Source organism: Streptomyces sp. NPDC006655, from assembly GCF_040703965.1.
In the GTDB taxonomy this organism is placed as follows: domain Bacteria; phylum Actinomycetota; class Actinomycetes; order Streptomycetales; family Streptomycetaceae; genus Streptomyces.
On record NZ_JBEYJU010000008.1, the window covers coordinates 55,968 to 110,632 of the forward strand.

Consider the following 54,665-nt stretch of genomic DNA (forward strand, 5'->3'; position numbering starts at 1 on the left):
TACCTCCGCGTCGCCCGATCACCTCTCCAGCACGACAGCGAGGCCTTGACCGACGCCGATACAGATGGCCACGACTGCGATGCCGCTGCCCCGGCGGGTGAGTTCGTGGGCCGCGCGACCGATGATGCGCCCTCCGGACGCTCCGAGCGGGTGCCCCATCGCGATCGCACCGCCGTACGCGTTCGCCTTCTGCGGGTCGAGGTCTCTCCACAGCCGCAAACAGGCGAGCGACTGCGCTGCGAATGCATCATTCAGCTCGACCAGGTCGACGTCGGCCCATGCGCGCCCGGCACGGGCGAGTGCGCGGTTGGCCGCCTCGACGGGAGCGACTCCGAAGACGTCGGGATCGTTGCCGAACGCCGCGCGGCCGGCGATGCGGGCGCCCGGCCCCACAGTCACCGCGCGATGCCTCGCCCTCGCAGAGACGTGCAGCGCACGGCGTCGCCATTAGGGTCTCCTCGCGGCGATCCCGTTCTCCTCGCCAATGAAGACTGGAGCTAATAAGCTATGCCTATGTCTGAACTCGCGAGCGAACGCTACACCGACCGCATCGCCACCGGACCGCTCATCCTCGTCCAGGAGGTCCTGAACACCCGCGCCGCCGGCAAGCCCGTCCTCGAGGACCTGCTCTCGACGCCGCAATCTGCGACGTCATGGCTCGCCGGCGCGCTGGACGAATGGAGCCGGCGTACCGGGACGGAGGCGCCCGCGATCGAGGTCGATGAACCGGGGCTGGTGCGGCTTCAGCAGCTACGCGCGTCGCTGCAGATGACGGTGTCGGGGACCGTGCGCGACGCTCCGGTCCGATCCGCGCCGAAGGGGGTGAGCGGCGCGCTCGAGGTGCGGATCGACGCAGATGGCGCCTTTTCGCTGACGCCGCGCGGCAAGGGTGTCGGATGGGCCGTCGCGGCCGTGCTCAACGAGATCACGAACGCCCGACTGACGGGTACGTGGCGTCGTCTGAAGATGTGCCGCAACCGGGTCTGCTCGGTCGCGTTCTATGACGGCACGAACCCCAACAACGGCGCCTGGCACGACGTGCGCATCTGCGGCAACGCCGTGAACCTTCGGGCCTCGCGGCAGCGTCGGGCGGCCGCGCGCGCGTAGCGCGCCGCGGGCCGCCGGACCGACGCGCCGCTCAGCCTTTCGCCGCCCGGCAGGAGCCCCACAACGCACCGGGATTGATGCGTGACGGGTGGCGCTCCAGCATGTAGTCGTAGAGTTCGAGGGTGCTGCCGGTGCGGCGCACCCCGCTGTTGAAGTCAAGGATGTAGCGGCGGGTCTCCTCGATGTGGCGGGGATCGTCATCGGCGGTCTGGTCCTTGTGGCCCGCGACGATCGCGGTCGGCGCCAACGCCTCGACAGTGTCGAGAGCCCTCAGCCACTCGGCTCGCCCTTCCGCGTCCGATGCCGCGAGCATGAGGTGCACGTTGTTGTAGATCACGTCGCCTGCGACGACCAGGTCCAGGTCGGGCACGTGCAGGCAGGTGGTGTTGTCGCTGTCGGTGTGTCCCAGGCGGACCGGGCGGACCTCCGCCCCGCCCACGGTCAGGACCTCGCCCTCGAGCGGTTCGGCGAGCACCAGCTGCTCAGGGATCTGCTCGGGGAACCAGGCGCGCCAGACCGCCTTGAGGACCTCGGGCGAGGACTGGTGGGCCATGTCCTCGACGACCTCGGGCAGCGCGTAGGCCCGAGCACCGGGGTACTGCTGCAGCACGGCTCCGAGACCGAACCAGTGGTCCCCGTGGCCGTGCGTGACGTACACGCTCGTCACCGGAGCGCCACGCTCACTGAGCCACTGCAGCAGGCCCTCCGACTGCGCGATCGTGAAGAGCGGATCCACCAGCAGCGCCTCGCCCTCGTTCGAGATGAGGATGCTCGACGTCGGGGACCAGGAACGCTCGCTCTGATCGGGCGGCACGTCGGAGTTGGTGGTCGGCATGCCGTCCGCGACATGCACGGCGTAGGTCAAGGCGTTCGACGTCATGGGTGGACTCCCGGATTCTCGGGTGGGCGCTTCCGCTGCGGGCCGGAACGCGGAGTGCCGAGCGATGTCATTGACGTAAGCATAGCCCCTATGCTTACGTCATACTGCTCGCGTCGGCCGAGAATCTCGAGAGCCGCTGGCTTTCGGTTCGTCGCCGCGGGAGAGCGATCGTCAAAGGAGACACGAGATGAACAGCCCAGCGACGCAGGCGCCTACCGCGGTGCTCGTCCACGGATACCTGGACGACGGCGCCATCTGGAACAGCGTCCGCACCGTCCTCGACGAGCGGTCGATCCGCTCGATCGCGTTCGAGCTCGCCGGCATGGGTGCGCGCGCCTCGGATCAAGGGCCGTTCACGCTCGCCCGCTGGGCCGATGACCTCGAGAGCGTCGTGCGCGCGACGGAGGGCCCCGTCGTGCTCGTCGGCCACAGCATGGGAAGCCAGATCGCCGAGCTCGTCGCCGCCCGTCTGGCCGAGCAGGTGCGCTCCCTCGTCCTGGTCAATCCGATCCCGCTGGCCGGCATTCACCTTCCGCCGGAGCAGATCGCCCCCTTCCAGGCACCCGATCTCGGACTCGACGCGCAGCGCGCCTTCCGCGGTGCGCTCGCCACCGCGTTCCCGGCCGAGGAGAATGACCGGCTCGCCAAGGTGGCCCTGCACGTCGCCCCGTCGACGATCGCCGACACGGCGACGGCGTGGAACATCGGCCACCCGGACGGACAGCAGCCCAGCAAGTTCCCCGGGAGCGTCACCGTCCTGCGCGGCGAGAACGACCCCTTCGTCACGGAAGAGATCGTCTCCGCGTATGTCGCGCCCCGCTTCCTCGGCGCCGCCACGCAGACGATCGCCGACGCGGGTCACTGGGCGCACGCCGAGAACCCGACCGCGGTCGCCGCCGTCATCACCACGGTCGCCGAGGAGATCGCGTCGAACTCCGCCGACGGCCGCCCGGCCGAGGCCTGGACGGCCGCGTTCGAGCAGCGCACCGAGGATGCCTTCTCGGCGGCGCTCTCTCCGAACGTGCGGATGGAGGCCAGCGCGCTCGCCAAGCCGGTCGAGCGCAAGGAGCACGTCGAGGCCCTCATGGCTGCGGTGAGCTCCGTGTACGAGCGGCTCGAGTTCGTCCGGAAGGCGCAGGACGGCCCGCGGACCTATCTGGAGTGGGAGGCCGCCGCGTTCGGTGGCTTCGAGATGAAGGGGATCACGATCCTCACACGTGATGACGCAGGACTCATCACGGAGATCGCCATTCACCACCGGCCCATCGGCGCCGTGGTGCAGATCAACGCGAAGGTCGGGGGACCCCTCGTCGAGGCCGGCCTCGTCCCCGCCGAGTACTTCAACTTCACGGAAGGCGAATGACCATGACAGAACGCATCGACGTGGAGTTCACGGCGGACGGGGGCGTGACGCTGCGCGGCTGGCTCTACCTGCCGGACGCCGAGGGCCCGCGCCCCGCGATCACGATGGCGCACGGATTCGGCGCCAACCGGGAGATGGGTCTCGACCCGTACGCGCGTAAATTCGCCGACGCCGGGTTCGTGGTGCTCATCCACGATCACCGCACGTTCGGCGCCAGCGACGGCGAGCCCCGCAACGACGTCGACCCGTGGCGTCAGATCGCGGACTGGCGCCGCGCGATCAGCTTCCTGGAGGCCCGCCCGGAGGTCGACGCGGACCGCATCGGGGTGTGGGGTTCGAGCTTCGCGGGCGGTCACGCGATCGTGCTCGGGGCGACCGAGGTGCGGATCAAGTGCGTGGTGTCGCAGGTGCCCACCATCAGCGGATTCGAGCAGTGGCAGCGCAAGGTCCCGCCGGAGCGCATCGCCGCCTTCGAACGCGCCCAGGCCGACGAAGAACGCGCCCTGGCCGCCGGCGGTGAACTGCGGTACCAGACCTCCATCGGCGACGATCCCACCGACCCGGCCCTGTACAGCAGCCCGGACGCAGTGCGCTTCTACCGTGACCTGGTTCCGCCGGGCCGCGAGAACAACACGGTGACGATGCGCTCCAGCCGGGCTGCGCGGCTGTACGAGCCGGGCGGGTGGATCGCCCGCGTCTCACCGAAGCCGCTCATGATGATCGTCGAGACCGGCGAGACGGTGATCCCGACCGACCTCCAACTGGCCACTTTCGAGCGGGCGTTGGCGCCGAAGGAGCTGGTGCTGCTGCCCGGCGGCCACTTCGACGCCTACAAGGTGCACTTCGAGGAATCCAGCGGCGCTGCGCTGTCCTGGTTCCAAACGCACCTCGACAAGGCCCTGGCCCCAACCGGCTCATGAGACGGAGGCGGTTCCGGCTGCCGCTGGAACCGCCTACCCGCGCCGACGCGATACGTCGACGAATCAGGCGGTACGGGAGGAGCGAAGCCGCTGCTCGGTCCAGTAGCGCCGCCGTCCAGTGCTGCAGTCTGGACTGGCAGCCCGGCCGTCGGCCGACAGCAGATCTCACGGGACATTTCGTCAACCATGCTGCTGCCCCTGTCAGTCGCGGGTGATCAACGGGTCCCCTCCGTACCCGGTCAGGGGTCCGTCGCATGGCCTTCCGGAGCGTTTCGGCAAGTGGAAGACGGTGCACGAAGGCACAGACGCTGGTCTGCCGAGGGCACCTGGGCATGGTGGGCGTGCGCTCGGCCTCCTGCCGTGCCCACCAGCTCGCCGCCGGCGTGCGCAGGAAGCCCACGCACCACCCCGGACCGTATCAGCGCGGCCGTAGCGAACTCGTCCGCAGCACTCGACGGTAACTGCGCAGGCCCCGGATCAACCACACTCTCCCAGAGCCGAAGCGCGCAAGTTCGAACGCTGGCAGCGGCGGCCGCCGCGCCGGCTCAGACAGGAGCCGGTACGAGCGCCGCAATCAGGCCGAGCGGCGACAAGCCGTGCGGTGGCCGCTTCTCCATGCCGCATCGGCTCAACTGTGCACGGTCGTCGCCGGTCGCACGACGTACTGGCGCAGGTACAGGTCGCGGTAGGTGACAGGGCCGCGGGGGCCCGGGACGCGGTCGAGGTTGATGCCGGTTTCCGGCAGGCGCAGGAGCTTGAAGCCGTCGAGGAGGCGTGTGGTGGAGTTCCAGAAGACGCCTGATCCACCGTAGGCGTCCATGAAACGGGCTGCGGTGTCCGGGTCGTGGGTGGCGATGGCGGCGGCCAGCCCGGAGGTCTCCTCGTTGGCGATCCGTGCGGCTTGGACCGGGCCGTCCGCCTCGTCGATCGTCACCGTCGCCGCGTGCTCGGGGTCCAGGGACCACTCGTAGCCGCGCGCGTGGGCGTGCGGCGGCAGCGATGCCGTGATGCCGAGGTCTTCGAGGGTCTTCAGAATGCCCGGCAGCAGCGTGGCGTGGACAGCCCGGTCGATGAGGAGCAGATTGAGCCGGTTGCAGACGCCCAGCCGGTCCAGGCCGCTGGTGACCAGTTTGTGCACCAGCTCCTCGTCGGCGTCCCGGGCCACGTAGAGCACTCCGCCGCCGTCCGCGTGGGCCAGCGTGCGCACACCGTGGCGGGCGGCCTCGCGGCCGAGTTCCCGGGTGCTGTCGCCACTGCCGCGCAGGATGACCAGGGGAACGGTCTCGGGCAGCGACACCAATGCGTACGCCGCCGCCCGGTCCTCGCTCGGCACCAGCTGGATGGCGTCCGGGTCCAGTCCCGCGTCGGTGAGAGCCGGCGTGATCACGTGCGTGACCAAGGCCTGGGAGGAGCGAAGGGCCGCCGAACCGGTGCGCAGCACACCGCCGTTGCGGGACTTGAGGAACTGGGAGGCGACGTCGATTGTCACATTCGGACGCGCCTCGAAGTTCGCACCGATGACACCCACCGGTCGGCGCCGCTCCAGCAGGACCAGGCCGTCGGGACGCTCCTCGAGGACGCTGTCCCGCGGCTCGTGCGGCACGTCCGCCAGCGCACGCAACGCCGCGGCCATGTCCTCAAGTCGCGGGCCGGTCAGCCGCAGGCGATCCTGCAGTGCCTCCGACATCCCGCTCGAGGCGGCCGACCGCAGGTCGTCCTGATTCGCCGCCGTCAGCACGTCGCGTGCCGTGTGCAGCCGATCCGCCATGGCCCGCAGCGCGGTGTCGACCTCCCCGTCCGACGCCCGGACCAAGGCCGCCGCGCCCTGCATCGCCCGGACCGCGCAGGCGCGAACCGCCTCCTGGACGGAGCGGGGAACACTCATCTCGTTCCTGCTCACTTCGGTCCCTTCGTGGTCCAAGCGCGATATGCGACAAACAGCGACAGGAGGATTGTTCAACAACCTTAGAGCACGAGCACTGCAAACCGCCCGGTTTCCTCGGGCCGACTCAAAGGAGTGACCGGGAGCACGTCGACCGCGCCCTCATGCTCGGCGCCGGTCCGGCTCACGTGATGCGTCGCAGGATGCGGTCCTTGCGGCGGGTGTAGGGCGGATAGGTCACGCGCAGCGTGTCGGCCTGGAGCGGCTTGTCGAGGACGGACTTGATGTGACTGAAGGTGTCCAGGGAGTACGAGCCGTGGTAACGGCCCATGCCGCTCTCACCGACGCCGCCGAAGGGCAGTCCGGGCACGCCGAGATGGGCGGTCGGAACACCGAAGGCCAGGCCGCCGGATGAGGTCTCCGCGACCAGACGCCGCTTGGAGCGCTTGGACGCGGTGAAGGCGTACAGGGCCAGCGGCTTGTCCCGGCCGGTGATGAAAGCGATCGCTGCGTCCAGGTCGGGGACCCGCACGATGGGCAGGATGGGGCCGAAGATCTCCTCGCGCATCACCGGAGAGTCGGGGTCGACGTCAGCCAGCACGGTCGGCGCGATGTAGCGGGCGTCGCGGTCGTGGTCGCCGCCCACGACGGTCCGGCCGTCGTTCAGCAGGCCGGCCAGCCGGTCGAAGTGGCGTTCGTTGATGATGTTGCCGTAGTCGCTGCTGCGGGCCGGATCGGTGCCGTACATCTCGCGGATCGCATCGCGCAGGTGCGCCTCGATCTCGGTGCCCGCCTCGCCTATCGCCAGGACGTAGTCGGGTGCGACGCAGGTCTGGCCCGCGTTCATGAACTTGCCCCAGGCGATGCGGCGGGCGGCCGTCGCGAGGTCGGCGCCGGGTTCGACGACGGCAGGGCTCTTGCCGCCCAGCTCCAGGGTGACCGGGGTGAGATGACGGGCCGCGGCGGCCATGACGATACGTCCGACCGTGCCGTTGCCGGTGTAGAAGATGTGGTCGAAGCGCTGCTGGAGCAGGGCGGTCGTCTCCGGCACGCCGCCCTCGACGACGGCCACGGCCTGCGGGTCCAGGACCCGCGGCAGCCAGTGGGCGAGCACGGCCGAGGTCGCGGGGGCGACCTCGCTGGGCTTGAGGACGACGCTGTTGCCGGCGGCCAGCGCCCCGATGACCGGTGCCAGCGCCAGATTGACCGGGTAGTTCCACGGGCTGATGACCAGCACGACGCCCAGCGGCTCACGCACGGTCCAGGCCCGGGACGGCATCAGCGACAGGGGCACGGAGACCCTGCCCGGGCGCAGCCACCGGTCGAGATGGCGCAGGGCGTGGTCGATCTCCTTGACGAGGAAGCCGATCTCCATCATGTGCGCCTCGGTCGCGCTCTTGCCGAGGTCGGTCTGCAACGCCTGCGCGAACACGTCCTCATGCTCCGCGAGCAGACGTCTCAGAGCCTGCAGCTGCTGCTTGCGCCAGGCGACGGGCTTGGTGCGGCCGGTGTTGAACGTGGCACGCAGTCGCGCGACGGTCTCCGCCGCAGGGGTCGCCTTGACAGTGATGCCCGGCTGACCGCCGGTGGGTGCGTTGGTGGTCACGTCCAGAAGCATATACGAAACGAAATATTTTCGTTTCGTTTGCTTGTATACTCAACCGTGTGACTTATCCCACTCTTGCTCACCGTTTCGTACGACAGCCCGACCATCTGGTGTGCTTTGCCGCCCATGCGTCCCGCCGGATCTCTCCGGGAGCTGTCCGATGACCGGGGCGCAGGCACGCCGGGGGCGCCCCCGCGACGCCTCCCGAGACCGCGCACTGCTGGAGGCGACCCTGGCGGTCCTGACCGAGAGCGGCTACCGCGCACTCACCACCGCCGCCGTCGCGGCCCGCGCCGGAGTGTCCACCGCCACCCTCTACCGCCGCTGGCCCTCCAAAGAGGACATGGTCGTCGACGCCGCCGCCGCCTGTGTCCAGGAACTCACCACGCCCACCGACACGGGCACACTCGAAGGCGACCTCCGCGCCCTGCTCCGGGACAAGGCGGCTTCCCTGACCGGGAAGGAAGGGGGGGTGCTGCAGACCCTGATCGGCGAGGCCCGGCACAACACCCCGCTGGCCGAGGCCCTCACGAACACGTTCGTGCTGCCCATGCGCCGGCGCATCGAGGAGATCACGCAACGTGCGGCGGAGCGAGGCGAGATCCCGCCCGTGGAGCACGCCGACCTGCTCGGCGACCTGGTCCTCGGCCCCATGGTCAGCAGGTTCTTCCTCACCCCCCTGCCGCCGGACCAGGTGGACGCGGCAACTGCGGCGGAGACTGCCGACCGCCTCCTGCCCTTTCTCCTGCGCGCCGTCGGGCACAAAGGGCACGCCTGAGCGAAGGTGGCCCCCGAACGCGTCCGAGAAGGGCAGGTTCACCGGGCCGCCTTTCGCGCAGCGGCGCCGCCTGCGGCGGACCATGACCCGGAAGACGGCCCGGGGCCACCGAGATCGGTGTCCGACGGCGCCGCGCACCTCGGAGCGTCGGGCGTCGGGCTTCGGGCGGGGCAAAGGACCTTGTCGCTGCCCACGACTGACGGCTGCGCTCAAAGCTCCCGTTCATGTGGCCTCGCAGAGCAGCACGGGTACGAGGAAGAGGACGGGACAGTGCCCTCTGACCGGTCGGGGCGGGGGTCAGCTGTTCAGGAAGCCCAGGATGTGGTCGGCGACGGTCTTGGGCTGCTCGAGGTGCAGGAAGTGCCCTGCGCCGGGCACCACGACGCGTTCGAAGCCGCTCGTGAACACGGCTTCCATGCCGTCGCTCAACTCCACGGATATGCAGTTGTCGTCGGCCCCGTGGAGGTAGAGGGACGGGACGGTGATGGCACCGCTGGCCCGGGCTTCCGCGGCCCTGGTCGCCTCGTCCGCGGGGGGCGTGAACAACTGGCGGTAGTAGCCCAGGGTCTCGGTCAGAACTCCTGGCGCACGGAGGGTCTCCTTGAGCGCGGCCCGCTCCGCGTCCGGCAGCTCGTAGCCGGGGGACCATTCCCGCCAGAGCCGGTCGATGAAGGCGAAGTCGTCGAACTCGACGGCCGCCTCCGCCATGGCCGTCTGGAAGAAGAACATGTACCAGCTGCGTCGCTGCTGGTCGCCGTCGGTGAGCCAAGCGGTTCGCACTTGCGGGCCGTAAGGAACCGCCATGCCGACAAGCTTGCGGACACGCGTCGCGCCGAGGCTGGCCGCCGCGTACGCCGCCCGGGCACCGAGGTCGTGACCGATGAGATCCGCCTGCTCGCGCCCGAGCGCTTCGATCAGGGTGAGGACGTCCTGGCCGGTCGCGGACGCGCGATAGGAACCGTCGGGTGCCGCGCCACCGGGCCAGTATCCGCGCTGTGCGGGTGCTACCGCCCAATACCCTTCCTGTGCGAGGCGGTCGAGAAGTCCTGCCCAGCTGGCGGCGTGGTCGGGAAACCCGTGGAGGCACAGAACGAGTGGCCCGCTGCCGGCCTCGAGAATCGGAACCTCCAGCCTGCCGACCTGAACCGTCCGATGACGGACACGATCGGCCGCGTGGGACGTGCCGGTCGAGGAGCCCTCGACAAACGGCGGTCGCTGGGTCACCTGTGTCATGCGTTCGACCTCCAAGCCGCCCTGGCGGCGGCGCGGTCCTGCAGGCCCGGACCGAGTAGTGGGTTGCGTGTTCTGCTCCAGCCGAAAGAGCGGCTGTCCGGCGGGCATTGCTCGCGCCCGACGGCCGGTACCGAACGGGTTCGCTGGCACCGGCGCCAGCACCCCCTCCCCCGCGCTCGAGGATCTGCACTGGATGCAATGAGCGTAAGTCTTTTGATTATGTTGCTCAAGTAGCTCTTGGGATGAGCAAATAGATCACAGTTGTTTCAGCGGGCACCCGGCCGTCGGACGACTGCCGCTGGACCGGACACGATCGGGACCTTCTCGCGACCTGGCATCCACATCTCGTGGGGCACCGTCGACGAGGTCGGCGCCTTCACGATGCTCCGCAGCGCCGAACTGTTCCTCGACGCCGTCCCCACCGACGTCCTCGATGCCGCCGTGCGCACCGACCGGCCGCACGGACGTGACGTCTCGGCCTGACCGACGCACGCGTCGCACCGCCAGCCATCACCTGGACCGCCCGTCGCGGGCCTGCACGTCCGGACCGGGCAGTCCGGAACAGGTCACTGCCTTCGTCATGGCCGAGGCGGAGACCATCGAGTCGACCGCGCGGCCCCGGACGGGGCCTTGCAGACCCAAGCCGAGCCCTCAGTCCGGAAGATCGCTGTAGGCCCCGCCGGGCGCACGCCGTACGGAACGCGTTGCTGCGCGCCCGGGCCGCCGGCGGCATCGCAACCCGGCCAGCACCTGTTCGACCTCGCCGTGCCGCGAGCCGTGCGGTTGCGGTGAGCCAGGCAGGTGGCCGCCGGAGGTGCTACGGCCCGGACAGCGGAGAAACGGCATCCATGGCGAGGTCGAGAAGTTCCGCCACGGAGCGCTTGCCGTCGCAGGCGACCCACTCCAGACGGGCATACGCGAAGCAGGCCACGCCGGCGGCGGCGAGCGCTCCCGCGCGCAGCCGACGCTCCTCGCCGGGCGGCGTTTCCGTGAGTCGCGGGACGAGCGACCGGGCGATGACCTCGTTCCACTGGACTTCTTGGTGCAGGTGCTTCGCGTACAGCACCGGAGTGTCGTGGATCAGGCGGATCATCGGCAGCGACTGGTTCCTGGTCCACTTCTCGATCACTTCGTCGAATGCGCGGCGCAACGCGTACCAGGGTTCTTCCTCAGAGGGGCGCGCCACCAGGGCGTCGGCGATGTCGGTGCCGGTTTCGTCGAGCACGTAGGTCACTACGGCTTCCTTGTTCGCGAAGTAACGGAAGAAGCTGCGCGGTGACAGGCCGGCCGCCATGGCGATCTGGTCCACGGTGGTGGATTCGTACCCGTTCGCGAGGAAGAGGTCGACTGCGACCGTCTTCACTTCCTGCTGCACCGCTTGCCGCTTCCGCTCGCGCAGGGTGATCTGCCTCTCGTCCACGCCCCGATGCTACAGCAGGCGTCATATCCGTCATCTTCTGACTGTCTTGACAGTCTCTGCCACTCTGGGCGTACTCTGCATGACGTGCCTGATGACATGTATGTGCCGGTGAGGGACCGAAGTCATGGCGGTCACCGCAGCGGTGTGGTGAGAGGTGGGCGTCCGTACGTCATCGAGATGCCGCAGCGGGAGCTGGACGGTTCTCGCGTGTGCCTGCGCCGCAGCCGGGTGTGCGGCCCGGACCTGGACCGGCCGGCCGGGAAGCTGCGGGAACTCGCCGAGAAGTCCGCCTGGCAGACCGTGGGGTGTGTTCAGGTTGCCCTTCCTGCCCGCCCGCGGAGACGATCCCCTTCCGCGGCCGATGGTGTTCGGCGACAGCCGGGCGGGATTGTTCTGGCCAGACCCGAATGATCCTCGGCCCGATCCCCGGCCCGCGCCCCCACGGAACCCCGGCCCCCGTCGAGTGCAACACACCTGCGGCACTCGGCTGACCTGCAGTCCGGGGAAGGCGGATACGCACCGCCGCGTATGACCACAGCGCTGACCGTCGGCCGTGCGCCCGGCGGGCTCGCCGGCCGGTCCGCGGTCTGAGGTGCACTGCCGCGTCATGATCCACCCGGATGGGCCCGGCACCACCCCGATCGCCATCGCGGCCTGCGCCGAAGAGCTCGTCGTCGTGCCACGTGAGGTCGGGTGCGGCTCTTTTCACCTCAAGCGCTGCACCGCGTTCCCCCGCACCTCGCCACGCTGATCGACGACGCCCAGCGTGCTTGCGGCCCTGCAGGCATCCACCCCACAGGCAAGGGCGCGTCAAGGTCGTCGCGAGCCCCGCGTCCGCCTGCCCGCCCTGGCGCTTGTCTCCCACCGCCGTCGTGCGACGGCCGGCTTCCGCACCGGGGTCCGCCCGGTCGGAGTACCGAACACATTTGGAAGGTTCAATGCCCAACACAACGATCACGGTCGACTACTTGATCATCGGCGCCGGTGCCACAGGAATGGCCTTCGCGGACGTTCTCGTCAAGGAGAGCACCCACACGATGGCCATAGTGGACCGCAACCACGCTCCGGGCGGTCACTGGACGATGTCGTACCCCTTCGTCAGGCTGCATGGCCCGTCGAATGTCTACGGCGTCCACTCCCGTGCGATGCCGAGCGACTCCCTCGGAGGGAACCTCGCGTCGGGCCACGAGATCCTCGACTACTACGACCGCGTCATGCACGAGACCTTGCTGGGGTCGGGCCGCGTCACCTACCTGCCGATGCACAACGTCGACGACGTCGAGCCGGGCCGGCCCGCAACCGTCCAGGCGCACTCCCTCGTGAACGGCACGCCGACGCAGATCGTCGTCAGGAAGCGTGTCGTCGACGCCTCCTACATGAGCATCACCGTGCCCGCGATGAGGCAGTTGAGCTATGCCGTCGAAGACGGTGTACCGATCGTTCCGGTCAACCAGCTCGTGAATCTCGGCGGTCGGGCGGAACGGTTCACCGTGATAGGGGCGGGCAAGACGGGCCTGGACGCGTGCCTGTGGCTGCTGCAGCACGGCGTCGATCCCGACCGCATCACCTGGATCACGCCACGTGACGCATGGATGCTCAACCGGGACCAGGAGGCACCGCTGTCCCGGTTCGGTGAGCTGACGAAGCTGCTCGCATGCAACTCGGTGGACGACGTGATCAGTGCGCTGGAGCAGATGGACCTCATCATCCGCCGTGACCCGTACGTCAGGCCCAGCGCCTTCCGGTGTGCGACCGTCAGCTCAGCCGAGCTCGCTCAACTCCGGAAGATCGAGCACGTCGTACGGCTGGGACGGGTACGCCGCATCGACTCGGCCGGCGTCCGGCTCGACGAGGGCAGTATTCAATCGCCGCCGGAGACGGTCTACATCGACTGCTCGGCGGACGGTCTCACGCAGAAACCGCCGAAACCCGTCTTCGAGGACAGCGCGATCACACTCCAGGCGTTGGTGCCGTGCCTGCTCGCACCCAGTGCCGCCATCGCCGGGAAGCTCGAGTGCCTCGACCTCGACGACGACTCCCGCAACAGCCTGGCCCCGCCGGTGCTCAATCCCAGCTCCTCGCGCGACATGCTGTCCTTCTTCGGCACACGCATGGAGCGGCTGCACCGGTGGTCCGGCGCACCCGCCCTGTTCGAATGGCTGCTCGGCTCGCGCCTGGGGTCGGCGCTGAGCGACCTCCAGCAGATGACCGACCAGGACAACCGCGCCGCCGTCTCTCTTCTCGCCTCCCACCTGGAGGACCTGCTGAAAAGGGACGGTGTCTCGGCCTGATCCCCCACGCTGAAGGACAGGGGTACCCGGCGTCGGGCGCCCCCGTCGCGCGTACGAAGACTGCGAGGCTGCCGCCGGCCGCCCGCAGACGAGCCTTCGGCGGGTTCTGCCGCGACCGGGCGCGGAAGCCGCGTTTCTCTTCGACGGACGCCCCACCGCCGATGTCCTGCGGCCCGCCACCGCGAGCGGTCCACCACCCTGATCCTCGCGCGGGTCACGGTGATGCGAGAGGGCTCAGGATTCCTCACGCTCTGGCGGGATCGGCTCAGCGGAACCGCGAGAGGGACAACGGGCAGATCACAAACCCTGGCCTCCTACCCGGCGGTCCGCACGCGCTGACGCGCCCGGTGTGCCCGCAGGTTCTCCGGGTTGCCGCAGGTCTTGGTGGAGTGCCACACGCCGCTGCTGTTGCGGGAGCGGTCGAAGAAGGCGGTCGCGCAACGGGCGTTGCGGCAGATCTTCAGCCGGCGCCAGGTGTCCGTCTGCTGGGCCTGGAACATCTCGATCAGCACCAGGGCGGCCACGTACCGCCAGCCCTGTCCGCGCGGCTCCAGGACGACCCGCCCGCTGCGGTCCATCCGCAAGGCCGCCGCCGCGACATGAACGGCGGGCGCCATGTCAGCCTCATCGCCGCGCGGGCCCTCGCCCTCCGGTGAGACAAGTAGCCGTCTCAACTCAGCCCGCAGGCCGCGAAGTTCCTCGAGATCATTCTCGGTCAGGTGCACCTGCGGGACAGCCTGCCCCGCCTCTTCGGCCCAGCAGTCCAGAACCTGGTCGAGCCATGTCTGCGCCTGGGCGAGGTCATCCAGGAGGTCGGCGGCCCGGGGGCGGCCGGCGGAGATGGTGTTGAGCAGGTCGTGCACCAGCGCCAGCCCGAGGGGGGCGGGCTCGACCTCGTACCGCGTGGATGCGGGCCACACCATGGGCCTGCCCCCTTTCACTCGTCGTCACCCTGCCGACATGACCGTGACCAAGTGGTCACTGGCTCATGGTACGGCACCCCTGCCACCTTGAACTGAAATGAGCTAAGGGCGTACAGTTCTTTCAGATCGATCGGCAACGCAGCCGCACGAAGGGTGTCACTCATGAGCTCGCCACCCCCACAGCCCTCCGGACGCTCCGTGCGCTCCACAGCGGGAGAGCGGTGGCGGCACCGTCGTGGCGGTGCCGCTGACCCACTCATCACCGCAGGACGCGTCGGCGCCGTCGTAGACCACGCCTCCCCACGCCCGCACTGCCGTCGTCGAAGAAGGCCGCCGGCCACACATGGCACGGCCCGGCTCGCTCGCCGCACCCTCGACGGGTTTTTTCGACCTCGTATCGCCGACGACCCGGACCCGACCCGTCCCGCGCACACCGGCCCCGGCTGATGTCCGACGCCGACGACGACCGCCTCACCCTGCCGGCCTCGCGCCGGCGCCCTACGAACAACCCCTGCGACCCGAGCGGCTGACGCTCATGCGTGGGGCCGCTTCGCCCCGTACAGCACGCGGTTGTCCACCGCCACGCAATCTGCCCCCACCTGGTGGTGCGACCGCATCCCCGAGGGGGCCGTGAGGCCGCCCGCACTGCCCCGAGCCAAGGAAACGCCATGACCGTTCTCACGCACGCCATCGATGGCGATGTCGCTACGATCGTCCTCGACAACCCCCCGCAGAACCGCTTCGCACCCGAGTTCGCCCAGGAGCTCGGCGAAGCCGTCGACGCCATCACGCGCAGCCCGGCCCGCGCCGTCCTGCTGCGGGCCGAGGGACCCGACTTCAGCTGGGGCGGCGACTTCCGCCCCTGGCTCGACGCCGACCGCACCAGCCTGCGGGCCGACTTCGACGAGATCATGGCCGTGATCAACCGGTTCGAACAGCTCCCGGTCCCGGTCGTGGCCGCGGTCCAGGGGCTGTGCTTCGGCGGCGGGTTCGAACTCGCGCTGCGCGCCGACATCATCCTCGCCGGCGAGAGCGCCCGCTTCGGCCACCCCGAGCAGTCGCTCGGCATCGTCACCCTCCTCGGCGGAATCCACCGGGTGGCCGAACGGGCCGGCCGGGCCCGCGCCTACGAATGGGCACTGACCTCCGAGCAGGTACCCGCCACGGTCATGGCCGAGGCCGGGGTCATCAACCGCGTCGTCCCCGACGACGAACTGCGCGCCGAAGCCGAGGCCTTCGCCCGAAAGATCGCCCATGGCCCCACCCGGGCGCACGTGGTGCACAAGGCGCTGCTGCGCTCCTGGGCCACGGGCGGCATCCCGGCCGCCGACCAGCAGCTGTTCGACCTGGCCGTCCCGCTCTTCGAGACCGAGGACGTCAAGGACGGCCTGGTCTCCGCCGCCAAGGCCCTCAAAGAGGGCCGGCCCCGGCCCGTCCTCCCCTTCAAGGGCCGCTGATCCCACCCACTCCCCCCACCCGCCGACAACCAGAGGACACCACATGATCATCGACTCCGCGGACCTGGACGAGAAGTCCGCCTACAAGCTGCTCATCGGCAGTGTCATTCCCCGCCCCATCGCCTGGGTGAGCACCCTGTCCACCGAAGGCGTGGGCAACCTGGCCCCCATCTCCTTCTTCACGGTCGTGGGGCGCAAACCGCCCCGGATCTCGCTGTCGATGCAGCCGCGTTCGGACGGCGCCACGCTCAAGGACAGCTTCGTCAACATCCGTGACACCGGCGAGTTCGTCACCAACATGGCCACCCTGCCGCAGATCGAGGGGCTGCATCGCAGCGCCTTCGAGTTCGAGCCCGACGTCGACGAGTTCGACGCGGTCGGGCTAGAGAAGGAACCGTCCGAGGCCGTTCGTCCGCCGCGTATCAAGGGCGCCCCCATCGCCTTCGAGTGCACCGTCGAGCACATCTTCTCGGCGCCCGACGGACTCAACAACATCGTCTGGGCCAACGTGGTGCGCTTCTACATCCGGGACGACCTCTATGTGGGCGGCCGGATCGACTTCGGTGCCATCGCTCCGGTGGGACGACTCGCCGCCGAATACACCCTGGTGAACAACACGTTCGTGCCGCCGCTCGACCCCGAGGTGCTCCAGGAGCACTCCGGACGCCGGATGGAGCGCCTGGACCAGAAGGACACGTACTACTCGCCGATCGACACGCCCGAGTGGTCGCCGTCCGGGTCCACCACGAGCCTCGGCTGACAGGCGTCAGGGAAACAATCCAGCGCATCCATCCGCCCAGCAGCATCGTGGTGCTGCCCGGAGCGGGCGTGGGCGGCGCCGCTCGCAGCGCGCGGTGGAGGCCGGAGCGGCGATGACGTGCCAGCGACAGCAAACGCGGATCCCATCACATGAGGACCGCTCACGTGGCCCATGACACCATGCATGGGCTTGTAAAGGGGCGCCCTCCCACCTACGGGTGTGCCTCTTGGCTGCCCTTCCACCGACCTCCCGCCGGAGCGCGATCATGCCAGATCCCGCAACTCTGCCAGGGCGCAAGCCCTGGCAGGCTGGGCGCGCCGGCAGTCTCCGCAGCACGTGGCGCCCAGGGGCGCGCGCATCACGAGCTGCAACGCTCGAGCTGCCCATACAGGTACCGGTTCCAGCCCAGGCCCGCCCCCAGACCACAACACCGCGACGCAGCACAGCGTCGCCGTGACCCGATACCGGGGCTCTTACCGCGATCTCAACAAGACCGCCCCCGCGCGTCGCGGAATCGGAACAGACACCGCTCAGCCGATCAGACGGCGACGACTTCCTCTGCGCCCGCGATGCCGAACCACGGCACCGCCTGTCTCCGGGACAACCCGATGCCCTCACACATGCCCTCCCACGCCCGTTGGCTCACCGGCGGTTCCTGGATCACGGTGCGCGGCCGCGGAGGCCGGCACCGCCTGTTCGTCCGGCAGGACGGCCCCGAAGACGGCCGTCCCGTCACGCTCCTACACGGCTTCCCCACCTCGTCACACGACTGGTCGCTCATCCTGCCCCACCTCACCGACCTGGGCCTCCGCGTCACGTCCTTCGACCTGCTCGGGTTCGGCGCGAGCGACAAGCCACGCCGCCACACCTACTCGGTGATGGAGCAGGCCGACCTGGCCGAAGGCGTATGGACCCACCTCGACATCGGCGACACCGCCATGGTCGCTCACGACTACGGCGTCACCGTGGCCCAAGAGCTCCTGGCCCGGAACCCCCGCCGCGTCACCCGCATGGTATGGCTCAACGGCGGCCTTTACCCCGATCTGCACCGCCCACTGCGCATTCAGCGTCTCCTGCACGGTCCCTTCGGCCCCCTGCTCAGCCACGGCATCAATCAGAAGACATTCGCCAGATCGATGCGCCGTCTCATGGCACGTCCCGCTTCCGACCAGAACCTGCACGAGATGTGGAATGGCATGGCCCTGCACCAGGGACACCTGCTGGCGCCACGTCTGCTGCGCTACATCGACGAACGCCGCGCCCACGAAGCACGATGGGTCACGGCCCTCGAGGACTTCAACGCCCCGACCCTCTTCGTCTGGGGACCCCGTGACCCCATCAGCGGTGCCCACGTCGCCCAGAGAATCCGTCAGCGCTTCCCTCACGCACGCCTGCAGGAACTCAACGACCCCTTCCCGGTCGGCCACTACCCACAGATCGAGGCCCCTGACGAAGTCGGCTCTCTGATCGGGAAGTTCCTCAGCTCGCCTCGCGGGCTCGTGTGCGACTAGCCTGCCGGCGCCGGCCCTTCCCCGAATGCCTTGCAAAGGCCGAGGGCCGGGTCCGGCCAGGCGGACGCGACGGTCGCTGACGAGGCCGGACAAGAAGACGCGGCCGGCTCCTGACCTGATCGGCCGCGGCGTCCACTCCAACCCCACCCCGGCGCCAAGCAAGTCGGGGACAAGACCTACCTCCCGACAGCCGGGAGCGGGTTCCACCTCGCCTGCCGACTGGACCTGGCCACCCGTGAGGTGTTCGGTCACGCGGCAACCCGGCTGCCTCACACATGGGGACCGCGGAGAGTCCTGGTCCCTGCTCAAACAGGTTCTCGGCGCGGACACGGCCCGACCGGGCTCCGTCCGCGCCCAGATCCTCGCGTTCCCCGAGACGTTCCACAACCGCCGCCCTCTGCGCAAGCAGGGTTCTCGGCAGCTACGCGGCTTGTGCCGGCCACGTCGAAACCCGCGGCGACCAGTTCGAGCGCGGTTTCCTTCCCGATACCGGATGACGCGCCTGTCACGAGTGCCAACGACCGATTCTTCGTCGTCACAACTCCGCGCCCACCGAGAAACCGACCGCTTTCCCCTTGCAGGGCTCAAGCGGGCAGATGGCGGCATGGACAGGATCAGCGTGCGGGACAGGCGCGAGAGCGCCATCCGCGCGGCGATCGCCGAGTTCGCGATCACCGGTTATTACGGCACCTCTACCGCGGCGATCGCCAAGCGAGCAGGCGTCTCGCAGCCGTACCTCTTCCGGCTCTTCCCCGACAAAAAGGCGATCTTCGTCACCGCATTGACGCGGAGCGCGGAAGACACGCGCCTGGCTTTCGAGAGGGCGGCCAACGGGGTGGAGAGGGGCGCGCCGGCCTCTCGCGCCATGGCGAGCGCTTACACGCGGCTGATATCGACGCGCCCCGAAGCACTTCTGATGCAGATGCAGGGATACGCCGTCGTGACGGCCACCGGGCCACAGGGCGACGACCTGATCGGCCGCGACGTCCGGGCGGCCTGGATGAGGATCTGGGAAACCGTGCTTCTGGCGCTGGGTGCCGATGCCGACCGGACTGCACGTTTCTCTGCCTGCGGCATGCTCGGTAACACGCTCACCGCCATCGGCCTTCCGCCGGGCGCGGGAAAGTAGCCAGGAGGCCAGGATGCCTTCCGGAAGGACGAGGCGTCAGCGCACGCCTGCCGCATCCAGCAGGGTGACCACCGTGGGGGCGATGAGTCCCGTCAGGGTGTCGGCTCCGATCCCGGCGCGGGCGCCGGCGCCATCGAAGACCAGGATCAGCTGCCGGGCCAGCAGATCGGGGTCGCTCGCGCCGCCACGCTCGGCCTCGGTGCGGAAGAAGGCGGTCAGTTCCGCCTTGATCCGGTGTGCCACCCGGCTCGCCGGGTGGTTCTGGTCCTTGAGCTCGATCTGCACAGCCAGGTACCGGCAGCCTCGGAAGGCGGGCGCGCCCGCCTGCGACTCCAGTTGCCCGAAGACGTGCAGGATCCGCTCGCGGGGGGAGCGGCCGTCGTCCGCCGGGGGCAGGAGAGTGGCCACGAAGGGGGCAGTGCGCTCCTCCAGGCTTGCTGCCAGCAGGTCGTCCTTGCTGTGGAACAGCTGGTACATGGAGCGCTTCGACACGCCCGCCGCCTTGCACAGCGCGTCGACGCCGATATTGACGCCGTCCTGGTAAGTGAGGGTGGCCGCCGCCTCCAGCAGGCGCTCTCTGGAAGTTGACTTCGCTTCGGTGGTCATGTCGTGAGGTTAACTCGAATCGGACGCGTTGGAAACCGATCGGTTTTCAGTGCTGCCAGGAGGCGACCGGCGCCTTCCGGACACTGAAGTCCGCTCAGAGGCTCGGCGACGGTCCCGGGGGCGAAAGACCGTCGCCGAGCCCTGATGGTGTGCACGCCCCTCGTCCCCACGGGGGCGACACACACGGGGCCACTCCGCACAACGGCCCCGTCCTGGGAGATGCGGAAGGAACTCCGCTACACCGGGGTGGCGTTCTTCTCGGGGCCCGTCTCGGCGGGGATGCGGTGCAGCCCCTTGCGGTCGTACCACCCCAGCACGCCGAAGCCGAACAGAGCGGCCGCCACGAGGCCGACGGCCATCATGACCCAGCCCCGGGTCAGGCCCGCGTCGCCCTGCGCGCCGTAGTAGAGGATGGAGCGCACTCCGCCGGCGATCTGCCGCAGGGGCTCGAACTCCGCAAGGACGCGGTAGAAACCGGGCAGCGCCTGGATCGGCGTGGTGGCGTTGGCCGTCGGCACCGCCATGCCGATGAAGACCAGCGTGGCCACCAGCATGCCGGGGGTGCCGAACACCGCGAGGAGGGTGAGAGCGCCGATCCCGGAGACCGCGATGGCGCACACCGAGTACAGCCACAACAGCGGCAGGTGGGAGGCGTCCATGCCCATGATGCCGACCGCCCCGACCATGACCAGGGTGCCCATCAGCAGGGACAGGGCCGCCATGAGAGTGCTGCTGATGGCGAGGGTCTGCACCCGGGTCGCCCGGATCAGCGGGCGGTGCAGGCGCAGCGGACCCAGGTCGTTGTGGGTGTAGCCGAGGGTGTGGTCCACCTGGCCGCTGATGACGTTGGCGGAGAGCATGCCGACGACCACGAGGGCAAGCGCGTAGTAGAACGCGGTGAGGCCCAGGCCGCTGTGCGAGTCGAGGGGATGACCGTCCTTCACTGTGACGGCGGCCGGATCGGCGAGCAGGACGCGTGCCGCGGCGGGCAGCTTCTTGTGCACGGTTCCGATCCGGGCGGTCAGTTCCTTGCCGATGTGGAGCGAGGCACTCTCGGCGGCCTGCGTCGTCGCGACCCGCGCCAGACTGGAGCCCAGGCTGCCCGCGGACTGGTTCGTCAGCACCGTCAGCGCCGGGCGGACCGGGGTTTCGGCGGCCGTGGTGCCGGTGCCGGTCAGGGCGGCGACCGAGGACGTGAAGCCGGCGGGCACGACAAGCGCACCGTACAGCTTGCCCTTGCCGAGGTCCTCCTTCACCTCCCGCTCGTCCATCACCTTCCAGTCGACCTTGCCCCCTCCCGCGGTGGACTTCTTGATCGAGCCGGTGATCTGGGCTCCCAGGTTCACTCGCTTGCCGCCGACCTTTGCTCCCTTGTCGGCGTTGACCAGGCCGACGGGCAGGTTCCTCATGTGGCCGGCCGGGTCGATGTTGGCGCCGACGTACAGCACGGAGAACAGCAGCGCGAGAACGCCGGTGATCACACCGCTGGCGATCCACAAGGGTTTCGCGCGCAGCACGCGGAAGGGGTGAATTCCATTCATGACTTACTCCGGCCTGGACAACACAGCTACATCAGGAGAAGACCGGACGGCACCATCGCCGGACCGGGAACCTGGGGACTCAAAACCCTTCGGCACACGAAGGCAACCGTGGATCACGGTCTCGGCCGCCCCCCATGAGGAAACCGACCGGTTTCCCGTCAATAGTAAACCGATCGTTTTCGTTATTCAAATCGACCACCGCCGCCCCCGGGACGGCCCCGTCCTGATCACGGGCTGTCGGCATCGAGGCGGCCACGCCGGCCCGGACCGGGCTCAGGGTGTTCTGGTGCTCCTGACCGTCGGCTCGCGGTCGCGCCACGCGGCCACCCGCCCCGATCGCGGCCGGCCGGCATTCTTCAGTGGCGTGGTGGATCGGTGTGTGCGAGTCGCTCAGGGGCAGCCCTGTTCCGCCGTGGCGGACGGCGACGATCTCGGCGGCGATGGACAGGGCGGTCTCCTCGGATGTGCGGGCGCCGAGATCGAGGCCGATGGGTGAGTGCAGGCGGGTCAGTTCGGCTTCGGTCAGGCCGATGTCGCGGAGCCCTGCAGGGCCGGGGAGAACCCGTGCGACCAGCCGCAGTAGGCATCGAAGGCATAGACGAGCTGCATCGAGAACCTCGGCCTAGGGGTGGGGTGCTCGCCTGGCGCGAGCGGTTCACCGAGAACAACAGTACCTGACTAGTCAGACATTCCCGTGTTCGACTGTCAGGCGATACACCTTGCTCCACGTGTCGGCGCAGCGCATGAATCCAGCACGAGCCCGGAGTCGGGGAGTGACCAAGCTTGCGACCATTCGGACGCATCTCGCCTTGGGGTCGCGCTGACCGCGCGGAGAAGATCGCCGGGAGCAGGCCCACAGCCAGGATGACGTGCGCCATGACGCGGGGGCGCAGGTCGATGAGGTGCTGAGCGGCTTGGAGGTCGTCGCCGGTGCAGCGACGCATGCGGGGAGGGGCCTCCGGGACGGCCCACAACCCTCAGGGAAGCCGGGGCAGTGTGTCCCGTGCCGCGTGACTCAGGATGCGAGGGTCTTCGGCGAACCGGTCCCGGTCCTCCACCGGGAGGGGCGCCAGGAAGTAGCGCCTGATGTTCTCGACATGGATTCGGGACACGGAGACCGTGGTGTCCTCGCCAAGCGGCGTCAGGCGCACCAGCCTCCCGCGCCGGTCACCGGGATCCTCGACGCGTTCGACCAGGCCGGCCGCCTCCATACGGTCCACCAGACGCGTGGCGCCACCTGTCGTGAGGACCTGCTCCTGGGCGACGGCCCGCATCGACAGCCCCGGCTCCCCCGCCCTGCCCAGGATGAGCAGCACCTCGAACATCAGATGGCTGATACCGCAGTCCGCCTCCAGAGCCCGCCCCAGGATGTACTCCAGCCGGTTCGCGGCCCCCTGCAAGCGCCCGAAGGCCATGATCAGCGCGTTGTTCGCGGCGTCGCTCGACGTCGAGATCTCCGCATGCTCGTCCACGCTCCTGACGCCCCTTCCCATTCCTGCTTCCATCCGCCCACCGATCGTGCCGCACCGGCTGAGCGGCGGGTCTGCCCGACTTGGCTACCGGCCCTGGGCGAGCCGGAACGCGCCGGGCGTCGCACCGGTGTGGCGGGTGAAGAACTTGCCGAAGTTGGTGGGCTCGGGGAAACCGAGGCGGCGCGCGATGGTCGCCACCGGCTCGTCGGTGTGCGCCAGCAGCCGCCTGGCCTCCAGGGCGACCCGGCCGTCGATGACGTGCTTGACGGGTTGTCCGGTCGCGGCCGTGCAGGCTCGGGTGAGGGTCTTGACGGTGTAGCCGAGGCGGTGGGCGTAGTCGGCGGCGCGGCGGGTGGTGGCGTAGGAGCGTTCCAGTTCGGCGCGGAAGCGGGCATACACCTCGCCACCGGCGTGCGGGTCGGTGCCGCTGTCGGGGTGGGGCAGCCGGTCGATCTGCAACAGCACGGTGGCCAGAAGGAGTTGGAGGATCTCCGGCGAAACGGCCTGCCCGGTGCGGTCGTATTCGGCGCGCAGCTGGCCCAGCAGGGCGGACAGGACGGCGTACGCGGGGTCGGCGCCCAGTTGCCAGCACGCGGGGCCGTACCACTCGTTCACCAGCCTCTCGGCGCTGCTGAAGTGCGGCGGAAAGGCGGGCGTGAAGAGGAGGTGCGTGCCATTGGTGGTTCCGGGGTCGGCGAAACGCTGTACCTGGCCGGGCCGGATCCACATCAGGGTCCCGGGGCGGCAGGGATGGGTCACGAAGTCGATCGCGTGCGCCCCGTTGCCCTCGGTGATCAGGGTGAGGGTGTGGAAGTCCACCCGATGGACCGCGTCGGGCCGACTTCCCCGCCGCCGACGCCGTTCGTGCAGGGTGGCGAGATCGACGATCTCGAAGCCCGGAACGCGCTCCTCGGGCGGATTGAAGTCGAGCCGGGGAATCGCACCTCCCCGGGAGGGATCACCGCCGTCCAGGCCCGGGGGAACCATCACAGTCTCCAGATGTCCTCGATTCACCATGCAGGGTCTTCAGCGTATCTCGTCTGCCTGCGGTTTCGCGGCGAGAGTGGAGGTCGTCAAGGCGACGCAAGGCCGCCTCCACCGCAAGGAGTTTCCCCATGAACGGCACGGTCACGGTCCTCGACAAGGGCGCGGTCCGCATCCACAGCTACATGTCCCCGGCGGACACCTTCCACGCCACCACGCAGCTGATCGAGACCCCGGCCCGGATCGTCGTGATCGACGCTCAGCTGAACCCCGCCTACGCCGACGAGGCCGTCGCCTACGCCAAGGGCCTCGGCAAGCCGCTGGACCGCCTGATCATCACCCACGCCCACCCCGACCACTACAACGGCGCCGACCGCTTCGGTGCACCGGTCCACGTACTGCCCCAGGTGCGTGAACAGATCGCCGCGCGCCCCGCCGCCCAGCTGCCGAGCGGCGTGGTCATACCGGCCACCGACCTGCCCTCCAGTGTGGACATCACCCCGGGCACCGAGGTCATCGACGGCGTCCGGTTCGTCTTCGAGGCCGTCTCCGGCGGAGAGGCCGCCGACGAACTCCTCGTGAAGCTGCCCGAGCAGGGCGTCCTGGTCGCTCAGGACCTCGTCTACAACGACGTCCACCTCTACCTGGGCAACAACGACATCACGGGCTGGCAGCAGGCCGTCGACGCTCTGGCCGCCGAGACGGGCTACGACACGATCCTCGCCGGCCACGGCCTGCCCGCGGGGCCGGAGGTCTACGCCGGGATCCGCCAGTACCTCGCCGACGCCCGCGAACTGCTCGGCGACGACGGCGAGGCGTACAAGAAGGCGATCGTGGACCGCTACCCCGCCCATGTCGGCCCGTTCATCATCGACATCGCCAACCGGTCCCTGTTCGGCGCCGGTCACTGAGCCTCCGACCCCCTCCTCCACTCTCGCCCCTTCAGGAAGACCTGCCATGTCAGTCCCTCTTCGCCGTACCCGTGCCGCAGCCGTCGCGGTGGCCTCGCTTCTCGTCCTGGGCGGCGCCGCCCAGGCCCTCGCTGCCCCCGGCGGCGACCTGCCTCACACGCGCCTCCCGCACCACCGAGGTCACCTGCCCACCAGCTACACGATCCCCGGCGACAAGACCTACCCCGAGGGCATCGCCCGCCAGAGCGGCACGCCTTTCTTCTACGTCGGCAGCACCAGCGACGGCACCATCTACCGCGGCGACGTCCATCAGCGCGCGACCCAGGTGTTCCTGCCCGGCGGCCAGGACGGGCGCGTCTCCGTCGCCGGGATGAAGACCGACCGGGCGGGGCGGCTCATCGTCGCCGGCGGCGCCACCGGCAAGGTCTTCGTCTACGACATCAGCACCCGCACTCTGCTGCACGTGTTCGACACCGGCCGCACCGACACCTTCCTCAACGACGTCGCCCTCGCCCCCAACGGCGACGCCTACATCTCCGACTCGATCCACCCGGCGCTGTGGCACATCACCGCCGCCGAGCTGAAGAACGAGAAGGTCCAGCAGCCGCTGCAGGTGGACGTGGACCTCAGCAACTCCCCGATGGTCTACGACGACGGTTTCAACGGCAACGGCCTGGTGGTCACCGGCGACGGCCGCTACGTCCTGCTCGCGGACTACAACGACTACGCCTTCTACCGCGTCGACCTGCGCACCCATCGGGTCGTCCCGATCAACCTCGGTGGCGCCAGGGGCGTCTCCGGCGACGGTCTGCTGCTGCGAGGTCACACCCTGACCGCCGTCACCGAACTCGATCATCCCGAGGGCCAGATCAGCGTCCTGAAGCTGAGCCACGACTACACCAATGCCGAGCTCGTGCGCACGATCCACGGCCACGGGATGCACAGCCCCTCCACGGCCGCCGTCGATGGCCACGACCTGCTGATCGTCAACTTCCAGTTCCAGATCGCCGACCCGAAGCTCCCGTTCAACGTGGTCCGGGTCCACGTCTGACAGGCACTCAGGTACAGCGCAGGACAGGAAAGGACACCACTTTCATGCAGATCACCATCGTCGGTGCCGGCAACATGGCCCGCGGCATCGCCACCCGCGCCCTGGCGGGCGGACACAAGGTCACCGTCACCGCCAAGGACCCCGGCAAGGCCGTACGACTCGTCGACGAACTGCGCGGGCGGGCAACCGGCGAAGGCCGGATCGCCGCCGCCGACGCATCGGCCGTGGACACCGCGGACATCGTGGTGCTCGCGGTCCCCTTCGACGCCGCCAAGGAGCTCGCCACCGCCTACGGAGTACGGCTGACCGGCAAGGTGCTGATCGACATCAGCAACCCCGTCGACGCCTCCCTCGACGCGCTCGTCGTCGCCCCGGGCACCTCCGCCGCCGAAGAGATCGCCGAGGCCGCCGCACCGGGCACCCACGTCGTGAAGGCGTTCAACACCACGTTCGCCACCACCCTGGTCGCCGGACAGGTGAGCGGGACTCCGCTCGACGTCTTCATCGCCAGTGACGACGAGGCCGCCCGCAGGCAGGTCGCCGACCTGGTCACCTCCGGCGGGCTGAACCCGGTCGACGTCGGCGCCCTCAAGCACGCCCGCGAGCTGGAGGGCTTCCAGCTGCTGCACATGGCCCTGCAGATCCGGGAAGGCGGCCACAGTTGGGCCAGCACGGTCAAGATCGTCGCCCCCTGAGCGCCCGGCCGCAACTCCTTCGCCCCGCTGCCGGCCCGCAACCCGCACGGGCCGGCGGTGAACCGTCACCGATCCCCCACCAGGAGGACCAACCCATGCACCTGCGCACCTCCCTGACCACGCTCGCTGCCGCCGCGGCCCTGCTGGCCTCCGCGACCACCGCCAGCGCGGCCACCGAGCCTCTCACGGCACCCCGCATCGCCAACCACTTCGACCTGGCGGCCTCGCAGCAGCCCGAGAACATCACCGTCGACCACGCCGGAACGGCGTATCTGACCTTCTCCTTCGCCCGGCAGATCGTCCGCGTCACTCCGGGCGGCCGCCCTCGCGTCTTGACCACACTTCCCGCCCCGGCCAAGGCGAGCACCCCCAACCTGGGCAAGGCGTTCATCAGCGGCATCGCCCGCGCGGACGACGGAACCCTCTACGTCACCTACGCCACCGGCACGGCCGACCTCACCGGCGTCTGGGCCGTCCGTCCCGGCAGCCGGCCGCACCGCATCGCCGCCCTGCCCGCCGACGGCCTGCCCAACGGTCTCGCCCTGGACCGGCGCACCGGCAGGCTGTACGTCACCGACTCCGTGCACGGCGTCGTCTACCGTGTTCCCGTACGGGGCGGCGAGGCCGTCGTCTGGGCCAAGGGCGAGGCCCTCGAGCCGAGCTCCTTCGCCGGTGCCAACGGGATCAAGCTGCACCACGGGGCGGTGTGGGCGACCAACCTCGACAAGGGCACCGTCCTGCGCATCCCCGTCACCGCACGCGGCACGGCCGGCCCCGTCCAGGTCCGCGCCACCGGCATGCCGTCCATCGACGACTTCGCCTTCACCGGCCACGGCGACACCCTCCTCGCCGCACGCGACGACAACCAGGTCGACCTGGTCCGCCCGGACGGCACCCACACCGCGGTCCTCACCGCGGCCGACGGCCTGCAGACCCCCACGTCCATCGCCATCCACGGCCACACGGTGTACGTCCCCAGCGCGGCGTACCTCACGAACAAGGACCCCAACCTCCTCGTCACGCACCTCGACCGCTGACGCGCACGCTCCACTCGCCCCCGAAGCCCTGGAAACGGACATGCCCGAAACCCCTCAGGCCGGCACCGCCGTCTCGGAAGACGTGCCCCGCCTTCCGACGCCCCGCCGTCTGTCACTCGTCCTGGTCCTGGGCTCCCTGACCGCACTCGGCCCGCTCACCATCGACCTCTATCTCCCGGCCCTCCCCCAGGTCAGCGCAGACCTGCACGTCTCACAGACCGTCACCCAGCTCACCCTGACCGCCTTCATGATCGGCATAGCGGTCGGTCAGCTGGTCCTCGGTCCACTCAGCGACACCTTGGGCCGACGACGGCCCCTCCTGACGGGGTTGACGGTGTACGTCGTGGCGAGCGCCGTGTGTGCCCTCGCCCCCGATCCTGCGGTGCTCATCGGCATGCGCCTGGTCCAAGGTCTGGCAGGCGCCGCTGGCATCGTCATCGCCCGGGCCGTCGTCCGCGACCTGTACGACGGGCTCGCCGCCGCCCGCCTGCTGTCCTCGCTGATGCTGGTCTCCGGCACGGCACCGATCGTCGCCCCCGTGCTCGGCGCCCAACTGCTACGCCTCACCTCATGGCGCGGCGTCTTCGTCACCCTCACCCTGCTGGGCCTCGCCATCGTCGCCGCCACTGCCACCCTGCTCACCGAGACCCTGCCGACCACACATCGACGGCACGGTGGGCTGACCACCACGCTGCGCACCATGCGCGACCTGATCCGCGACCGCCGCTTCACCGGCTACCTGCTCACCGGCAGCCTAGGCTTCGCCGCCCTGTTCGCCTACATCGCCGGCTCGTCCTTCACCATCCAACGCATCTACGGCGCCTCCCCGCAGACCTACAGCCTGCTCTTCGCCGTCAACTCGATCGGCATGGTCGTCACCGGCCAGCTCAATGGCAAGCTGCTGCTCGGCCGCTTCCCCTCGCACCGCGTCCTGGCAACGGGCCTGGCCGTACTCGGAGCCGCCGGCACCACCCTGCTCCTCCTGGTCACCACCACACACGCGGGTCTGCCCTGGATCGCCACCACGCTGTTCTTCACGGCCTGCCCCGTCGGCATGATCCTTCCCACCACCACGGCCCTGTGCCTCCAGCGCGCCCCACACGCGGCGGGCAGCGCCTCCGCACTACTGGGCACCACCCAGTTCCTCATGGGCGCCCTCGCACCGGCCTTGGCCGGTCTCGGCAGCCAGGGCACAGCCCTGCCCATGGCCACATCGGTCCTCGGCCTCGCACTGGCCGCGTCAGGCAGCTTCCTCGCCCTCTGCCGCCCGCGGAGGCCCACTGCGGACCCGCTGGCGCGGTGAGCCAGGCGCCCCACGAACTCGCGGCCGAGACGACAGAAGGAGCCGACGGCGAACGTTCGTCCGCAAGGCAATCTGAGAGCCTGCCAACCTGCGCGCTTCGACGTACGAACCGGTCCCCCGAGACGACGACCTGACGGCACGGCTGTACGCAGGTGCCGTGCGGCGTCGGAGGCGTTGTTCGCGGAGCGCGACCCGTTGGCACCGTGGGCGCTGCGCCCGTTGACGACCGCACCTCTGCGCGTCGCCGCACTGTGACCCCGCCGCCCCAAAGGAGTTTGGCACTGCTGGAGACCGACGGCTTGAGGGCCGGTGTTCTGGTGTGGCCAAGATTCCTTGCCACTCGCCACCGGGCGCACTGTCACGCAGGTGGGGCTCCCGCTGCGCATCGAACGGCAAGGTCGTCTGGGCCGAACAGGACCTGCCCTCCGTCGCCGTCGCACGGTGACCCCCCGAGCGGCGGCACGCGTCGGCGGCCGGTCGGCAACCGCCCGGCGACGCGGATCCGCCGCCTCGGCGGCCTCCGCCGGGGTAAGACCGGGAAAGGCCGGGAAAGGCCGAGGAAGGGGCGGGCCTACGACCTCTTCTGTCGTAGATCGTGGCCGGCACTGATGGCCGCGGCGGCCAGGAGGCCCAGTGCCGTGCTCTCGGCCAGGGACCCCGGGTGGGGGACGGTCCGGACGGCGGCGAGGAGGTTCTGGCTGGCGGCGAGGGCCAGTCCTGCGCCCATGTGCAGAAGGGCCGTCGACAGCCGGCGTGTGGTCGGCAGGTGGGCGATGCGGGAGATGCGGGCGACAAGAACACACAGGCGGAGTGCGACGAACCCGAGCATGAGCCAGTAGTAGGTGACCGCGACGACGTCGGCCAAGCCTGTGAGGTGTTCGGCCATGCCGCTCCATGCCATCAGGCACAGGATGACCAACGCGGTGACGGGGGCGGCCAGGGTGCGGACCGCTGCGGCGGTCAGGCCACAGAGGGCCTCGCCGCTCAGCGGTGGAAGCGGTGCGGCGAGGGCGATGCCCAGCAGGAGCGGGATCAGCCACAGACTGGTGGCGGGGTGGTGGGGGTCGGCCGTGAGGATGGTGGAGGGTTCGGCTGAGCGCAGCAGCAGTCCGGTGGCCGCGGTGAGTACGAACAGGGCAACGGTCAGGACGCGGCGGGTCTGGCCGGTGAACGTCTCGGGCCAGTCGCCGGGGTGCAGCCACAGCCGCGCTGCCCCCACGAGGGTGTCGGGCCAGGAGCGGATTCCCGATGCGGACACCTCGTTACGGATCTCCTCGCCCCATCGCTCGCACACGGCCGGTGGGTAGAGCCGGGTCAGCAGGGTGGCCGCGTTCATGCCGGGGTGATCCCGAGTGCGCGCAGGCCGGCGGCGGAGATGCGGGCCATCTGCTGGAGCTCGGTGCGCAGTTGGTCGCGGCCCGCGTCCGTGACCTGCATGGTGCGGTGGCGTTCCTGGGTTTCTGCCGACTGGTCCGCAGGCTGGATCAGTCCGCGTGCCTCCAGCCGGGAGAGTGCTCCGTAGAGACTGCCGGGGCCGAGTTTGCGGCCGGTGAGTTCTTCGATCGCGGTGTTGATGGCGTATCCGTGCAGCGGGCCGTCCGCGAGGACGGTCAGCACGAGCATCTGAGCGTCGTTGCTGTGCATGGGTCTCCTTGCCTCCGCCCACATAGTACGAGGCGCGTTACTACTTGTCACGTAGTACGAGACGCGTACTATGGCGCCTCATGGAAGCCATGGAGGAGAACGGCCGGGTGTCCTCGGCCGTGGTCAGGGGGAGCCTCGCTCTCGCCGTCGTGTTCGAGGCGTTGACGGTGCTGGAAACCCAGGACAAGACCGTCAGGGCCGCCAGCCCGTGGCAGGACGACCCGTACGACGTGATGGTGTCCCTGGCTCAGTTCACGGTGCCGATGCTCGCGCTGGTCATCGCCTTACGGCTGTTCGCTCGGCGGGCGTCGGGGGGTGGGGACCGGGAGCAGCAGACGGTGCGTGCGGCGGGGGCGATGGTCACGCTGGTCGGGCTCACGGTGGTGTCCGAGTGGGCCGCGGTCATCGCCAGGACGTCCGCCTCGTCCTCGGGGACCTGGGCATCGGTGCTGATCGGGGGGCTGGTCGTCAACTCCCTGCTCACCGCGGTGGCGGCGGTGTCGCTCGGGCGCTGTCGCCGCCCGCGCCGCTCGGCCGGCGGTTGGCGGAACGACTGGCTCGGCGACGCCGTCTTCCTCTGCCGACGAATTCCCGTACTGCGGCGCTGGGTCGGTCCGGACGCGACGGTCTGGGTGCGCCGTCGCGCGATGACGGTGTTCGTCACGCTGAGCACGCTGGCCGCGGCGGCCCTCACCGGTGTGCAGGCCGTCGGCGAACGCTGGACGGACCCGCTGCTGATCGCCTGGTTTCTGGTCGTCGCAGCGACCTCCAACCTCGCCTTCTGCGTGATCAGCAACGCGGTCGCCGGATTCATCGCACGGCCGCCGCGCGCCCGGTCCCGCCGTATCGCCGAGGCATCGGCCGTCGCCGGATGCGTCGCGATCAGTGTGGCGACGGCATTCCGCGACGCGCTGTGGGCCGTGTTCGGGACGGGATCGCTGACGTCCGTACCGGCTCTGGCCGCCCTCACACTCGGCGCCGGTCTGGTCACGTCCCTGGTCACGGCTGCTCTGCTGCTCGTGTGCTTCCCGTACGACTCCTCCGGCCTGCGCCGCCGCTTCGGCGCGGCCGCCACCCACCTTCGACGACCGGATATGCACCGGTGAAAGGCGTGACGACGGAACCGTCCACAGCGCGGGAACAGGCGACATCGACGATCTGCGCCCGCGAGCTGTCCAGACGGAACGGACGCAGGCAGGCCGTCAGCGGGCTCGGCTTCACCGCGGAAGCCGGCCAGATCTGCGCGCTGCTCGGCCCGAACGGAGCGGGCAAGACCTGCGCGATGCGGATGCTGGTCGGCCTCTCGCCCCCGGACACCGGCAGCGCGAGCATCCTGGGCGAGCCGGTCGGCTTGGGCGCGGACGTGCTGCGCAGGGTCGGCGTTCTCACCGACGGCCCGGCGTTCGCAGCCTGACCGGTGGTGTGGGCCCGCGCGGCGTCGACCATGTTCCGGCGGTGGTCGAGCGGCGGAACTGTGGTTTTTCTCCCCACCACACTGCGGATTCCGGCGTGGTGCGCTGCTGCAGCGTGGGTGCCCCACCCCCGGGCAGAGGGTGGGGCACCCCTGCTCTGAGGGGATCAGCCGATGCGGTAGACGGTGACGGTCACCTCTCCGTCCGGGCCGGGGATGGTGTACGCACCGGGGCCGTGGAAGAGCTCGCAGCCCTGGGCGAGGATGTCGTCGGCGTTGTAGCCGGTGTCGTCCTCGCCGACGTAGGCGCACACCTCGGTGATCAGGTGGTCGGCGAACCTCTGCGTGACGCCGGCCTCGGGGTAGCGCGGCACGGTGGGGGTGTTGATGTCCAGGTCCGGGTGTTCCCACAGGGTGGTCTGCCGGGGGCCGAAGTCCTTCACGAAGACCCGCCCGTAGGGTTCGGGCAGGTTGTTGTCGTCCTTCTCCTGGGGGTTGGAGAACTCGATCGAGTAGGTGACGAGCCCACCGGGGTACCGCGCCTGCGCAGCGGACTGTGCCTGAGCCGCTCCGGCACTCACCACTCCGGCCAGCAGCAGGCCCGTAGAGGCGACGGCCGCCAGCCGGCCCATGGACGTCGGACGCATCCCTGATCCCCTTTCACTCAACGTAGTCACTCGACTACGCTCCGAAGATGGGCGGGGTCATACGGCCGATCCCCGCCGAGTGCCATGGGCACGACCTCGTCCAAGTCGGTCTCGCGGATGACGGGGGTGACGGTGCCGGTCTGGAGGCGGGACATGTCGAGCAGGTTGCCGACGAGGTGGTCGAGCCGGTCGGCGCCGCCCTCTATGGCCTGGAGCAGTTCCGTCCGGTCGGACCACTCCACGTCGTCGGAGCGCAGCGAGGACACGGCGGCCTTGATGCCGGCGAGCGGGGTGCGCAGGTCATGGCTGACGGCGGCGAGGAGCGCGGTCCTTATGTTGCCCTCGGCCAGTTCCTTGGCGCGGTCGGCCTCGCGCCGGAGGCGCTGGCGGGCCAGGACGACGGCGGCCTGGGCGGCGAACGCGGCCAGTACCCGGCGGTCGGAGGCCGGCAGCACGCGGCCGCGCAGGGACAGCGCCATGTGGTCGCCGACCGGTACGTCGACGTCCGCGTCCTCCGGATGCTCGGCGGGCCGACGTGGGCACCGAGTCCGCCGACCAGGTCTGCCGGCAGCTCCGTCGGGACCTGATCGTCGTCGAGACCGCGGCACTCCAGCGCCTCTACGACGATCACACCATCAGCGACACGACCCGACGGCGGCTACAGCGGGGGCTGGATCTGGAGGAGGCGCGGTTGGCGGACACGTAGGGGTTCGTGGTCATCTGCGGGTGAGTGGGGCCGATCGCGCCGTTCCTCGCGCCCCCCGGGCAGGTTGAAGCGGAACTCCGCCAGCCGGGGCCGTAGCCCCAGCGCTGCCAGGACCATCGCCGCGCACAGGAGCCCGCACGCCCACGGCAACAGGCCGTCCACCTCCGACCGGCCCTCCTCGACCGATGACGTGAAGTGGGCGCGGTTGATGTCCGCCACCTTGTCCAACGCGGACATCCACGCCCCGAAGTGCGCGTTGGACGTGTCGGGCTCCCACCCCGTCCAGAACTCCACCGCCTCCTGTTCCTTCCCGGCGGCCGGCAGGGCGCGGATCTTCCGGTCGTCCCGCTGGTAGACGGCGTACGTCTGGACCGTCTTCTCCGCCGCAGCCCGTTCGCCGGGGAAGGTGATGTTGTCCAGCTCGCGGCGGAAGTCGCCCGTGAAGCGCAGGTCATGGTGGTCGGTCTCGTACGCCTGCCAGGTGGCGGCCGGTTCCGAGTCGTACGTGGCCGGCGTGGCCCCCTTGAGCCGAGGCCGTCGCGGAGGGCTGGGGCAAGGCGCAGGCCGAGTCGCTGCGCAAGGCGCGTACGGACACGGTCGCGCTGCGTCTGCTGGACTGGTGCTCTCGGGCACGGACCCGCACGTCAGAGCACCGTCAGAAAGGGTTTCGTCGCGGTGAGGGTTCCGTCAGGGCGGTCGCGGGCTGGTCCTGGTGGGCGAGGGCGGCGAAGCAACGGTGTCCGCTTGTCCACTGGTCGGTGACGGTGAGGGCGAGGTCGGCGACGATCCGGTGGAGCGCCGGTCGTCCGAGCCGCGCCCAGGGAAAGGACGGACCGCCCTGGCGCCGGTGGTTCTCGAACCGGGCGGTGCAACGCTCTTCGACGTCATCGGGGTCGACCTCGACGACGAGGTTCCCGGTGGGGGCGATGAGGTCGGCGCAGCGGCGCAGCAGGCCATGAGGGTCGCCTCCGATGCCGATGTTGCCGTCGATGAGCAACACCGTCTGCCAGCGTCTCTCGGCCGGCAGCCGGTCGAAGACCGACCGGTGCAGCGCGAGCCCGCCCAGCGCGGTGGTCAGTGCGACGGCGCGAGGCGTGATGTCGACTCCGAGGGCGAAGACTCCCCGGCTCAGAAGCGCTCTGCACATACGGCCCGGACCGCAGCCGATGTCGAGGACTGGGCCGGCACAGCGTTCCAGCACGGTCGTGTCGGCGGCTGTGGGCCGTTCGTGCCAGCGGTGTACCGGCATCCAGATGCGGCGCCCGTCGTCCAGCCGTAGGTACACCGGGTCCCGGCCGGGTCGCAGAGCGAGGGCGTAGGGGTCCTCGTCGGGGTCCTCCTCGGCGTCGTACAGGTCGTCCTCGTCCGTTGTCACAGTGCCGTGCCCGGTCCGGCAGGGGGTCGGCTCGCGTCGTCGCCGGGCCGGCGCATGCGGCGCAGTCGCGCGGCGAAGGCGACCGCGGAGGCCGCGAAGAGCACGCCGGTGATCGCCAGCCAGCGGCCGAGGTAGACACTGTCGGACAGGCCGGTGTCACCGGGGTAGGGCTCCGCCAGACGGAGGACGAGGGGGAACCAGACCAGCAGGAGCAGACCGGACAGGAAAGCGGGAACCCGCAGGTGGTTGATCCACCGCACCGTCGGTCCGTCGGCGGCGTCGGCTCGGTGCCGCAGTACGGAGAGGGCCGACAGGTCGGCCAGTGCGTACAGGGGCAGCAGGATGAGGTCGTGGAGGACGGCCGCGCCGACGAACCAGATCGCCACCTCCCAGGGCTGGACGGCGAACAGGCGCACCATGGCGTAGCCGGTCAGGGCGAACGAGGCGATCAGGACGAGCAGGTGCAGCGGTCCGGAGCCGTACCAGCGGACGAATCGTGCCATGGTCACGCCCTGAAGGTGAGCCGGTGAACCCACTTCGTGTTGTTCACACCGGGGTTGGCCGGGACGATGACGCGGGCCGGGTACCCGTGGTCGAGCGAGAGGTCCGCGCCGTTGACGCGGAGGGCGAGCAGCGCTCGCGGGTCGCGGATCTGGTTGCCGCGCAGCACCACCCTGGTGAAGGGGCCCGGCGGTTGGATCGACTGGACCAGGACACTCGCGGCGTCGGGCAGGCCGGCCAGGGCGGCGAGGTCGGACAGCCGTGGACCGCTCCAGTACTGGTCCTCGGTGGACCATCCCTCCACGCAGGCGATCGGCAGGGCGGCGGCGTGCTGGGGCATCGCCAGGAGCTGCTCGCGGGTGAGGATCCGCGGCGCTCCGCGTCCGTGCACCTCCAGTCGCCAGGTGGGGCCCACGAGCGCGGGGGTGATGCCGACCTTCGCCGCCGTCTTGTTGATCTGGAAGCCGTTCGGGCCGCTGCCCGGATCCCGGTTGTGCGGTGCGAGCAGTGCGGTGCCGCGCAGCCACCCGCCGATGCTCTGTCCGGCGGTCACGACGAGGAGGAGCAGCGATCCCGCGCCCACCATGCCGAGTGCGCCGCGGCGGGACATCGTCGGCGGGGCGGGGGCGGCCGCCACCAGGCCGTCGGGGTCGGGGGGTTCGGGCACGGTCTGGGCCAGGCCTGTGCGCAGTTCGGTCCTCAGGCTGCGCGAGCGCAGAGCCCGGGTCATCCGCCCGAGTCTCAGCCACGCGTGGACGACGAAGGCGGCGATGAACACCCAGGCGCCGTAGAAGTGCAGGCGGTAGAACGAGCCCGGGAAGACGTAGTAGAGCTGGATGTTCAGGATTCCGGTCACGAACTCGAAGATGACGCCGCCGACCAGCATGAGCAGGGACAGCCGTTCCAGGCCGTGGGCGACGGAACGTACCGGCAGCCATGCGAACAGCTTCGGGATCACCGACCACAGCTTGGCCAGCAGCACCGGTACGAGGACCACTCCCAGCGTCACGTGGACACCCTGGAGCAGCCGGTAGAGCCAGTAGGGACGCGTGGGCCAGCTGAAGAGGTAGAAGCCCAGGACACCCTTGCCGGGTGTCTCGTCGTTGAGGGGGCTCAGGTCGGGGTTGTAGGCGGCGTAGGAGAGCAGCCCGGTGAGGAACAGCAGCGGAATGCCGATCAGGAGGATCAGGCCGAATGCCGAGGTCAGCCAGGGCCCGCGGATCGGACTGCGCCAGAATCCGGGGCGGAACGGTCCCGGGGGCGGGGGCATCTGACCGACGCGCCGCGCCGCCGTACGGGTACGGGCGGCCGCCGACGCCGTCGCAGCCGCCGCACCGGCCCGCACACGCCTCAGCCGCTCCCGTACGCGCCTGCCGTCCGGTCCCCGGCGCGCCGGCCCACCGCGTGGGGCCGAACCCGACGGCCGTCCGCCGCCTGCCGTCGGCATCCCGCTACCGGTGCTCGGGGTTTTCATAGTCGCGGCGGCAGCCGGCGTCCCAGGCGGTGCGCTGGTTGCCGTAGGCGGGAATGCCGCCGAGGTCCTTCAGCGCGCGGGCCAGGTGCAGCAGGTTCCAGGTCATGAAGGTGGTGTTGCGGTTGGTGAAGTCGTTCTCCGGGCCGCCCGAACCGGGATCGAGGTACGACGGTCCGGGGCCGGCCTCGCCGATCCAGCCGGCGTCCGCCTGCGGCGGGATCGTGTAGCCCAGGTGCTGGAGGCTGTAGAGGACGTTCATGGCGCAGTGCTTGACGCCGTCCTCGTTGCCGGTGATCAGGCAGCCGCCGACACGACCGTAATAGGCGTACTGACCCGCCTCGTTGAGCAGGCTGGAACAGGCGTACAGGCGTTCGATCACCCGCTTCATCACCGAGCTGTTGTCGCCCAGCCAGATCGGGCCGGCCAGCACGAGGATGTCGGCCGCCAGGACCTGCCGGTACAGGTCGGGCCAGGCGTCCCTCTCCCAGCCGTGCTCCCGCATGTCCGGCCACACCCCGGTGGCGATGTCATGATCCACGGCCCGGACGACGTCGACGTGCACGCCCTGCGCGTCCAGGATGGCGGTGCTCCGGTCGATCAGCCCCTCGGTGTTGCTCGTCTCCGGCGAGCGCTTCAAGGTGCAGTTGAACACCAGAGCACGCAGGTCGTCGTACCGAGCCGGCGGCGCGTCGGTAGCGGGCGACGAAGTAGTCACACAGTCCTCCCGGAGCCCTGCCGCCGCACGGTGCACGGCGACTCGTCCACTGTGGCCAGCCTCGATGTCGGCCGCGGCAGCCGCCACCGCAAGGCCTCCGAATGGTTCCGGCGGTGCTGCGGGATCCGGCGTTTTCCGGAAGAAGTCGCGGGCCGCTGTCGATCCGGCCTCGTCCCGTTCGACGTCATGATGTGCGGCGCCTCGCCGCACGGTGACGCGACCCGACCTGACGAGGTAACACGTGGAACAACTGCTGAAAGTCATGAACTTCAACGTCTCGAGTGACGGTGTCGGTGCCGGTGAGCACCAGAGTCTCGAGCGGCCGTTCGGCCTCGACCACCCCGAGCGGCTGTTCGCCTGGGCCGGGGCCACGGCGAGCTGGCCCATGCGCACGGATCCCGGCGGGAGCCGGGGCCTCGACGACTACTTCACGCGGGACTTCGCGCGCAACATCGGTGCCGAGATCATGGGTCGCAACAAGTTCGGGCCCCAGCGCGGTCCCTGGCAGGACCACGAATGGCACGGCTGGTGGGGGGAGCAGCCCCCGTTTCGCACACCGGTGTTCGTCATGACCCACCACGAGCGCCCGTCGTTCACGCTCTCCGACACCACGTTCCACTTCGTCGACGGCGACCCGGCCACCGTCCTGGAGCGCGCGCGGGAAGCGGCGCAGGGCAAGGACGTCCGACTCGGGGGTGGGGTCGCCACCGTCCGGCAGTTCCTCGACGCCGACCTCGTCGACACCCTGCATGTGGCGGTCTCACCGGTCAGCCTCGGGTCCGGACTCCGGCTGTGGGAGTCCCCCGACGAGCTGCTCGACCGGTTCCATCTGGAGCTCGTGCCCAGCCCGAGCGGCGTGACGCACCACCTGTTCTGGCGAAGGTGAGGTCAGGGCCACCCGGGCCGACGTGCGGCGTGGACGCCTCCTATTCGGGGCGGCCGTCGGAGAGCCACTGGGCGAGGCCGCGCAGGCCGACCGCCCACCGTCCGAGGTCGGTGACCTCGGCGTGCTCGGTGACGACGGTGAGCAACTCGGCCACGGCCTCGTCCGGCCGACGGGCCTCGTTGAGGGTCAGGGCGCGGAAGACGCGTACGGAGTCGGAGTCGGGGAACTCCCTGCGGGCCCGGTCCAGCACCGCCAGCGACTCGTCCAGCTCGCCCAGCCACCTCAGGGTGCTGGCGTACTGGCACAGGCACCGGCGCAGGACGTCACCGTCGAGGCCGAGGGCGAGCGCCCGCTCGTAGTAGCCGCGCGCGGTCTCCTCCTGTCCCGCGGTGTCGTAGGCGCCGCCCACCTCGTACACGAGGACCGGGTGGTCGGGGTGCTCGGCGAGCAGCGCCTGGAAGTAGGCGATCGTCGGCGCCATGTTCGCCCGGTCGCGCCGGTCGTGGCCACGCTGGATCGCCTCGGCCAGTTCGGGTGTCACTTCGGTCGTCACTGCTGTGCCCCCACGCCTGCGAGTCTGAAGATCGACTCACCCTAGCGGAGCCCCGCCCGCGGTGACCGTCGCCGTCGTCGCCACCGTCGTCGCCACTGTCGTCGCCACCGCTGTCGCCGTTGTCGTCGTCACCGTCACCGTCGCCCGGTCAGTGCGCCGCGCGGTAGCGGTGCTCGGGGCGTCCGGTGGCTCCGTAGCGCAGTTCGAGCCGGACCATGCCCTCCTTGACCAGGTAGGAGAGATAGCGCTGGGCCGTGGCGCGGGAGACGCCGGTGCGTTCGGCGGCTTCCGCGGCCGACAGCGCGTCGTGCGCGGCGCGCAGGGTCTGGTGCAGCAGGGCGAGGGTCGGCGCGGAGTGGCCCTTGGCGGGGACGCGGGGCACCGCGGGCGGGCGGGCCGCGCTGAACAGGGCGTCCACGTCGGCCTGGTCGGTCTCCGGCACCGCCCCGAGGGCGTCCATCCGGTGCTGGAGCTCGCGGTAGGCGGTGAGCCGTTCGGCGAGGTCGGGCGCGCCGAAGGGTTTGACCAGGTAGCCGACGGCGCCGAGTTTCATCGCGATCCGCACCGAGGTGATGTCCCGGTCGGCGGTGATCATGATGGCGTCGGGGCGGTTCCCGCCCTCGTCCCCGCTCAGCCGGCGCAGCACGTCGAGTCCGCTGCCGTCCGGCAGGAAGATGTCGAGGAGCAGCAGGTCCGGGCGGAGGTCGTGCACCGCGTCCAGCGCCGCGCCCACGGTCGCCGCCTGTCCCACCACCTCGAAGCCCTTGACGCGGGACGCGTAGTCGCAGTGGATGCGGCTGACCCGGAAGTCGTCGTCCACCACCAGGGTCCGGATCACCAGCGGTCACCTCCCATGCTGCCGTCCGGCGCGCCGACCGGCACCGGCCCGGCCGTCGTGAGGAGGGCGTCCGGTGGGGCCGGGGCGATGCCGGGCACGGGCAGGGTCACGGTGAAGACCGCACCCGGCCCCTCGCTGACCGTGATCGTGCCGCCGTGCCGCTGCACCAGCCGGTGGACGAGCGCGAGGCCGAGCCCGCGCCGCGCGGTGCCCCGGTCCGGGCGGGTCGACCAGCCGTCCTCGAAGATCGACTCGATGGCGCCCGGCGGGATGCCGGGCCCGGTGTCGGCCACCTCCACCCGTACCGCGTCGACGGCCTCGATCAAGGCCAGCCGCACCTCGGGGCCACCCGGCCGTGCCGGGGCGGACGCCGTCGCGGATGCGTCGATCGCGTTGTCCAGCAGGTTGCCGACGATGGTCAGCAGCCGGCGCAGATGCGGCGGGTCCTCGCCGAGGGCGGAGTCGTCGCTGAGGACGATCCGCACCCCGCGTTCCGCGGCCACCGTGGTCTTGGCGACGATCAGGCCCACGAGCAGCGGGTTGCCGATGCGTTCCCGTACGGATTCGGCGAGCGCCTGCTCGGCGCCGGCCGTCTCGACGGCGAACTCGTAGGCGGCCTCGTGGTCGCCGATGTCCAGCAGCCCGGCCATCGTGTGCATCCGGTTGGTGAACTCGTGCTGCTGGGCGCGCAGCGCGTCGGTGAGCCCGCGCACGGAATCCAGTTCGCGCAGCAGCCCGATGAGCTCGGTGCGGTCGCGCACGGTGACCACGGCGCCCAGTTCACGGCCGTGCAGGGCCACCGGCATCCGGTTGACGACGAGGCAGTGGTCGTCGGTGAGGACGCTGATGTCGCTGCCCGCCACGGTGCCGTCCAGGGCACGGCGCAGCCGCCCGTCCGGCAGTACCTCCGCCAGCGTGCTGCCGAGCGCGGTGCCGAGGCCGAGAAGGTCGCGGGCCTCGTCGTTGACCACCGTGATCCGGCCGTCGGGGTCGAAGGCGACGACGCCCTCGCGGATGCCGTGCAGCATCGCCTCCCGGTCCTGGAGCAACCCGGCGATCTCCTCCAGTTCCAGTCCGAACGTCGTCCGCTTGAGCCGCCTGGCCAGCAGGAACGCGGCCGCCGAGCCGAGCGCGACGGCGATGGCGCTGTACAGGCCGAAGGTGGGCAGCTCGCGCCACAGCTCGCCCAGCACATGGTGCTCGGTGATGCCCGCGGACACCTCGCCGACCAGCTTGCCGTCGGGCCCGTACAGCGGGGCCTTCCCGTTGGCGGAGCGTCCGAGCCCGCCCGGGTCGGTGCCGACGTGCGACCGGCCGTCCAGGACCACGATCGGATCACCCGTCGCCACGCCGATCAGCGCCGGGTCGGGGTGGGAGTGGCGGATGCCGTGCAGGTCGAGCACGACGACGTACGACGCGCGGGAGGCAAGGCGAATCCTTTCGGCCACCCGCTGCACCACATCGCCGCCGCCCCCGCGCCCCATGGCCTGCCGGATCTGCGGGTCGGCGGCCGTGGTCCGCGCGATGGCCAGGGCCCGCTGCTCGTAGGCGCGGTCGAGCTCACCCCGCTGGGCGAAGGCGAACAGCACGAAGCCGATCAGCCCGGTCAGCGCCAGGATGACCAGGTGGTTGGCCAGGATCCGCGCGGAGAGCCGTCCCTTCCCGCCACGGCCGACCGGGATACGGACGGGTTTCACCAGTGTCCCTCGTGTCTCTCGCCTGTCGTAGGACTGCCGGGCCGGCTCCTGCGCCGTACCCGTGGTGGCGTGATTGTGCCCCCGACATCGGCCTTCTGCCCACCCCCGGTCCACTGAGCAGAACGAGCAGAAGTCCGGCTAACACGGCTAACGCGGGATACGGAGGAAACAGCGACGTAACACCCGGCGGCCCCTAGCGTCTGCCTTCCTCGACCCCCGAGGTCCGACCCCCGAGGTCAGGAAGGAGACAGCCGCAGATGGCTTCACGCAACGATGCCGCGGTGAGCCCGGTCGCCGAGAAGAGCGGCCAGGACAGCGCGCGAGTCGAGATTTCAGGGCTCACCAAACGATTTCTGACCCCCGCGGGTGAGGTGTTCACGGCACTCCAGGACGTTTCGTTCACGGTGGAGCCGGGCCAGTTCTGCGCGGTGGTGGGCCCGACCGGCTGTGGCAAGTCGACGACGCTGGGCATGGTGTCCGGGCTCGACCGGCCCAGCGAGGGCTCGGTCAGGGTCGGCGGCCGTGAGGTGGACGGCGTCACCGACGGCGTCAGCTTCATGTTCCAGGCCGACGCGCTGCTGCCCTGGAAGACCGTGCTCGGCAACGTCCTGATGGGCCCCGTCTTCCGCGGCGTGCCCAAGCGACAGGCACAGGCGTCGGCACGCGACTGGCTGCGGCGGGTGGGCCTCACCGGGTTCGAGGACCGCTACCCGCACCAGCTCTCCGGCGGGATGCGCAAGCGCGTGGCGATGGCCGCGGCGCTGATCAACGAACCCCGGATCCTGATCATGGACGAGCCGTTCGGCGCCCTGGACGTGCAGACCAAGGCGATCATGTCGACCGAGCTGCTCGGTCTGTGGGAGCAGATCCGGCCGTCGGTCATCTTCATCACCCACGACCTCGACGAGGCCGTGGCGCTCGCCGACCGGGTCGTCGTCATGACGTCCAGCCCCGGGTCGGTCAAGGCGGTCTTCGACATCGACCTGCCCCGCCCGCGCGGCTCGGTCCAGGAGATCCGCTTCCAGCCCCGCTTCATCGAACTTCAGCACCAGATCTGGGACTCGCTGCGCGAGGAGGTGGAGCGCGCCTACGCACGCACCGCAGGAGGTACGGCATGAGCACGGCGTCCGCAGTTTCCCCCGCCTCCGTCAAGGACGGCGCACAGCTTTCGGCGGCCGCCGCCGCCAGACGCGCTCGCCGGCGTCGCGTCGCCCTGGTGTGGGCCGGCCGCGTCGGACTCGCGGTCCTCGTCATCGGCGGCTGGCAGGCGTTCACCACCTGGGGGATCGTCGACCCGTTCTTCTTCGGGCAGCCCTCGGGCATCGCCAAGCGGCTTGTCGACCTCTTCCGGCACGGCACCGAGTTCGGCTCCTTCTACGCGAACATCTGGACGACGATCCAGGAGGCGTTGGCCGGCTTCGCCGTCGGGGCCGTCACCGGCGTGGTCTTCGGGATCGCGCTGGGGCAGAGCCGCTTCCTCGCCGACGTCCTCGGCCCCTACATCAAGATGGTCAACGCGATCCCGCGGATCGTCCTCGGCTCGATCTTCATCGTCGCGTTCGGCATCGGGGTGCTGCCGAAGATCCTGCTCGCCGCGGTGCTGGTGTTCTTCATCGTCTTCTTCAACGCCTTCCAGGGCGTGCGCGAGGTCGACCGCAACATCCTCGCCAACGCCAGGGTGCTCGGCGCCTCCCAGTCGCAGATCATCCGGCACGTCACCGTGCCCTCCGCGCTCACCTGGATCATCGCCAGCCTGCACAGCGCCTTCGGCTTCGCCATCGTCGGCGCGTTGGTCGGCGAGGTGCTGGGCGCCCAGAGCGGCCTCGGTCTGGTCATCAAGACCGCGCAGAACAACTTCGACCCCAACGGCGTGTTCGCGACGATGCTCGTCATCTCGGTCATCGTGCTCGGCGCCGAGTGGGTGATCGGCAAGCTGGAGCACCGGCTGCTGTCCTGGCGGCCGCCGGCCCCCTCCGAGGCGTCCAACGCGCTCTGACGCGACCCGCCGCTCCCTCTTCCCCGCTCTTCCCCGCTCTTCCCTGTTCGACCTCAGCAAAGGAATGTGGCCAGCCATGTCCAGACGACCCGTCGCAGTCGCCGCGTCCGTCCTCACCGTTCTCGCCCTCGGCGCGGTCAGCGCCTGCTCCGGCACTTCGGGCAGCAGCTCCGCAAGCAGCGGCTCGGGCGGCACACCGACCGTGAAGCTCATGGTCGGCGGCATCGACAAGCAGATCTACCTGCCCTACCAGCTCGCCCAGAACCTCGGCTTCTACAAGAAGTACGGCGTCGACGTCCAGCTGAGCACCGAGCAGGACGGCGGTGTCGGCGCCGAGGAGGCCATGGCCTCGGGGCAGGTCGACATGGCCGGCGCCTGGTACAACCACACGATCGAGTTCCAGGCGAAGGGCAAGGCGGTCGAGGACGTCGTCCAGCTGTCCGGCGCGCCGGGCGAGCGGGAGATGTGCACCAAGAAGTCGGGCGTCACCTCGGGCGCCGACTTCAAGGGCAAGACCCTCGGCGTCACCGACCTGGGCTCGGGCACCGACACGCTCACCCAGTTCCTGGCCGCCAAGAAGGGCGTCAAGACCAGCCAGTTCCACCGCATCGGGGTCGGGGCGGGCTCCACCGCCATCGCCGCCCTGCAGAACGGCAAGGTCGACTGTGTGATGACGACACAGCCGACGGTAGCCGCGATCCAGAAGAAGGGTGTCGGCACCTCCGCGATCGACCTGGCCACCACCCAGGGCGCCACGGCGGCCATGGGCGGTGCCTACCCCGCGGCCAGTGTGCTCGCCCGCACCGACTGGGTGGACGCGCACAAGGACACGGTGCAGAAGGTCGTCGACGCGCTCGTCGCCACCATGCACTGGATCAACACGCACAGCGCGGCCGACATAGCGAACAAGCTGCCGGCGTCGTTCGTGTCGAACCAGCTGGTGACCAAGGCCGACTACATCACCGCCCTGACCGAGGACAAGGGCCAGTTCCTCCCCGACGGCATCATGCCGGCCGGCGGCCCGAAGACCTCGCTTGCCACGGAACAGCTCGTCGGCAACGTGAAGGGCTCGGTGGACCTCGGCAAGACGTTCACCAACGACTTCGCCGTCCAGGCCAACAAGACGGAGGGCTTCAAGACCACCACGACCCCGGCAGGGCCGACCGGCTGACCCCCGCGGAACCGGGGCCGCTCGGGTGACATCCACCGGAGCGGCCCCGGAAGCGTGCTCAGCGCATGTCCGTGAGGAGGGTGCGCAGTTCGGCCTCCTGACGGGCCGACGGCATCGGCGGGTTCGGGTGGTCGATGCCGAAGGTCTTCAGGACCTGGTCCATCTGGGCGTCGAGGAACGTCCAGCCGGTGTTGTCCAGCGGCTGCAACGTGGCCTGGTCGGCGTCCCAGAGGTCGCGCAGCGACTGAGCGGCCGCGTGGGCCCCGGTCGCGTTCCCCGACTGCGCGTCCTTGAGCGAGGTCGAGGCGAGTGCCTTCAGCGCGGCGACCTTCGTGGCCGGGAACTTCTTCACGGCCTGGCCCGGGGCGAGGTGAACGGTGGAGGTGGCGTCGGTCTCCGGCGCCGGTCCGACGTGCGGCTGACCGTGCGCCCAGCCCAGCAGGGCCACGGTGGCGACCGCGAGGACGCCGAAGCCCGCCAGCCCGACGCGCTCCCGCCGGGGGTCGGTGGTGGTCCCCGGGGTGTGCGTGGCGTCGTAGGTCTCGGTCACGTCGGAGCGGGTCACCGTCAGGTAGACGACGGTCGCCAGGATCAGGCCGAGGAAGATCAGGCTGGTGGTGAAGGTGCCCAGCGCGAGGCCGGTCGGCTCGCCCGGCGCGGCGACCTTCGGGGAGGCGAGCCAGTCGCCGATGTTGGCGCCCAGCGGGCGGGTCAGGATGTAGGCGAGCCAGAAGGACAGCACGGGGTTCGCGCCGAACTTCCACAGCAGCGTGATCGCCGCGATGAGGCCGAGCGGCAGGAGGACCGAGACTCCGGGGCTCCAGCCGGTGAGCTCCAGGGTCCAGTCGCCGGTCGCGGTGCCGAGGGCGAAGGTGACGAGCACGGTGAGCCAGTAGAAAGACTCACGCGGCAGCGTGTTGACCGAGTGGATCGAGAGGGTGCGCTCGCGCAGCCACCACGCGCTGAACACCACGGCGAGCAGCACCGAGAACACCACGGTGCTGATCCACAGCGGCACGTTGAGCTGGTCGGTCAGGATGTCGGTGTACAGCGTGCCCGTGACACTGACGACGACCACGGTCAGCCAGTACGGGAAGGGTACGTACCGCTTCAGCCGCATCTGGACGGCCAGGACCACGACGAACACCGCGGTGAAGATCCAGGCCGTGTTCACCAGGCCGACGCCCAGTTTCATGTTGATCCAGTCGGCGAAACTCTCACCGACGGTCGTGCACAGGATCTTGATCACCCAGAACCAGACGGTGACCTCGGGAACCTTGTTCAGCATCAGCCGCCCGCTGCGGTGCGTGCGGGCTTCGCTCGTCGTTGTCATGCGCCGAGGCTGGCTCGCCCAACCTGCACACAACCTGACTACGCGGCCGCCTCCGGCGTGGGGAAGGTCACCTCGACGCGACCGTGACCAGCCGCGATCGCGCGGACCGCCACTCCGGCGGAAGCGGCGAGCCGCTTGACCACGGCCAGCCCAAGGCCGTGCCCGTCGCCGCTGGTCACGCCCGCCTCGAAGACCCGGTCGACCTCCGCCGGGTCGAACCCCGGGCCGTCGTCGAGGACGTCGATCACGACCCCCTGGGGCTGCACGCGCCCCGTGACCCAGACGCGCGAGCTCGCGTGCCGCAGGCCGTTCTCCAGCAGGGGTGACAACACGGCCACGACGAGTTCCGTGGCCACGGCGACGTCGACGTCGGCCGGGATGGCGAGTTCGATGGACCGACCGGCGACGGCCTGTCGCGCCGCCGCCCGGAGATCGCAGCGGGTACCGCCGTCGATCCGGGTCCGGGCGGCACCGAGGATCGTGGTGATCGCCGTGTTCAGGCGGTCGACCTCGGTCAGCACGGTCCGAGGTGGCACCTGGTGGCCGGAGAGCTGCGCCAGCTGTGCCTCGCCCCGCAGGGCCGTCAGGGGCGTCCGCAGCTCGTGGGCGATCTCGTCGGTGAGCCGGCGCTCGTCCGCGAGCGCGTTGTCCACGCGGTCGAGCAGGCGGTCGAGCGTTCGGCCGAGCTCCCCGAATTCGTCCCGGGGCACACCGAGGTCGAAGCGGCGCCCGGGTTCGTGCTCGCCCCAGTCGTCGGCGAGCGCGGCCATGTCGTGGACCACCCGCAACGCGCGGCCCACCACGAGGCGCGCGACGACGGCGGCGAGCAGGATCGCGATGCCGCCCAGGATGAGCGACATCGTCAGGCTGCGCTGCTCCGACGTCTCGTACGGTGTCAGATCGACCCGCACGACCACCATGACGTGGTGGCCTTCCTGACGGATCGGCTGGGCGTACAGCAGGTCACTGCCGACCGTGGTGGTCCGGGACCGTCCGGAGCCGACCAGCGCGTCGACGCGGTCGCGGACGCCGGCGGGCACGAGTCCGTCGATGAGGCGCCCGTCGGCGTACACCCACGAGACGGTGTCCAGTGCTTCGTTGCCGCCCTCGATCAGCACGACGCGGCCACCGCGGACGGCCACGTTCGCCGCCGCCGCTTCCGCACGGGTGTGCGCCAGGGCGTGCGCATCGGCGTCGGTCACCCGGCTCAGCAACACGTGGGAGACCACCACCAGGACCGCGACCACCGCTGTCGCGATCAGGACCGCGAGCGCGACGACCCTCCCCCGGAAGCCCGTCACTCCCATCGGTAGCCCACCCCGCGGACCGTCGCCAGGCGGTCGGCGACGCCCAGCGCACCGAGTTTGGTCCGCAGCCGGCGCACGAAGGAGTCCAGGGTGTTGTCGCTGACCTGCGCGCCGTGCGGCCACCCCGCGGCGACGAGGGCGTGGCGGCGCACCGCGTCACCCTGCGCGGCGATGAGCCTGCCCAGCAGCCGGAACTCGGTCGGCGTCAGGCTCTCGCTCGTCGAACCGTAGGTCACGACGTGTTTCGCGGGGTCGAGCACGACGCCCCTCGCCGGAGTGGTCGCGGTCGTCCTGCGCAGCAGGGCGCGGACCCGCACCAGCAGCTCCGGGATGTCGAACGGTTTCGTCATGTAGTCGTCGGCTCCCGCCTCGAACCCCCCTACCTTGTGGTGCATGCCGTCCAGCGCGGTGAGCATCAGCACCGGGGCGTCGACGCCGCGCGAGCGCAGCGCCAGGCAGACGTCGCGGCCGTCGGCGTCCGGGAGCCCCAGGTCCAGGACGACCAGGTGCGGGACCGGATCGAGCCGGCGCAGCAGGCTGTCCGCGGTGGCGGCGACGGCGACCGTGTGGCCGTCGTGCTCCAGCGCACGCTTGAGGACGTCACGGACCGCCGCGTCGTCCTCGCACACCACGATGAAAGCCACGGGCAGACCCTAACGGCGGACGCGTGCCGGCGCCGATGTGGTGCTCGTCGGCCCGGGTGAGGGTGAGGTGGTGCCGCCGGTCCCTCCGGTCGTGCCGCCGAACAGGCCGCCGCCGGTGCCGCCGGTGGTTCCCGTCGTGTCGGTCGGGCTCGGGCTGACGCAGTGCTTCCCGTGCCCGTGGCACGGTGCGGTGGTGGGAGTCGGGGTGGCCGGCACGGTCGGGGTGGCCGGGGGTGTGCTCGGGGCCACGGTGGCGGAGGGCGTGGGCGAGGGTGCGCCGTACTCGTCCGTGGACTGGCCGAGCGCGGGTGCGGGCGGGAACTGCTGGACGGGTTGTCCCTGGAGGGCGGCGGTCATGTAACCGGTCCACACCTCGGTGGGCATGTCGGCGCCGAAGACCTTGGCGTAGCCGCCGACGCCCTGCATGGACTGGAGGCCGGCGTTCTTCGGGTCCTCCTTGAACATGCTCACGGCCGTGGTCAGCTGCGGGGTGTAGCCGATGAACCAGGCCGACTTGTAGTCGTCGGTGGTACCCGTCTTGCCGGCCGCCGGGCGGCCCAGGGCCTGGGCGTTGGTGCCGGTGCCGTTCTTGACGACGTCCCGCAGGACGTCGGTGACGGTGTCGGCGGTCGAGGCGGGCATGGCCATGGTGCCCTTGGGCTTGTCGAAGCCGGGCAGCTGCCGGCCGTCGGCGACGACCTTGGTCACCGAGTACGGCTCGTGCTGGACGCCGCCGTCGTCGAAGGTGGCGTACGCGTCCGCCATGCGTATCGCCGACGGGGTGGACGTACCGATGTAGAAGCCCGGGGTGTCGTACTGCAGGCTCGTGCGCAGGAGCCCGGCCTTCAGGGCCTCGCCCTCCACGGCGTCGTAGCCGACGTACTCGCCGAGCTGGACGTACGGGGTGTTGACCGACTGCTCCATCGCCTTGCGCAGGGTGATGTAGCCCCACTTCGTGGTGACGTCGTTGCGCTGGTGCAGGAGCCCCGTGGGGTCCTTCGCGTCCGGCAGCTCCTGGCCCTGCTGGTTCTTGATGGTGATGCCGTCGTCACCGTCGAACTTCGAGTCCGGGGTGATGGGCGAGGCCGGCTGCCCGGGTGAGAGTACGGCGCCGTGATCGAGAGCGGCGGCCAGGTCGAGGGGTTTGAAGGTGGAGCCGACCGGGACGCCGGCCGCGTCGGCGTTGTCCGTCCAGTGCCCCTTGTTCCAGCCGGGCCCTCCGTACAGCGCGACGAGTGCGCCGCTGGACGGATCGATCGACGCCGCGCCGACCTGGACGTCCTTGTCGGCCGTGCGGTGCCGCGGATCCAGATGCTTCCGCTCCATCGCCGTGACGGACGCCGACAGGGCGCTGACCTTCTTCTTGTCGAAGGTGGTGTAGATCTGGTAGCCGCCGTGGCCCAGCTGCTGGTCGGTGAGGGACGTGTGGGCCTCGACGTACTTCTCCGCGGCCTGCACCAGGTATCCGGTCTGCCCGGCCATGCCCGCCGACGGCGTGTACGGCTTCGGCGTCGGGAACCCCGCCGCCAGGTACTGCTGCTCCTGCGCCGCGGTGATCTTGTGGATCTTGGCCATCCGGTCCAGCACGTACTTCCAGCGGGCCGTGGCCTGGGCCTTGGCCTGCGGGTCGGTGTCGGCGTGCATCAGCACGCTCGGCTCGTTGACCGTGGCGGCGATGAAGGCCCCCTGGCTGACGGTCAGCTGGGAAGCGTGCACGTGGTAGTAGGTGCGGGCCGCGGCTTCGATCCCGTAGGCGTCCCGGCCGTAGTAGCAGGTGTTCAGGTACCCCTGCAGGATCTGCTGCTTGGACATCTGCCCGCCGATCTTCAGGGAGATCATGATCTCCCTGAGCTTGCGGGTGACCGACTGGTCCTGGCTGAGGTAGGTGTTCTTCACGAACTGCTGGGTGATGGTCGACCCCGACTGCACCTCACCGCCCGTGGCCATGTGGTAGACGGCGCGGAGCATGCCCTGCGTGTCGACGCCGGGATCGGTGTAGAAGGTGGCGTTCTCCGCGGCGAGGAAGTCCCACTGCACCAGCTTGGGAACCTGGGCGAGGTCGACGTTCTGCCGGTTGGTGGACCCCTGGGTGGTCATCACCGAGCCGTCCGACCAGTAGTAGGTGTTGCTCTGCGCCTGGGTGCTGGGGTTCGCGCCGGGGATGGTCGTCGTGGCGTAGGCGTAGCCGAACAGGCCCAGCAGGCCGGCTACGAACAGCAGGAAGGTGCCGGACACCAGTTTCCACGACGGCAGCCACCGCCGGAGGCCGCGTCGGCCGGCCCGCGGGTAGTCGATCAGGCCGCGTCGACGGGGGCGCCCGGCGTCCGCCTGCCGGGTACCGGCGGCTCGGCGGCCGCGCCCGTCCCGGGACTGCGCGGCCCGGCGCGCCGCGGCCCGGCCGCCGTGTTGCGTGCCGTCGGGGCCGGGCGGTACGGCCCGCCCCGACGGTCGGCGCCGGTGTTCGCTCATTCTCGCCACTCCTCGGTCAGCGCCCGTCCCCGTCGGCGCCGGGAGGCAGCCCACGGAGTGCGCTCTTGACCTGCCGGGGCGCGCTCGCACCCCGGGCAGCTCCTACATGTTGTAAGACTAAGGTGCGCGGGTGCCGGGCAGGCAGCCGCCCCCTCGACCGCGGGCGCGGGGCCGCGCCGTCTCCGGGGGCTCCGCGCCCCACGCCCGCGGGCCAGGACGCCGAGCGCGAGCGCCGCGACGAGCGAGACGGCACCGCCCAGGACCAGGGTGAAGCGGGCTCCGAGCGTATCGGACACCAGGCCGACCAGCGGAGCGCCGACGGGGGTGCCGCCGAGGAGGACGAGGAAGTAGACGGACAGGACGCGGCCGCGCAGCGGTGGGTCGGCGTGCAGCTGGACCAGCGCGTTGGCGGTGGTGGTCACGGTCACCGCGGCGTATCCGGTGAGGAACAGCAGAAGCAGGAACGAGCCGTAGTCCGGCATGAGACCCTGCGCGATCTCCAGTGCGCCGAAGCCGATCGCGGTGGAGGCCAGACGGCGCCGGGTGGGGGGCTTGCCGTGGTGGGCCCGGTGCAGCGCGCCGAGCAGGCCGCCCAGGGCGTAGGCGGCGGAGAGCCAGCCGAAGGAGGCGGCACCCGTGTGGAACACCGTGACGGCGACGAGCGAGATGGTGACCTGGAAGTTGAGGCCGAAGGTGCCGACGAAGGCGACGAGTCCGATCGGGAGGAGCAGGTCCGGGGTGGTGGCGATGTGGCGGAGCGCCTCGCTCACCCGGGTGGGGCCCGGTCGGGCGCGGGCCGGGGCGTCCGGCGCGTCGGTACGGATGGTGACCAGGCCGTGGAGGACGGCCAGGTACGAGACGGTGTTCAGGAGGAACACCGGGCCGGTGCCGAGGGCCGCCACGGCCAGGCCGGCGAGGGCCGGGCCGACGGCGCGGGCCACGTTGAACTGGGCGGCGTTCAGGCTGACGGCGCCGGCCGTGTGCTCCCGGGAGACGAGTTCGCCGATGTAGGCGTTGCGGGCGGGACCGTCCAGGGCGGTGGCGGCGCCGAGGGCGAGGGCCAGCGCGTAGAGGGACGGCAGGTTCACCGCTCCGGTGACCGTGAGCAGTCCCAGCAGGAGCGACTGGGCGGCCATCGCCGTCTGGGTCAGGAGCAGGGTCCGCCGCCTGGGGTACCGGTCGGCCAGCACGCCTCCGGTCAGGCCCAGCAGGGTCCCGGGCAGGAACTGCAGCGCGGTCACGGTGCCGACCGCGCTGCCGCTGTTGCCGGTGGTGTGCAGGACGAGCAGGTCCTGGGCGGCACGCTGCATCCACGTGCCGATGTTGGAGACCAGCTGTCCGAGCAGGTAGCGCCGGAAGGCGCGGACGGCGAGCGCGTGCGTCGCCGGCGGGCGGACGACGGCACTCATGACGTCCGACGGGCGCGAGCGTCACCCGCGACGGGCGCGCCGGCGTCGTCGAGGTGGTGGAAGGTCGGGTGCGGGTGCATGAGGAACGCGTGGTGGGAGATGTTCCACGCGTAGGCGCCGGCCATGGCGAAGGCGACCCGGTCGCCGACGCGCAGCCGTTCGGTCATGATCCGGCTCGCCAGGACGTCCTTGGGCGTGCAGAGCTGTCCGACCAGCGTCACCGGCTCGTCCCGGACCTCCGGACGGTTCCAGGGCCGCGGCCAGGTGTCCCGGGGGATCACCTCGAAGGGCTGGTCGTGCTGTTTCGCGGCCGGGGTGCGCAGGTGGTGGGTGCCTCCGCGCAGGACGGCGAACGCGTGCCCCCGGCTGAACTTGAGATCCAGGACTTCGGTGACGTACCACCCGCAGTACGCCGTGACCGAGCGGCCGGGCTCGATCCGCAGGGTGAGGTCGGGGTGGCGGGCGAGGATCCGGCGCAGTCCGGCGCCCAGGGCGGGCCAGTCGAACACCCTGGGCGGGTGCGTGTAGTCGACGCCCATGCCGCCGCCGACGTTGACTTCGCGCAGCTCGACTCCGCGCTCGCGGGCCCAGCTCCCGGCCCAGGCGAGGATCTCGTCGACGAGCAGGAGCTGGGGCCGGGCCCGGAGGCCGCTGGCGAGGTGGAGGTGGAGGCCGCGCAACCGGACGCCCGGGACCGCCCGCATCACCTCCAGGCAGCGGTCCAGCTGGACGGGATCCATGCCGAACGGACCGCCGCCCATGGCCAGGGCGACCGGGCCCACGTCGACGGGCAGGTTGACGCGCAGCAGGACGTCCACGGTCCGGTCGCCCAGCAGGGTGGTCAGCAGGCGGAGCTCGTGTTCGCTCTCGATGTGCAGGCGCCCGACGCCCGCGTCCAGCGCCCGGGTCAGTTCCTGCGGGGTCTTGCCGGGACCGCCGAAGGCGATCGGCGCACCCGGGACGACGGCGCGGACGTGGTCCAGCTCGCCGCCGGAGGCCACCTCGAAGCCGTGGACGTGCGCGGCGAGGGTGCGCAGGATCCGGGGGTCGGAGTTGGCCTTGGCCGCGTAGAGCAGCTCGACGCGGTCCGGCAGTGCGGCCCGGATCGCGCGCACGTGGTCGCGCAGGCCGGGCAGGTCGTAGACGTAGGCGGGCAGGTCGTCGTCGGGCAGGGCGGCGACGAGGTCGTACGTCTCGGGCCTCACCGGACCACCTCGCGGGGGAAGTCCGCGCCGAGCGGGCTGGGCAGGGGCACGTAGCCGGCGTGCCGGTCGGCCTTGCGGGACCAGCGCAGCAGCAGGTTGGCCTTGGCCGGCAGCGGTACGCCGGACAGCAGGGCGCGCAGGCGCGGCGGTTCGGCGGCGGTGCGGGCGTACGCGGCGAGGTGGTCGCGGACCAGGCCCCACAGGGCGGGTTCCAGCGTCGGGTCGAGGTCGGCCAGGGCGCTGAGCAGCTCGGCGGTGTGGTTGACGAGGAGGCAGTAGGCGACCCGGTTCCAGCCGTGTTCGGGATCGTAGGTGAGGGGGCCGCGCACGTCGTCGGGGAGGTCCGCGAGGGCCTGCCGGTGACGGCCCGGCAGGAGCTTGGTGCCCTCCAGGTCGCGGAAGAACATCTGCGCGGGCGTGCCGTCGGCCCGGACGCCGACGACGACGTTCTGCAGGTGGGGTTCGAGGACGACGCCGTGTTCGAAGTAGGCGGCCAGGACCGGCGGCAGCAACAGCCCGAGGTACGCGTCCCACCAGGCCAGGACGTCGCCGTCGCCGCGGGCGAGCAGGTGGGAGACATGGGCCGCGCCGGTCGGGTACTCGTCCGCCACCGCGGCGGCGAGCAGGGGCGTGACCCCGGGACGCAGGTGAGGGCGCAGGCCGGAGCGGACGATGACGCCGAAGCCCTCCAGGAGGGCGGTGTCGCCGGCCGTGTCGAGGGTGCGGTAGCCGGGCTCGGCCAGCAGCGCGCAGCCCGGGAAGCGCTCGGTGAGCCGGGCGAAGACGGGCTGGAGCAGCCGGTTGAGGGCGACGGCCCCGGACAGCTCGTACCTCGCGTGCTTGCGGACGCAGTTGGTGAGGCGGACGTTGAGGCTGAACTTCAGGAACGTGTCGGCCTCCGGTGCGTACAGCGTCCGCACCGACGCGGTCGGCACCAGCTCCGGGCCGCCCGCGCCGGTGTCCACGACGTCTCCGGCGGCGAGCGCCTCGCGCAGCCGGTCGTGGTCCTTCAGCAGCCGGTACTGCCAGGGGTGCACGGGGAGTACGGCGAACTCCGGGCCGGCCACCGGGTGCAGCGCGTCCAGCGCGTACGGCTCGCCCTCCTCCCGTACGAGGTGACGGCGCACGGCCAGGTAGCGCAGGCGGAAGCGGGTGCCGGTCTCCGGGCCGTACGCCAGCCAGTCCGCCGGGTCGCCGGTACGGGCCTTGGGCGTGGGGTGGAAGCGGTGGCCGAACACCAGGGACTGCTCCGAGGCGACGTACGGGTCCGCGGGCGCGCAGGCCCCCGCCCGCTCCTCCAGGACGACGCGGATCGTCTCCCGGCTGTCCGCCACCTGATCCAGGAACTCCTCGTTGGCCAGGCCCGTGCGCTGTTCCAGTTCGTACTGGACGCTGGCGGCCAGCTCGCGCCAGTCCACGCTCACCCAGCCGTCTGCGTCGAGCCGCTGCACCGAGCCCCGGAAGCGATGCGCCCCGATCAGCGAGGTCCGGCGCAGCGCGGCGCGCAGCAGCAGGCCCCGGCGGGGCAGTCGGAGCAGGAGGTGGTCGTCGGCGACCGTCACCTGGTGCTCGGGGGCGGACACCTCGCGGATCAGACAGTTGAGCAGTGTGTGGGCCGTGACGAGGTCGGCCGTCCGGGACGGCTCGGCGGACGGGGCGGGGGCGGTGGTGGTGCGGTCGGTGTGAGGGGCGGGGGCGGTGGTGGCACGGTCGGTGCCGGGGGCGGGGGCGGTGGTGGTGCGGTCGGTGTGAGGGGCGGGGGCGGTGGTGGCACGGTCGGTGCCGGGGGCGGTGCCGGTGGTGGTGCGGTCGGTGTGAGGGGCG

General features: G+C 70.5%; 49 protein-coding genes and 6 pseudogenes. 23 read left to right on the forward strand and 32 right to left on the reverse strand.

Translation table 11 applies throughout. From position 1 onward, the window contains the following. Positions 1-18: 18 nt before the first annotated feature. Positions 19-387: pseudogene (locus tag AB0958_RS06845) on the reverse strand (3-oxoadipyl-CoA thiolase); the annotation flags it as partial. 126 nt (positions 388-513) lie between these two features. Here AB0958_RS06845 and AB0958_RS06850 point away from each other — a divergent pair. Beyond that, positions 514-1,107: a CGNR zinc finger domain-containing protein gene (locus tag AB0958_RS06850; RefSeq protein WP_366889243.1), complete on the forward strand. Its 594-nt coding sequence runs from the start codon at positions 514-516 to the stop codon at positions 1,105-1,107. 31 nt (positions 1,108-1,138) lie between these two features. Here the strand turns inward: AB0958_RS06850 and AB0958_RS06855 are convergent, their stop codons facing one another. Continuing rightward, positions 1,139-1,987, reverse strand: coding sequence for an MBL fold metallo-hydrolase (locus AB0958_RS06855; protein WP_366889245.1), 849 nt, complete (start codon positions 1,985-1,987; stop codon positions 1,139-1,141). Between the two features lie 187 nt (positions 1,988-2,174). Here AB0958_RS06855 and AB0958_RS06860 point away from each other — a divergent pair, with 187 nt between their 5' ends. From AB0958_RS06860 to AB0958_RS06870, 3 genes and pseudogenes are all read left to right on the forward strand, one after another. Continuing rightward, the gene (locus AB0958_RS06860; protein ID WP_366889246.1) at positions 2,175-3,350 is read left to right on the forward strand and encodes an alpha/beta hydrolase; all 1,176 of its coding nucleotides are present in this window, start codon (positions 2,175-2,177) and stop codon (positions 3,348-3,350) included. Between the two features lie 2 nt (positions 3,351-3,352). Beyond that, positions 3,353-4,270: an alpha/beta hydrolase gene (locus tag AB0958_RS06865; protein ID WP_366889247.1), complete on the forward strand. Its 918-nt coding sequence runs from the start codon at positions 3,353-3,355 to the stop codon at positions 4,268-4,270. A 259-nt stretch (positions 4,271-4,529) separates the two neighbouring features. Further along, a pseudogene (locus AB0958_RS06870) lies at positions 4,530-4,857 on the forward strand (hypothetical protein); the annotation flags it as partial. A gap of 41 nt (positions 4,858-4,898) precedes the next feature. On the opposite strand, the gene AB0958_RS06875 reads toward AB0958_RS06870, so the two are convergent. Beyond that, on the reverse strand, positions 4,899-6,155 hold the full coding sequence (locus AB0958_RS06875) for an aldehyde dehydrogenase family protein (protein WP_366889248.1): 1,257 nt from the start codon (positions 6,153-6,155) through the stop codon (positions 4,899-4,901). A gap of 181 nt (positions 6,156-6,336) precedes the next feature. Continuing rightward, complete coding sequence (locus AB0958_RS06880; protein WP_366889249.1) at positions 6,337-7,770, reverse strand: aldehyde dehydrogenase family protein; 1,434 nt, start codon at positions 7,768-7,770, stop codon at positions 6,337-6,339. A gap of 148 nt (positions 7,771-7,918) precedes the next feature. Here AB0958_RS06880 and AB0958_RS06885 point away from each other — a divergent pair, with 148 nt between their 5' ends. After that, positions 7,919-8,536, forward strand: coding sequence for a TetR/AcrR family transcriptional regulator (locus AB0958_RS06885; RefSeq protein ID WP_366889250.1), 618 nt, complete (start codon positions 7,919-7,921; stop codon positions 8,534-8,536). 297 nt (positions 8,537-8,833) lie between these two features. On the opposite strand, the gene AB0958_RS06890 is transcribed toward AB0958_RS06885, so the two are convergent. Then, complete coding sequence (locus tag AB0958_RS06890) at positions 8,834-9,877, reverse strand: alpha/beta hydrolase (protein WP_366889251.1); 1,044 nt, start codon at positions 9,875-9,877, stop codon at positions 8,834-8,836. A gap of 153 nt (positions 9,878-10,030) precedes the next feature. Here AB0958_RS06890 and AB0958_RS06895 point away from each other — a divergent pair, with 153 nt between their 5' ends. Further along, positions 10,031-10,252, forward strand: a complete 222-nt coding sequence (locus AB0958_RS06895) for a DUF5990 family protein (protein WP_366889252.1) — start codon at positions 10,031-10,033, stop codon at positions 10,250-10,252. A 334-nt stretch (positions 10,253-10,586) separates the two neighbouring features. Here the strand turns inward: AB0958_RS06895 and AB0958_RS06900 are convergent, their stop codons facing one another. Next, positions 10,587-11,189 carry a TetR/AcrR family transcriptional regulator gene (locus tag AB0958_RS06900; protein ID WP_366889253.1) on the reverse strand — a complete coding sequence of 201 codons (603 nt, stop codon included), beginning with the start codon at positions 11,187-11,189 and terminating at the stop codon, positions 10,587-10,589. A 938-nt stretch (positions 11,190-12,127) separates the two neighbouring features. Between AB0958_RS06900 and AB0958_RS06905 the strand changes: the two genes are divergently transcribed. Then, positions 12,128-13,480, forward strand: a complete 1,353-nt coding sequence (locus AB0958_RS06905) for an FAD-dependent oxidoreductase (RefSeq protein ID WP_366889254.1) — start codon at positions 12,128-12,130, stop codon at positions 13,478-13,480. A 314-nt stretch (positions 13,481-13,794) separates the two neighbouring features. Here the strand turns inward: AB0958_RS06905 and AB0958_RS06910 are convergent, their stop codons facing one another. After that, complete coding sequence (locus AB0958_RS06910) at positions 13,795-14,403, reverse strand: CGNR zinc finger domain-containing protein (protein ID WP_366889255.1); 609 nt, start codon at positions 14,401-14,403, stop codon at positions 13,795-13,797. A 668-nt stretch (positions 14,404-15,071) separates the two neighbouring features. Between AB0958_RS06910 and AB0958_RS06915 the strand changes: the two genes are divergently transcribed. From AB0958_RS06915 to AB0958_RS06925, 3 genes are all read left to right on the forward strand, one after another. Further along, complete coding sequence (locus tag AB0958_RS06915) at positions 15,072-15,860, forward strand: enoyl-CoA hydratase/isomerase family protein (protein WP_366889256.1); 789 nt, start codon at positions 15,072-15,074, stop codon at positions 15,858-15,860. 43 nt (positions 15,861-15,903) lie between these two features. After that, positions 15,904-16,620 (forward strand): flavin reductase family protein, encoded by a 717-nt coding sequence (locus AB0958_RS06920; RefSeq protein WP_366889257.1) that lies wholly within the window; start codon positions 15,904-15,906, stop codon positions 16,618-16,620. Between the two features lie 608 nt (positions 16,621-17,228). Then, entirely contained in the window at positions 17,229-18,131 is a 903-nt protein-coding gene (locus AB0958_RS06925; RefSeq protein WP_366889258.1) for an alpha/beta hydrolase, read from the forward strand. A gap of 416 nt (positions 18,132-18,547) precedes the next feature. On the opposite strand, the pseudogene AB0958_RS06930 reads toward AB0958_RS06925, so the two are convergent. Further along, positions 18,548-18,649 (reverse strand): annotated as a pseudogene (locus AB0958_RS06930) (SDR family NAD(P)-dependent oxidoreductase); the annotation flags it as partial. Between the two features lie 86 nt (positions 18,650-18,735). Between AB0958_RS06930 and AB0958_RS06935 the strand changes: the two are divergent. After that, positions 18,736-19,260, forward strand: coding sequence for a helix-turn-helix domain-containing protein (locus tag AB0958_RS06935; protein WP_366889260.1), 525 nt, complete (start codon positions 18,736-18,738; stop codon positions 19,258-19,260). Between the two features lie 36 nt (positions 19,261-19,296). Here the strand turns inward: AB0958_RS06935 and AB0958_RS06940 are convergent, their stop codons facing one another. From AB0958_RS06940 to AB0958_RS06960, 5 genes and pseudogenes are all read right to left on the reverse strand, one after another. After that, entirely contained in the window at positions 19,297-19,866 is a 570-nt protein-coding gene (locus tag AB0958_RS06940; RefSeq protein ID WP_366889261.1) for a TetR/AcrR family transcriptional regulator, read from the reverse strand. A gap of 236 nt (positions 19,867-20,102) precedes the next feature. Continuing rightward, a complete protein-coding gene (locus tag AB0958_RS06945) occupies positions 20,103-21,407 on the reverse strand; it encodes a DUF3533 domain-containing protein (protein ID WP_366889262.1) in 1,305 nt (434 codons plus the stop codon). A gap of 364 nt (positions 21,408-21,771) precedes the next feature. Continuing rightward, positions 21,772-21,948, reverse strand: a pseudogene (locus AB0958_RS06950) (XdhC family protein); the annotation flags it as partial. A 436-nt stretch (positions 21,949-22,384) separates the two neighbouring features. After that, a complete protein-coding gene (locus AB0958_RS06955) occupies positions 22,385-22,879 on the reverse strand; it encodes a MarR family transcriptional regulator (protein WP_366889264.1) in 495 nt (164 codons plus the stop codon). A gap of 84 nt (positions 22,880-22,963) precedes the next feature. Beyond that, on the reverse strand, positions 22,964-23,866 hold the full coding sequence (locus tag AB0958_RS06960; RefSeq protein WP_366889265.1) for a helix-turn-helix transcriptional regulator: 903 nt from the start codon (positions 23,864-23,866) through the stop codon (positions 22,964-22,966). Positions 23,867-23,994: 128 nt separating this feature from the next. Between AB0958_RS06960 and AB0958_RS06965 the strand changes: the two genes are divergently transcribed. The 5 genes from AB0958_RS06965 (at position 23,995) to AB0958_RS06985 (ending at position 28,860) form a co-directional block, all read left to right on the forward strand. Beyond that, complete coding sequence (locus AB0958_RS06965) at positions 23,995-24,774, forward strand: MBL fold metallo-hydrolase (RefSeq protein ID WP_366889266.1); 780 nt, start codon at positions 23,995-23,997, stop codon at positions 24,772-24,774. A 46-nt stretch (positions 24,775-24,820) separates the two neighbouring features. Next, positions 24,821-25,825: a superoxide dismutase gene (locus AB0958_RS06970; protein WP_366889267.1), complete on the forward strand. Its 1,005-nt coding sequence runs from the start codon at positions 24,821-24,823 to the stop codon at positions 25,823-25,825. A gap of 44 nt (positions 25,826-25,869) precedes the next feature. After that, positions 25,870-26,520 carry an NAD(P)-binding domain-containing protein gene (locus tag AB0958_RS06975; protein ID WP_366889268.1) on the forward strand — a complete coding sequence of 217 codons (651 nt, stop codon included), beginning with the start codon at positions 25,870-25,872 and terminating at the stop codon, positions 26,518-26,520. Between the two features lie 95 nt (positions 26,521-26,615). Next, on the forward strand, positions 26,616-27,557 hold the full coding sequence (locus AB0958_RS06980; RefSeq protein WP_366889269.1) for a hypothetical protein: 942 nt from the start codon (positions 26,616-26,618) through the stop codon (positions 27,555-27,557). Positions 27,558-27,597: 40 nt separating this feature from the next. Beyond that, the gene (locus AB0958_RS06985) at positions 27,598-28,860 is read left to right on the forward strand and encodes a multidrug effflux MFS transporter (RefSeq protein WP_366889270.1); all 1,263 of its coding nucleotides are present in this window, start codon (positions 27,598-27,600) and stop codon (positions 28,858-28,860) included. A gap of 571 nt (positions 28,861-29,431) precedes the next feature. On the opposite strand, the gene AB0958_RS06990 is transcribed toward AB0958_RS06985, so the two are convergent. Together AB0958_RS06990 and AB0958_RS06995 are read right to left on the reverse strand one after the other, a co-directional pair. Then, positions 29,432-30,196 carry a hypothetical protein gene (locus AB0958_RS06990; protein ID WP_366889271.1) on the reverse strand — a complete coding sequence of 255 codons (765 nt, stop codon included), beginning with the start codon at positions 30,194-30,196 and terminating at the stop codon, positions 29,432-29,434. Next, on the reverse strand, positions 30,193-30,504 hold the full coding sequence (locus AB0958_RS06995; RefSeq protein WP_366889272.1) for a helix-turn-helix transcriptional regulator: 312 nt from the start codon (positions 30,502-30,504) through the stop codon (positions 30,193-30,195). Before AB0958_RS06995 ends, AB0958_RS06990 begins: the two co-directional genes overlap by 4 nt. 80 nt (positions 30,505-30,584) lie before the next feature. On the opposite strand from AB0958_RS06995, the gene AB0958_RS07000 reads away from it, so the two are divergent. Together AB0958_RS07000 and AB0958_RS07005 are read left to right on the forward strand one after the other, a co-directional pair. Beyond that, the gene (locus tag AB0958_RS07000) at positions 30,585-31,610 is read left to right on the forward strand and encodes a hypothetical protein (RefSeq protein WP_366889273.1); all 1,026 of its coding nucleotides are present in this window, start codon (positions 30,585-30,587) and stop codon (positions 31,608-31,610) included. Positions 31,611-31,615: 5 nt separating this feature from the next. Beyond that, positions 31,616-31,918 carry an ATP-binding cassette domain-containing protein gene (locus tag AB0958_RS07005; RefSeq protein WP_366889274.1) on the forward strand — a complete coding sequence of 101 codons (303 nt, stop codon included), beginning with the start codon at positions 31,616-31,618 and terminating at the stop codon, positions 31,916-31,918. A 164-nt stretch (positions 31,919-32,082) separates the two neighbouring features. Here the strand turns inward: AB0958_RS07005 and AB0958_RS07010 are convergent, their stop codons facing one another. Further along, a complete protein-coding gene (locus tag AB0958_RS07010) occupies positions 32,083-32,562 on the reverse strand; it encodes a hypothetical protein (RefSeq protein ID WP_366889275.1) in 480 nt (159 codons plus the stop codon). Positions 32,563-32,633: 71 nt separating this feature from the next. Continuing rightward, positions 32,634-33,080: pseudogene (locus AB0958_RS07015) on the reverse strand (histidine kinase dimerization/phospho-acceptor domain-containing protein); the annotation flags it as partial. Between the two features lie 23 nt (positions 33,081-33,103). Between AB0958_RS07015 and AB0958_RS07020 the strand changes: the two are divergent. After that, a pseudogene (locus AB0958_RS07020) lies at positions 33,104-33,268 on the forward strand (Na+/H+ antiporter); the annotation flags it as partial. Here the strand turns inward: AB0958_RS07020 and AB0958_RS07025 are convergent. From AB0958_RS07025 to AB0958_RS07045, 5 genes are all read right to left on the reverse strand, one after another. Then, positions 33,221-33,901, reverse strand: a complete 681-nt coding sequence (locus tag AB0958_RS07025) for a hypothetical protein (RefSeq protein WP_366889276.1) — start codon at positions 33,899-33,901, stop codon at positions 33,221-33,223. The pseudogene AB0958_RS07020 and the gene AB0958_RS07025 overlap by 48 nt on opposite strands. A gap of 22 nt (positions 33,902-33,923) precedes the next feature. Continuing rightward, the gene (locus AB0958_RS07030; protein ID WP_366889277.1) at positions 33,924-34,643 is read right to left on the reverse strand and encodes a methyltransferase domain-containing protein; all 720 of its coding nucleotides are present in this window, start codon (positions 34,641-34,643) and stop codon (positions 33,924-33,926) included. Next, positions 34,640-35,146: a hypothetical protein gene (locus AB0958_RS07035; protein ID WP_366889341.1), complete on the reverse strand. Its 507-nt coding sequence runs from the start codon at positions 35,144-35,146 to the stop codon at positions 34,640-34,642. The genes AB0958_RS07030 and AB0958_RS07035 overlap by 4 nt, the downstream gene beginning before the upstream one ends. 2 nt (positions 35,147-35,148) lie before the next feature. Next, positions 35,149-36,414, reverse strand: coding sequence for a molybdopterin-dependent oxidoreductase (locus AB0958_RS07040; RefSeq protein WP_366889278.1), 1,266 nt, complete (start codon positions 36,412-36,414; stop codon positions 35,149-35,151). A 181-nt stretch (positions 36,415-36,595) separates the two neighbouring features. Next, positions 36,596-37,333 carry a flavodoxin family protein gene (locus AB0958_RS07045; protein ID WP_366889279.1) on the reverse strand — a complete coding sequence of 246 codons (738 nt, stop codon included), beginning with the start codon at positions 37,331-37,333 and terminating at the stop codon, positions 36,596-36,598. Between the two features lie 241 nt (positions 37,334-37,574). On the opposite strand from AB0958_RS07045, the gene AB0958_RS07050 reads away from it, so the two are divergent. Next, positions 37,575-38,219, forward strand: coding sequence for a dihydrofolate reductase family protein (locus tag AB0958_RS07050; protein WP_366889280.1), 645 nt, complete (start codon positions 37,575-37,577; stop codon positions 38,217-38,219). Positions 38,220-38,259: 40 nt separating this feature from the next. Here the strand turns inward: AB0958_RS07050 and AB0958_RS07055 are convergent, their stop codons facing one another. The 3 genes from AB0958_RS07055 to AB0958_RS07065 form a co-directional block, all read right to left on the reverse strand. Then, entirely contained in the window at positions 38,260-38,772 is a 513-nt protein-coding gene (locus AB0958_RS07055) for a tetratricopeptide repeat protein (protein WP_366889282.1), read from the reverse strand. A gap of 148 nt (positions 38,773-38,920) precedes the next feature. After that, on the reverse strand, positions 38,921-39,610 hold the full coding sequence (locus tag AB0958_RS07060) for a response regulator (RefSeq protein WP_366889283.1): 690 nt from the start codon (positions 39,608-39,610) through the stop codon (positions 38,921-38,923). Further along, positions 39,607-41,307, reverse strand: a complete 1,701-nt coding sequence (locus tag AB0958_RS07065) for a sensor histidine kinase (RefSeq protein ID WP_366889284.1) — start codon at positions 41,305-41,307, stop codon at positions 39,607-39,609. The genes AB0958_RS07060 and AB0958_RS07065 overlap by 4 nt, the downstream gene beginning before the upstream one ends. A 257-nt stretch (positions 41,308-41,564) precedes the next feature. Between AB0958_RS07065 and AB0958_RS07070 the strand changes: the two genes are divergently transcribed. From AB0958_RS07070 to AB0958_RS07080, 3 genes are all read left to right on the forward strand, one after another. Then, positions 41,565-42,425 carry an ABC transporter ATP-binding protein gene (locus AB0958_RS07070; RefSeq protein WP_366889285.1) on the forward strand — a complete coding sequence of 287 codons (861 nt, stop codon included), beginning with the start codon at positions 41,565-41,567 and terminating at the stop codon, positions 42,423-42,425. Beyond that, a complete protein-coding gene (locus tag AB0958_RS07075; protein WP_366889286.1) occupies positions 42,422-43,303 on the forward strand; it encodes an ABC transporter permease in 882 nt (293 codons plus the stop codon). The genes AB0958_RS07070 and AB0958_RS07075 overlap by 4 nt, the downstream gene beginning before the upstream one ends. A gap of 76 nt (positions 43,304-43,379) precedes the next feature. After that, a complete protein-coding gene (locus AB0958_RS07080) occupies positions 43,380-44,474 on the forward strand; it encodes an ABC transporter substrate-binding protein (RefSeq protein ID WP_366889287.1) in 1,095 nt (364 codons plus the stop codon). Positions 44,475-44,532: 58 nt separating this feature from the next. Here AB0958_RS07080 and AB0958_RS07085 read toward each other — a convergent pair whose 3' ends face one another. From AB0958_RS07085 to AB0958_RS07115, 7 genes are all read right to left on the reverse strand, one after another. Continuing rightward, the gene (locus AB0958_RS07085) at positions 44,533-45,807 is read right to left on the reverse strand and encodes a hypothetical protein (protein ID WP_366889288.1); all 1,275 of its coding nucleotides are present in this window, start codon (positions 45,805-45,807) and stop codon (positions 44,533-44,535) included. 38 nt (positions 45,808-45,845) lie between these two features. Further along, positions 45,846-47,114 (reverse strand): HAMP domain-containing sensor histidine kinase, encoded by a 1,269-nt coding sequence (locus AB0958_RS07090; protein WP_366889289.1) that lies wholly within the window; start codon positions 47,112-47,114, stop codon positions 45,846-45,848. Then, entirely contained in the window at positions 47,105-47,758 is a 654-nt protein-coding gene (locus AB0958_RS07095; protein WP_366889290.1) for a response regulator transcription factor, read from the reverse strand. Before AB0958_RS07095 ends, AB0958_RS07090 begins: the two co-directional genes overlap by 10 nt. Before the next feature lie 9 nt (positions 47,759-47,767). Further along, complete coding sequence (locus AB0958_RS07100) at positions 47,768-50,227, reverse strand: transglycosylase domain-containing protein (protein WP_366889291.1); 2,460 nt, start codon at positions 50,225-50,227, stop codon at positions 47,768-47,770. After that, a complete protein-coding gene (locus AB0958_RS07105; RefSeq protein WP_366889292.1) occupies positions 50,224-51,636 on the reverse strand; it encodes an MFS transporter in 1,413 nt (470 codons plus the stop codon). The genes AB0958_RS07100 and AB0958_RS07105 overlap by 4 nt, the downstream gene beginning before the upstream one ends. After that, positions 51,633-52,841 carry a type III PLP-dependent enzyme gene (locus tag AB0958_RS07110; protein ID WP_366889293.1) on the reverse strand — a complete coding sequence of 403 codons (1,209 nt, stop codon included), beginning with the start codon at positions 52,839-52,841 and terminating at the stop codon, positions 51,633-51,635. The genes AB0958_RS07105 and AB0958_RS07110 overlap by 4 nt, the downstream gene beginning before the upstream one ends. After that, positions 52,838-54,665: IucA/IucC family protein (locus tag AB0958_RS07115; protein WP_366889294.1), on the reverse strand; the 1,828-nt coding region annotated here is incomplete at its 5' end. The genes AB0958_RS07115 and AB0958_RS07110, both read right to left, overlap by 4 nt.

What these genes read in the sequence shown, in the direction of transcription:
- AB0958_RS06850 (WP_366889243.1), top strand. Translation starts at nt 514, where the DNA reads ATGTCTGAACTCGCGAGCGAACGCTACACCGACCGCATCGCCACCGGA.
- AB0958_RS06855 (WP_366889245.1), bottom strand. Translation starts at nt 1,987, where the DNA reads ATGACGTCGAACGCCTTGACCTACGCCGTGCATGTCGCGGACGGCATG.
- AB0958_RS06860 (WP_366889246.1), top strand. Translation starts at nt 2,175, where the DNA reads ATGAACAGCCCAGCGACGCAGGCGCCTACCGCGGTGCTCGTCCACGGA.
- AB0958_RS06865 (WP_366889247.1), top strand. Translation starts at nt 3,353, where the DNA reads ATGACAGAACGCATCGACGTGGAGTTCACGGCGGACGGGGGCGTGACG.
- AB0958_RS06875 (WP_366889248.1), bottom strand. Translation starts at nt 6,155, where the DNA reads ATGAGTGTTCCCCGCTCCGTCCAGGAGGCGGTTCGCGCCTGCGCGGTC.
- AB0958_RS06880 (WP_366889249.1), bottom strand. Translation starts at nt 7,770, where the DNA reads ATGCTTCTGGACGTGACCACCAACGCACCCACCGGCGGTCAGCCGGGC.
- AB0958_RS06885 (WP_366889250.1), top strand. Translation starts at nt 7,919, where the DNA reads ATGACCGGGGCGCAGGCACGCCGGGGGCGCCCCCGCGACGCCTCCCGA.
- AB0958_RS06890 (WP_366889251.1), bottom strand. Translation starts at nt 9,877, where the DNA reads ATGCCCGCCGGACAGCCGCTCTTTCGGCTGGAGCAGAACACGCAACCC.
- AB0958_RS06905 (WP_366889254.1), top strand. Translation starts at nt 12,128, where the DNA reads ATGCCCAACACAACGATCACGGTCGACTACTTGATCATCGGCGCCGGT.
- AB0958_RS06910 (WP_366889255.1), bottom strand. Translation starts at nt 14,403, where the DNA reads ATGGTGTGGCCCGCATCCACGCGGTACGAGGTCGAGCCCGCCCCCCTC.
- AB0958_RS06915 (WP_366889256.1), top strand. Translation starts at nt 15,072, where the DNA reads ATGACCGTTCTCACGCACGCCATCGATGGCGATGTCGCTACGATCGTC.
- AB0958_RS06920 (WP_366889257.1), top strand. Translation starts at nt 15,904, where the DNA reads ATGATCATCGACTCCGCGGACCTGGACGAGAAGTCCGCCTACAAGCTG.
- AB0958_RS06925 (WP_366889258.1), top strand. Translation starts at nt 17,229, where the DNA reads ATGCCCTCACACATGCCCTCCCACGCCCGTTGGCTCACCGGCGGTTCC.
- AB0958_RS06935 (WP_366889260.1), top strand. Translation starts at nt 18,736, where the DNA reads ATGGACAGGATCAGCGTGCGGGACAGGCGCGAGAGCGCCATCCGCGCG.
- AB0958_RS06940 (WP_366889261.1), bottom strand. Translation starts at nt 19,866, where the DNA reads ATGACCACCGAAGCGAAGTCAACTTCCAGAGAGCGCCTGCTGGAGGCG.
- AB0958_RS06945 (WP_366889262.1), bottom strand. Translation starts at nt 21,407, where the DNA reads ATGAATGGAATTCACCCCTTCCGCGTGCTGCGCGCGAAACCCTTGTGG.
- AB0958_RS06960 (WP_366889265.1), bottom strand. Translation starts at nt 23,866, where the DNA reads ATGGTTCCCCCGGGCCTGGACGGCGGTGATCCCTCCCGGGGAGGTGCG.
- AB0958_RS06965 (WP_366889266.1), top strand. Translation starts at nt 23,995, where the DNA reads ATGAACGGCACGGTCACGGTCCTCGACAAGGGCGCGGTCCGCATCCAC.
- AB0958_RS06970 (WP_366889267.1), top strand. Translation starts at nt 24,821, where the DNA reads ATGTCAGTCCCTCTTCGCCGTACCCGTGCCGCAGCCGTCGCGGTGGCC.
- AB0958_RS06975 (WP_366889268.1), top strand. Translation starts at nt 25,870, where the DNA reads ATGCAGATCACCATCGTCGGTGCCGGCAACATGGCCCGCGGCATCGCC.
- AB0958_RS06980 (WP_366889269.1), top strand. Translation starts at nt 26,616, where the DNA reads ATGCACCTGCGCACCTCCCTGACCACGCTCGCTGCCGCCGCGGCCCTG.
- AB0958_RS06985 (WP_366889270.1), top strand. Translation starts at nt 27,598, where the DNA reads ATGCCCGAAACCCCTCAGGCCGGCACCGCCGTCTCGGAAGACGTGCCC.
- AB0958_RS06990 (WP_366889271.1), bottom strand. Translation starts at nt 30,196, where the DNA reads ATGAACGCGGCCACCCTGCTGACCCGGCTCTACCCACCGGCCGTGTGC.
- AB0958_RS06995 (WP_366889272.1), bottom strand. Translation starts at nt 30,504, where the DNA reads ATGCACAGCAACGACGCTCAGATGCTCGTGCTGACCGTCCTCGCGGAC.
- AB0958_RS07000 (WP_366889273.1), top strand. Translation starts at nt 30,585, where the DNA reads ATGGAAGCCATGGAGGAGAACGGCCGGGTGTCCTCGGCCGTGGTCAGG.
- AB0958_RS07010 (WP_366889275.1), bottom strand. Translation starts at nt 32,562, where the DNA reads ATGCGTCCGACGTCCATGGGCCGGCTGGCGGCCGTCGCCTCTACGGGC.
- AB0958_RS07035 (WP_366889341.1), bottom strand. Translation starts at nt 35,146, where the DNA reads ATGGCACGATTCGTCCGCTGGTACGGCTCCGGACCGCTGCACCTGCTC.
- AB0958_RS07040 (WP_366889278.1), bottom strand. Translation starts at nt 36,414, where the DNA reads ATGCCCCCGCCCCCGGGACCGTTCCGCCCCGGATTCTGGCGCAGTCCG.
- AB0958_RS07070 (WP_366889285.1), top strand. Translation starts at nt 41,565, where the DNA reads ATGGCTTCACGCAACGATGCCGCGGTGAGCCCGGTCGCCGAGAAGAGC.
- AB0958_RS07075 (WP_366889286.1), top strand. Translation starts at nt 42,422, where the DNA reads ATGAGCACGGCGTCCGCAGTTTCCCCCGCCTCCGTCAAGGACGGCGCA.
- AB0958_RS07080 (WP_366889287.1), top strand. Translation starts at nt 43,380, where the DNA reads ATGTCCAGACGACCCGTCGCAGTCGCCGCGTCCGTCCTCACCGTTCTC.
- AB0958_RS07085 (WP_366889288.1), bottom strand. Translation starts at nt 45,807, where the DNA reads ATGACAACGACGAGCGAAGCCCGCACGCACCGCAGCGGGCGGCTGATG.
- AB0958_RS07090 (WP_366889289.1), bottom strand. Translation starts at nt 47,114, where the DNA reads ATGGGAGTGACGGGCTTCCGGGGGAGGGTCGTCGCGCTCGCGGTCCTG.
- AB0958_RS07100 (WP_366889291.1), bottom strand. Translation starts at nt 50,227, where the DNA reads ATGAGCGAACACCGGCGCCGACCGTCGGGGCGGGCCGTACCGCCCGGC.
- AB0958_RS07105 (WP_366889292.1), bottom strand. Translation starts at nt 51,636, where the DNA reads ATGAGTGCCGTCGTCCGCCCGCCGGCGACGCACGCGCTCGCCGTCCGC.